At 62.8% G+C, this 57,671-nt stretch carries 46 protein-coding genes and 1 pseudogene; 34 read left to right on the top strand and 13 right to left on the bottom strand.

Annotation, left to right across the window (positions count from 1 at the left end):
* Positions 1 to 34 precede the first annotated feature (34 nt).
* Positions 35 to 9,946 (top strand): retention module-containing protein, encoded by a 9,912-nt coding sequence (locus HB675_RS17605; protein ID WP_213879834.1) that lies wholly within the window; start codon positions 35 to 37, stop codon positions 9,944 to 9,946.
* A gap of 132 nt (positions 9,947 to 10,078) precedes the next feature.
* On the opposite strand, the gene HB675_RS17600 is transcribed toward HB675_RS17605, so the two are convergent.
* Positions 10,079 to 10,666: a YecA family protein gene (locus HB675_RS17600; protein ID WP_213879832.1), complete on the bottom strand. Its 588-nt coding sequence runs from the start codon at positions 10,664 to 10,666 to the stop codon at positions 10,079 to 10,081.
* 297 nt (positions 10,667 to 10,963) lie between these two features.
* On the opposite strand from HB675_RS17600, the gene recQ reads away from it, so the two are divergent.
* The 4 genes from recQ to HB675_RS17580 all read left to right on the top strand — a co-directional run bounded on the left by recQ (position 10,964) and on the right by HB675_RS17580 (position 16,267).
* Complete coding sequence (gene recQ / locus HB675_RS17595; protein ID WP_213879830.1) at positions 10,964 to 13,102, top strand: DNA helicase RecQ; 2,139 nt, start codon at positions 10,964 to 10,966, stop codon at positions 13,100 to 13,102.
* 121 nt (positions 13,103 to 13,223) lie between these two features.
* Positions 13,224 to 13,661 carry a MarR family transcriptional regulator gene (locus HB675_RS17590; protein ID WP_213879828.1) on the top strand — a complete coding sequence of 146 codons (438 nt, stop codon included), beginning with the start codon at positions 13,224 to 13,226 and terminating at the stop codon, positions 13,659 to 13,661.
* Positions 13,662 to 13,745: 84 nt separating this feature from the next.
* Entirely contained in the window at positions 13,746 to 15,965 is a 2,220-nt protein-coding gene (locus HB675_RS17585) for a FimV/HubP family polar landmark protein (RefSeq protein ID WP_213879826.1), read from the top strand.
* A gap of 17 nt (positions 15,966 to 15,982) precedes the next feature.
* Positions 15,983 to 16,267, top strand: coding sequence for a SelT/SelW/SelH family protein (locus HB675_RS17580; protein ID WP_213879824.1), 285 nt, complete (start codon positions 15,983 to 15,985; stop codon positions 16,265 to 16,267).
* 6 nt (positions 16,268 to 16,273) lie between these two features.
* On the opposite strand, the gene HB675_RS17575 is transcribed toward HB675_RS17580, so the two are convergent.
* A complete protein-coding gene (locus tag HB675_RS17575) occupies positions 16,274 to 16,588 on the bottom strand; it encodes a DUF962 domain-containing protein (RefSeq protein WP_213879822.1) in 315 nt (104 codons plus the stop codon).
* Between the two features lie 145 nt (positions 16,589 to 16,733).
* Here HB675_RS17575 and HB675_RS17570 point away from each other — a divergent pair, with 145 nt between their 5' ends.
* Positions 16,734 to 17,291 (top strand): NAD(P)H nitroreductase, encoded by a 558-nt coding sequence (locus tag HB675_RS17570; RefSeq protein WP_213879820.1) that lies wholly within the window; start codon positions 16,734 to 16,736, stop codon positions 17,289 to 17,291.
* On the opposite strand, the gene HB675_RS17565 is transcribed toward HB675_RS17570, so the two are convergent.
* The 6 genes from HB675_RS17565 to HB675_RS17540 form a co-directional block, all read right to left on the bottom strand.
* A complete protein-coding gene (locus tag HB675_RS17565) occupies positions 17,292 to 18,632 on the bottom strand; it encodes a HAMP domain-containing sensor histidine kinase (protein WP_213879818.1) in 1,341 nt (446 codons plus the stop codon).
* Positions 18,633 to 18,707: 75 nt separating this feature from the next.
* A complete protein-coding gene (locus HB675_RS17560; protein ID WP_213879816.1) occupies positions 18,708 to 19,163 on the bottom strand; it encodes a Spy/CpxP family protein refolding chaperone in 456 nt (151 codons plus the stop codon).
* Positions 19,164 to 19,313: 150 nt separating this feature from the next.
* Positions 19,314 to 21,629 carry a stalk domain-containing protein gene (locus HB675_RS17555; protein WP_256737591.1) on the bottom strand — a complete coding sequence of 772 codons (2,316 nt, stop codon included), beginning with the start codon at positions 21,627 to 21,629 and terminating at the stop codon, positions 19,314 to 19,316.
* A 108-nt stretch (positions 21,630 to 21,737) separates the two neighbouring features.
* Positions 21,738 to 22,415, bottom strand: coding sequence for a response regulator transcription factor (locus HB675_RS17550; protein WP_213879814.1), 678 nt, complete (start codon positions 22,413 to 22,415; stop codon positions 21,738 to 21,740).
* A gap of 47 nt (positions 22,416 to 22,462) precedes the next feature.
* Positions 22,463 to 22,762, bottom strand: a complete 300-nt coding sequence (locus tag HB675_RS17545; protein WP_213879812.1) for a YciI family protein — start codon at positions 22,760 to 22,762, stop codon at positions 22,463 to 22,465.
* A 1-nt stretch (position 22,763) separates the two neighbouring features.
* Entirely contained in the window at positions 22,764 to 23,357 is a 594-nt protein-coding gene (locus HB675_RS17540) for a septation protein A (protein WP_213879810.1), read from the bottom strand.
* A gap of 72 nt (positions 23,358 to 23,429) precedes the next feature.
* On the opposite strand from HB675_RS17540, the gene HB675_RS17535 reads away from it, so the two are divergent.
* The 7 genes from HB675_RS17535 to arfB all read left to right on the top strand — a co-directional run bounded on the left by HB675_RS17535 (position 23,430) and on the right by arfB (position 28,548).
* Positions 23,430 to 24,290, top strand: coding sequence for a PHP domain-containing protein (locus tag HB675_RS17535; RefSeq protein ID WP_213879808.1), 861 nt, complete (start codon positions 23,430 to 23,432; stop codon positions 24,288 to 24,290).
* Positions 24,291 to 24,306: 16 nt separating this feature from the next.
* Positions 24,307 to 24,936 (top strand): L-threonylcarbamoyladenylate synthase, encoded by a 630-nt coding sequence (locus HB675_RS17530; protein ID WP_213879806.1) that lies wholly within the window; start codon positions 24,307 to 24,309, stop codon positions 24,934 to 24,936.
* 126 nt (positions 24,937 to 25,062) lie between these two features.
* A complete protein-coding gene (locus tag HB675_RS17525) occupies positions 25,063 to 25,761 on the top strand; it encodes a ScpA family protein (RefSeq protein ID WP_213880007.1) in 699 nt (232 codons plus the stop codon).
* Between the two features lie 12 nt (positions 25,762 to 25,773).
* Positions 25,774 to 26,595, top strand: a complete 822-nt coding sequence (scpB, locus tag HB675_RS17520; protein ID WP_213879804.1) for an SMC-Scp complex subunit ScpB — start codon at positions 25,774 to 25,776, stop codon at positions 26,593 to 26,595.
* 4 nt (positions 26,596 to 26,599) lie between these two features.
* Positions 26,600 to 26,791 (top strand): DUF1289 domain-containing protein, encoded by a 192-nt coding sequence (locus HB675_RS17515; RefSeq protein ID WP_213879802.1) that lies wholly within the window; start codon positions 26,600 to 26,602, stop codon positions 26,789 to 26,791.
* A 112-nt stretch (positions 26,792 to 26,903) separates the two neighbouring features.
* The gene (rluB, locus tag HB675_RS17510) at positions 26,904 to 28,121 is read left to right on the top strand and encodes a 23S rRNA pseudouridine(2605) synthase RluB (protein WP_213879800.1); all 1,218 of its coding nucleotides are present in this window, start codon (positions 26,904 to 26,906) and stop codon (positions 28,119 to 28,121) included.
* Between the two features lie 13 nt (positions 28,122 to 28,134).
* Positions 28,135 to 28,548, top strand: a complete 414-nt coding sequence (gene arfB / locus HB675_RS17505) for an alternative ribosome rescue aminoacyl-tRNA hydrolase ArfB (protein ID WP_345945776.1) — start codon at positions 28,135 to 28,137, stop codon at positions 28,546 to 28,548.
* Here the strand turns inward: arfB and HB675_RS17500 are convergent.
* From HB675_RS17500 to HB675_RS17480, 5 genes are all read right to left on the bottom strand, one after another.
* Positions 28,545 to 29,744, bottom strand: a complete 1,200-nt coding sequence (locus tag HB675_RS17500; protein WP_213879796.1) for an MFS transporter — start codon at positions 29,742 to 29,744, stop codon at positions 28,545 to 28,547. The genes arfB and HB675_RS17500 overlap by 4 nt on opposite strands.
* Before the next feature lie 115 nt (positions 29,745 to 29,859).
* A complete protein-coding gene (locus HB675_RS17495; protein WP_213879794.1) occupies positions 29,860 to 30,042 on the bottom strand; it encodes a hypothetical protein in 183 nt (60 codons plus the stop codon).
* Between the two features lie 82 nt (positions 30,043 to 30,124).
* Entirely contained in the window at positions 30,125 to 30,271 is a 147-nt protein-coding gene (locus tag HB675_RS17490; RefSeq protein ID WP_213879792.1) for a hypothetical protein, read from the bottom strand.
* Between the two features lie 77 nt (positions 30,272 to 30,348).
* Positions 30,349 to 30,693 (bottom strand): 4a-hydroxytetrahydrobiopterin dehydratase, encoded by a 345-nt coding sequence (locus HB675_RS17485; protein ID WP_213879789.1) that lies wholly within the window; start codon positions 30,691 to 30,693, stop codon positions 30,349 to 30,351.
* 274 nt (positions 30,694 to 30,967) lie between these two features.
* Entirely contained in the window at positions 30,968 to 31,228 is a 261-nt protein-coding gene (locus HB675_RS17480) for a DUF2790 domain-containing protein (protein ID WP_213879787.1), read from the bottom strand.
* A 420-nt stretch (positions 31,229 to 31,648) separates the two neighbouring features.
* Between HB675_RS17480 and acs the strand changes: the two genes are divergently transcribed.
* The 21 genes and pseudogenes from acs to rpsA all read left to right on the top strand — a co-directional run bounded on the left by acs (position 31,649) and on the right by rpsA (position 56,969).
* Positions 31,649 to 33,604 carry an acetate--CoA ligase gene (gene acs / locus HB675_RS17475; RefSeq protein WP_213879785.1) on the top strand — a complete coding sequence of 652 codons (1,956 nt, stop codon included), beginning with the start codon at positions 31,649 to 31,651 and terminating at the stop codon, positions 33,602 to 33,604.
* A gap of 438 nt (positions 33,605 to 34,042) precedes the next feature.
* Positions 34,043 to 34,819: an ABC transporter substrate-binding protein gene (locus HB675_RS17470; protein WP_213879783.1), complete on the top strand. Its 777-nt coding sequence runs from the start codon at positions 34,043 to 34,045 to the stop codon at positions 34,817 to 34,819.
* Positions 34,820 to 34,918: 99 nt separating this feature from the next.
* Positions 34,919 to 35,608 carry an ABC transporter permease gene (locus HB675_RS17465; protein ID WP_213879781.1) on the top strand — a complete coding sequence of 230 codons (690 nt, stop codon included), beginning with the start codon at positions 34,919 to 34,921 and terminating at the stop codon, positions 35,606 to 35,608.
* Positions 35,605 to 36,303, top strand: coding sequence for an ABC transporter permease (locus HB675_RS17460; RefSeq protein WP_213879779.1), 699 nt, complete (start codon positions 35,605 to 35,607; stop codon positions 36,301 to 36,303). The genes HB675_RS17465 and HB675_RS17460 overlap by 4 nt, the downstream gene beginning before the upstream one ends.
* 4 nt (positions 36,304 to 36,307) lie before the next feature.
* A complete protein-coding gene (locus tag HB675_RS17455; RefSeq protein ID WP_213879777.1) occupies positions 36,308 to 37,417 on the top strand; it encodes a M14 family metallopeptidase in 1,110 nt (369 codons plus the stop codon).
* Between the two features lie 21 nt (positions 37,418 to 37,438).
* Entirely contained in the window at positions 37,439 to 38,203 is a 765-nt protein-coding gene (locus tag HB675_RS17450) for an ATP-binding cassette domain-containing protein (RefSeq protein ID WP_213879775.1), read from the top strand.
* A gap of 29 nt (positions 38,204 to 38,232) precedes the next feature.
* Entirely contained in the window at positions 38,233 to 39,225 is a 993-nt protein-coding gene (locus tag HB675_RS17445; RefSeq protein ID WP_213879773.1) for a GlxA family transcriptional regulator, read from the top strand.
* A 255-nt stretch (positions 39,226 to 39,480) separates the two neighbouring features.
* Positions 39,481 to 40,701 (top strand): aspartate aminotransferase family protein, encoded by a 1,221-nt coding sequence (locus tag HB675_RS17440; protein WP_213879771.1) that lies wholly within the window; start codon positions 39,481 to 39,483, stop codon positions 40,699 to 40,701.
* A 90-nt stretch (positions 40,702 to 40,791) separates the two neighbouring features.
* Positions 40,792 to 41,826, top strand: a complete 1,035-nt coding sequence (aruF, locus tag HB675_RS17435) for an arginine/ornithine succinyltransferase subunit alpha (RefSeq protein WP_213879769.1) — start codon at positions 40,792 to 40,794, stop codon at positions 41,824 to 41,826.
* Positions 41,827 to 41,893: 67 nt separating this feature from the next.
* Positions 41,894 to 42,928 (top strand): arginine N-succinyltransferase, encoded by a 1,035-nt coding sequence (astA, locus tag HB675_RS17430; protein WP_213879767.1) that lies wholly within the window; start codon positions 41,894 to 41,896, stop codon positions 42,926 to 42,928.
* Positions 42,925 to 44,388 (top strand): succinylglutamate-semialdehyde dehydrogenase, encoded by a 1,464-nt coding sequence (astD, locus tag HB675_RS17425; RefSeq protein ID WP_213879765.1) that lies wholly within the window; start codon positions 42,925 to 42,927, stop codon positions 44,386 to 44,388. Before astA ends, astD begins: the two co-directional genes overlap by 4 nt.
* Positions 44,389 to 44,422: 34 nt before the next feature.
* The gene (gene astB, locus HB675_RS17420) at positions 44,423 to 45,766 is read left to right on the top strand and encodes an N-succinylarginine dihydrolase (protein WP_213879763.1); all 1,344 of its coding nucleotides are present in this window, start codon (positions 44,423 to 44,425) and stop codon (positions 45,764 to 45,766) included.
* Between the two features lie 21 nt (positions 45,767 to 45,787).
* The gene (locus tag HB675_RS17415; protein WP_213879761.1) at positions 45,788 to 46,075 is read left to right on the top strand and encodes a topoisomerase II; all 288 of its coding nucleotides are present in this window, start codon (positions 45,788 to 45,790) and stop codon (positions 46,073 to 46,075) included.
* Positions 46,076 to 46,101: 26 nt separating this feature from the next.
* The gene (astE, locus tag HB675_RS17410; protein WP_213879759.1) at positions 46,102 to 47,097 is read left to right on the top strand and encodes a succinylglutamate desuccinylase; all 996 of its coding nucleotides are present in this window, start codon (positions 46,102 to 46,104) and stop codon (positions 47,095 to 47,097) included.
* Positions 47,098 to 47,478: 381 nt separating this feature from the next.
* Complete coding sequence (gyrA, locus tag HB675_RS17405) at positions 47,479 to 50,118, top strand: DNA gyrase subunit A (RefSeq protein WP_213879757.1); 2,640 nt, start codon at positions 47,479 to 47,481, stop codon at positions 50,116 to 50,118.
* 130 nt (positions 50,119 to 50,248) lie between these two features.
* The gene (gene serC / locus HB675_RS17400) at positions 50,249 to 51,334 is read left to right on the top strand and encodes a 3-phosphoserine/phosphohydroxythreonine transaminase (RefSeq protein ID WP_213879754.1); all 1,086 of its coding nucleotides are present in this window, start codon (positions 50,249 to 50,251) and stop codon (positions 51,332 to 51,334) included.
* Positions 51,334 to 52,428: a prephenate dehydratase gene (gene pheA, locus HB675_RS17395; RefSeq protein ID WP_213879752.1), complete on the top strand. Its 1,095-nt coding sequence runs from the start codon at positions 51,334 to 51,336 to the stop codon at positions 52,426 to 52,428. Before serC ends, pheA begins: the two co-directional genes overlap by 1 nt.
* 14 nt (positions 52,429 to 52,442) lie before the next feature.
* Entirely contained in the window at positions 52,443 to 53,552 is a 1,110-nt protein-coding gene (gene hisC, locus HB675_RS17390) for a histidinol-phosphate transaminase (protein ID WP_213879750.1), read from the top strand.
* Positions 53,545 to 54,441, top strand: a pseudogene (locus tag HB675_RS17385) (prephenate dehydrogenase/arogenate dehydrogenase family protein); the annotation flags it as partial. The gene hisC and the pseudogene HB675_RS17385, both read left to right, overlap by 8 nt.
* A gap of 23 nt (positions 54,442 to 54,464) precedes the next feature.
* A complete protein-coding gene (gene cmk, locus HB675_RS17380) occupies positions 54,465 to 55,154 on the top strand; it encodes a (d)CMP kinase (protein ID WP_213879748.1) in 690 nt (229 codons plus the stop codon).
* A 120-nt stretch (positions 55,155 to 55,274) separates the two neighbouring features.
* Complete coding sequence (rpsA, locus tag HB675_RS17375) at positions 55,275 to 56,969, top strand: 30S ribosomal protein S1 (protein WP_213879746.1); 1,695 nt, start codon at positions 55,275 to 55,277, stop codon at positions 56,967 to 56,969.
* The last annotated feature ends 702 nt before the right edge of the window (positions 56,970 to 57,671 follow it).

Below are 57,671 nucleotides of genomic sequence, written 5' to 3'. Positions count from 1 at the left end.
GCGCTTGGCCTCAATGGCATAAGGAGACAGCGAGATGGCCCAGTTGATTGGTGTGGTGAGCAAGGTAGTCGGGACAGTCATCGCGGTGGCCGCCAACGGCGGCCGTCGGGTACTGGTCGAAGGTGACCGGCTGTACGCGGGGGACGTGCTCGAAACTGGCACCAGCGGCGCCGTCGCGGTGCATCTGCAGAACGGCCAGGACATGATGCTGGGCCGTGACAGCACGGTGCACTTGTCCGAGCAGACTCTCGCCACCAACGTGGTACCTCATGTCGAGATCGTGGCCGAAGGCACTGCGCCCAACGCGTCACCGCTGATCGACGTCGAGCGCATCCAGGCGGCCATCGCGGCAGGCCAGGACCCCAGCGTCGACGCCGACCCGACAGCCGCCGGGACCACGCCCGCGGTGGCCACCGGCACAGCCGCCGGGGGCGGGCATTCGTTTGTGCTGCTCGAGGCCGTCGGCGGGGCGGTAGCGCCTACGGTGGGTCTGGACACGGCGGGCGTCACGTCCACCGCGGCCACCGCCTCATTGTTCGTCAACTCGCTGGTGTCCACCACGGCGGTGACTGTCTCGACGAGCACCCTGAACGGCATCAATGAGGCCAACCTGGCCGACGGTTCCAACCCGTTGGCCAGCGCCCTGACCCAGACTGGCAGCTTCACCGTGACCGCCACCAACGGCCTCTCCAACCTCAGCGTCGCCGGCACAGCCATTCTCACCAACGGTGTGCTGGTGGGGCTCAATCAGGCCATCACCACGGCGCTGGGCAACTCGATCACCATCACCGGCCTGGACGCCTCGGCCGGCACCGTCAACTACAGCTACACCTTGCTGACCAACGAAGCGCACGCGGCGGGCAACGGCACCAACAACCTTGCCGAAAGCATCGGCATCGTTGCCAGCAATGCGGCCGGGGCGACCGGCACCGGCAACATTGTGGTCAACATCACCGATGACGTGCCCACGGCGGTCAACGACCTCAACGATGACGGCGTCGACCAGAACGCCGGCAGCGTCACCGGCGACGTGCTGGACAACGATATCCAGGGGGCCGACGTCATTGCCTCGGGGCCGATCACTGCGGGCACCTTTACCGGCATCTACGGCACCCTGGTGCTGGCAGTGGACGGGTCCTACACCTACACCGTCAATCCCAATGCGCCGGCCTTCATCGCCTTGGGCCATGGCGGCAGCGGTGTGGACACCTTCACTTACACGCTCAACGATTCGGACGGTGACACCAGCACCGCCACCCTGTCCGTCGACGTCAACAACGCCGACACCATCACCATCAGCAACTCCACCGTCACGGTCAATGAAGCCAACCTGGCTTTGGGGTCTACCCCCAGCACGGCCGCGCTGACGCAGAATGCCTCCTTCGTAGTAGCGGCCAGTGCCGGCTTGTCGGACCTGTCCATCAATGGCGTCGATGTTGTCAGCGGCGGCGCGGTCGTTGGTGCCAATCAGCCGATTGCCCTGTCTTCGGGCGACACCATCACCGTCACCGGGGTCAACCTGACGACCGGGCTGGTCAGCTATGCCTATACCCTGAACCAGGCCTACAGCCAGGCCAGCGGTGGCGGGGCCAACAGCCTGGTACTGGGCATCTCGGTGGTGGCCATCGACAACGAGGGCAATGCGGTCAGTAATGCCATCAACGTCAACATCACCGATGACGTGCCTCGGGCCGTGGCCGACAGCAATTCCGGAGTGGCCACGGCCACCAGCACCACCTTGACCGGCAATGTGCTGACCAATGACATCCAGGGCGCCGACCGCATCTCCACGGGCCCGGTCACGGCCGGCAGTTTCTCCGGCACCTACGGCACCCTGGCGCTCAATGCAGACGGCACTTACACTTACACCCTCAACCCCAGCGACCCGGATTTCATCACGCTGGGGGCGGGCGGGCGCGGCACCGAAACCTTCACCTACACGCTCAATGATGCCGACGGCGACACCAGCACTGCCACCCTGACCCTGAACGTCGCCAATGGCACGTCGTCCTCCACCATCAGCATCGCTCAGGCAGGCAGCGCGCCGACCGTCAACGAGGCGAACCTGGCGCTGGGCTCTTCGCCCAATGCCGCGGCCCTGACCCAGACCGGCAACTTCACTGTGACCGCCAGCGCCGGGCTCAACAGCCTGTCGATCAATGGCGTGGCCATCCTCACCAACGGCACCCTGGTCGCGCTTAACCAGCCGATTACCACGGCGCTGGGCAACACCGTGACCGTCACCGGGCTGAACGCGCTCACCGGCGCGGTCACCTACACCTATACCCTCAACCGCAGCGAGACCCACGCTTCGGGCAACAGCACCAACAACCTGACGGAAACCCTGTCGATCATCGCCACCGACAAGGCCAACGTCTCGGCGTCCGGTTCGCTCACCGTCAACATCACCGACGATGTGCCCAGGGCGGTCAACGACACCGGCAGCACCAGCGCCGATGCCAGCCACCTGACCCTCACCGGCAGTGTGTTGACCAACGACACCCAGGGCGCCGATCGCATTTCCACCGGCCCGGTGACCGCCGCGACGCTCACCGGGACCTACGGCACTCTGGTGCTGAACAGCGCTGGCAATTACATCTACACGCTCAACACCAGCGATACCGATTACATCGCCCTGGGCAGCCGCACCGGCACCGAGACCTTCCGCTACACCCTCAACGACGCCGACGGCGACACCAGCACCGCCACCCTGACCCTGACCGTTGCCGGTGCGCCCGGCAGCGTGGTCATCAGCGGGCTGGGGGCCACGGGTGGCGACGTCAACGTCAAGGAGGCCAGCCTGGCGCTGGGCTCGGCGCCCAACGCCTCGGCCCTGACCCAGACCGATACCTTCGTGGTCACCGCCAGCAATGGTTTTGCCAGCCTGTCGGTAGCCGGGGTGTCCATCCTCAACAACGGTGTGCTCACCGGGCTTAACCAGCCCATCACTACCGCGCTGGGCAACATTCTTACCGTCACCGGCCTGGATGCCACTACCGGGCTCGTCACTTACACCTACAAGCTCAGCGGTGCGACCAATGTCACCGGCACCGGCAACAATGTCTCCAGCGAAAACATCGCGGTGGTGGCCACGGACAGCAGCGGCACTTCCAGTACCGCCACTATCGTCGCCCAAGTGACCGACGACGTGCCCACGGCGGTCAACGACACCAACACCACCAGCGCCGACGCCACGCACCTGACTCTGACCGGCAACGTACTGACCAACGACGTCCAGGGCGCCGATCGCATCGCCAGCGGCCCCATCACCGCCGGCAGTTTCACCGGCACCTATGGCACCCTGGTGCTGACCGCCACGGGCACCTACACCTACACCCTCAATACCGCCGACCCGGACTATGTCGCGCTGGGCAGTGGCACTGGCACCGAGACTTTCACCTACACCCTGAAGGACTCCGACGGCGATACCAGCACTGCCACGCTGATCTTGAACGTGGCCGGCAATGGCGGTGGCACCATCACCATTGGTGGCATCGGCAACGCGGCAGGGGATGTCACGGTCAATGAGGCCAACCTGGCCCTGGGCTCTTCGCCCAACGCGGCCGCCTTGACCCAGACCGGTACCTTTACGGTCAACACCGCTGCCGGCCTGTCGAACCTGACGATCGCCGGTGTGACCGTGCTGCTCAACGGCAACCTGGTCAACTACGGCACGCCGATCACCACGGCGTCGGGCAATAGACTGCTGGTCACCGGCCTGAACGCCACCACCGGCGTGGTGACCTACAGCTACACGCTGACCGGCGCCGAGACCCACCCCACCGGCAATGGTGCAAACACCCTCACCGAGAACCTGGCGGTCACCGCCACCGATCGTGCTGGAGCCTTTGGCAGCGGGACCCTCGTCGCCCATGTCACTGATGATGTGCCGCGTGCGGTCAACGACACCGGCCCCAGCGCGCTGGACGCCACGCACCTGACCCTCACCGGCAACGTGTTGACCAACGACGTGCAAGGCGCCGATCGCATTGCCGGCGGGCCGATCACCTCGGGCACCTTCACCGGCGTCTATGGCAGCCTGGTGCTGGCGGCGAACGGGGCCTACACCTACACCCTCAATACCGCCGACCCGGACTACATCGCCCTGGGCAGCCGCACCGGCACCGAAACCTTCACCTATACCCTCAAGGATGCGGACGGCGACACCAGCACCGCCACCCTGACCCTGAACGTCAATGGCACCACCGGCAGCATCAGCATCATTGGCATCGGCAGCAACGACGTCAGCGTCAACGAAGCCAACCTGGCGCTGGGCTCGTCGCCCAATCCCGCCGCCCTGAGTCAGACCCACACCTTTACCGTCAACGCCACGGCCGGGTTGAGCAACCTGTCGGTAGGCGGGGTGGCTATCCTGACCAATGGCACCCTCGTGGGCTTGAACCAGGCGATCACCACCACGCTGGGCAATACCATCACCGTCACCTCGCTGGACGCCACCACCGGGTCGGTAACCTACACCTACAAACTGACCGGCAACAATGCCAGTGCGGTAGTGGCCGGGGCCAACACGGTCAGTGAAAACATTCTGGTGACCGCCAGCGACAGCACCGGCGCGGCCACCAGCGGCAACATTGTTGCCAACGTCATCGACGACGTGCCGAAGGCAGTCAACGACACCGGCGCCAGCAATCTCGACGCCACGCACCTGACCCTCACAGGCAATGTGCTGAGCAACGATACCCAGGGCGCCGATCGGATCACCAGCGGGCCGGTCACCGCCTTCACTCAGACCGGCACCTACGGCACGCTGATCCTCAACAGCAGTGGCGTCTACACCTACACCCTCAATACCAACAGCAGTGCCTACCTGGCGCTGGGCAATCACACGGGTACCGAGACCTTCACCTACACCCTGAAGGACTCCGACGGCGACACCAGCACCGCGACCTTGACCCTGACGGTGGCCGGGCAGACCGGCACCATCACCTTCAGCGGCATCGGCAGCAACGACGTCACTGTCAATGAAGCCAATCTGGCCCTGGGTTCGGCGCCCAACGCCTCGGCACTGACCCAGACCCACACCTTCACGGTCAACGCCACGGCGGGGCTCGCCAGTCTGTCGGTGGCCGGGGTGACCATCCTCAACAACGGCTCGCTGGTAGCGCTCAATCAGCCGATCACCACGGCGCTGGGCAACACCCTGACCATCACCGGTCTGGACGCCACCACAGGGCTGGTCACCTACACCTATCAACTGACCGGCAACAACGCCAGCGTGGTCGCAGCAGGTGCCAATACCGTCAGCGAAAATCTCGCGGTGGTGGCCACCGACCGGGCCGGGACCTCGGCCACCGGCAGCATCGTCGCCAACGTGATCGACGACGTGCCAAGGGCGGTCAACGACACTAATGCGACCAACGCCGACGCCACCCACCTGACCCTCACCGGCAACGTCCTGACCAACGACATACAGGGTGCCGACCGTATCGGCAGCGGACCGATCACTGCCGGCACCTTCACCGGCACCTACGGCACCCTGGTGCTGACCGCCACCGGTGGCTACACCTACACCCTCAACACCAGCGACCCGGATTACACCGGCCTGGGTAGCCGCACCGGCACCGAGACGTTCACCTACACCCTCAAGGACTCCGACGGCGACACCAGCACCGCGACCCTGACTTTGAACGTCACGGGTACGGGCACCCTGACCATCGGCGGCATCGGCAACAGTGCCGGCGACGTGACCGTCACCGAGGCCAATCTGGCGTTGGGCTCGGCGCCCAACGCTGCGGCCTTGACCCAAAGCGGCACGTTCACGGTGAATACCACTGCCGGGCTGTCGAACCTGTCGATTGCCGGGGTGACGGTGCTGAGCAACGGCAACCTGGTCAACTACGGCACGCCGATCACCACCGCGCTGGGCAACACCCTGCGCATCACCGGGCTCAATGCCACCACCGGGACGATCACCTACACCTACACCCTGACCGGCAACGAGGCTCACCCCACGGGCCTGGGCGCCAACGTGCTGACTGAAAGCCTCGCCGTGGCCGCCACTGACCGCGCCGGCTCCAGCGGCAGCAGCACGATTGTGGTCAAGGTCACCGACGACGTGCCCACGGCGGTCAACGACACCAGCGCGACCACGGCCGATGCCACGCACTTGACCTTGACCGGCAACGTGTTGACCAACGACATCCAGGGCGCCGACCGGGTCAGTGGCGGCCCGGTGCAGGCGGGTACCTTTGTCGGCACCTACGGCACCCTGGTGGTCAGCACCAGCGGCGCCTACACCTACACCCTCAATACCAGCGACCCGGATTACCTGGCCCTGGCTGGCGGCGGTCGTGGCACTGAAACCTTCAGCTACACCATCAAGGATTCGGACGGCGACACCAGCAGCGCCAACCTGGTGCTCAATGTCGGCGGTGCGGCCAGCACGGTCACCATCGTCGGCATCGGCAATTCGGCTGGAGACGTCAGTGTCAACGAAGCCAACCTTTCCTTGGGCTCCTCGCCCAATTCGGCGGCCCTGACCAAGAGCGGCAGTTTCACCGTGACCACTTCGGCGGGCCTGTACAACCTGTCCATCGGCGGCGTTGCGGTGCTCACCAACGGCACGCTGATCAACTACGGCGCGCCCATCACCACCGCCTCCGGTAACACCCTGAGGATCACCGGGCTCAATGCCTCCACCGGCCTGATCAGTTACACCTACACCCTGACCGCCAACGAAGCCCATCCTTCGGGCCAAGGCACCAATACCCTGACCGAGACCCTCGCGGTGGTGGCCGGCGACCGCGCGGGCGCCACGGGCACCAGCAGCCTTGTCGCCACCGTAGTGGACGACGTACCCACGGCGTTCAACGACAGCAACAGCACGGCGGCCACCGCCACGCACCTGACCCTGACCGGCAACGTGCTGACCAACGACATCCAGGGTGCGGACCGCGTCAGCAGCGGCCCGGTGCTGGGCGGGACCTTCACCGGTACCTACGGCACCCTGGTGCTGAGCAGCACCGGCGCTTACACCTACACCCTGGACACCCGTGACGCCGACTTTCTGCGCTTGGCCAACGGGGCGGCTGCCACCGAGACCTTCACCTACACCCTCAAGGACTCCGACGGCGACACCAGCTCGGCGGTGCTGACCCTCAACGTCACCGGTGACACCAGCAGCATCGTCATCGGCGGCTTCGGCTCGACGCCGGTCACCGTCAACGAGGCCAACCTGGCGCTGGGCTCGGCGCCTAATGCCAGCGCCCTGACCCAGACGGCGACCTTCACCGTGACCGCCAGCGCCGGGCTGACCAGCCTGTCGGTGGGCGGCGTGGCCATCCTCACCAATGGCGTGCTGGTGGGGCTCAATCAGGCGATCACCACCAGCCTGGGCAACACCATCACCGTGACGGGCCTTAATGCCACCACCGGCCTGGTCACCTACAGCTACCACCTGACCGGCAACGACGCCAACGTGGTGGCGGCGGGGGCCAATACCGTCAGTGAAAGCATCGCTGTATCGGCCACCGATGCCACCGGCAATACCGCCACCAGCAGCATCACCGCCAATGTCATCGACGACGTACCCAAGGCGGTCAACGACACCAACGCGTCGGTGGCCGATGAAACTCATCTGACCCTCACCGGCAACGTGCTGACCAACGACACTCAGGGCGCGGACCGCATCACCACCGGCCCGATCACCGCCGGCACTTATGTGGGCACCTACGGCAGTCTGGTGCTGGCCGCGGACGGTTCATACACCTACACCCTCAACCCCAACAGTGCGAACTTCGTTGCGCTGCTGGGGGGAGCGTCGGCCACTGAAAGATTCACCTACACGCTCAACGACTCCGATGGCGATACCAGCACGGCGACCCTGACCCTGAACATCAGCAACGCCAACGATCCGGTCACCCTGGGCGGCCTGGCGGTGCCCGGCGGCGAAGTCACCGTGTACGAGGCCAACCTGGCCACAGGCAGCAGCCCGGACGCGGCCGGCTTGACCCGCACCGGCAGCTTCACGGTCAGCGCCCCGGACGGCCTCGCCAACCTCACCATCAACAGCGTGGCCTTGATTACCAATGGCGTGCTGGCCACCTCTTTGCCAACAATTACCGGTGCCCTGGGCAACACCCTGACCATCACCGGCTACAATGCCATCACCGGAGTGGTCAGCTACGCCTACCACCTCAACGGCACCGAGACCCAGGCGGCGGGTGCCTCGTCCATCGTCGAAAATTTCACCGTGGCTGCTGCCGACCGCGATGGCAGCAGCACCACCGGTGTGCTCAACGTCAACATCATCAACGACGCACCCATCGCCGTGAATGACGTCAATGGCTCGCTGCTCAGCGCGGCCAACCAGACCGCCACCGGCAACGTTCTGACCAACGACGTGCTGGGCGCCGACCGGGTGACTGGCGGCCCGGTGGTGTCGGGCACCTATACCGGGACCTACGGCACGCTGGTGCTGGCGGCCAACGGCGCCTACACCTATACCCTCAACACCAGCGACGTGGACTTCAAGGCGTTGTCCACCGGCCAATTCGTCACCGACAAGTTCTCCTATACCTTGCGCGATGCCGACGGCGACACCAGCTCGGCGCAGCTGTCATTGCAGATCACCGGCGGTGCAGCAGCCACTACGGTGACCCTGTTCCGCACCTTGGTAGTGGCGGACGATACCCAGACAGCGGCGACCAACAGCAGTGACTTTACCGCCAGCACCTTGCAGACCATCGCCTTCAGCGGCGCCAGCACGCAGTTGGCGGAGTCGATCAGGAGCCTGGACCGCGCCGAGTTCACCGCGCTGTCCGGCGGCATGGCGGCGGCCTTGCTGGTCACCGGTTACCTGGCGGCCACCGCGGCGGCAGGGCAAGTGGACCAGGAGTCCTTCAGTGTCTCGCTCAAGCAGGGTGAGACCTTGACGGTGGACACGGCCATGGCCAGTCAACTGGGCCTGCAGCTCGTGCTGGCGGATGGCTCGACCCAGACGTTGACCGCCGATCACGCCTTCACCGCCACCCAGGATGGCACCTATACCTTGCACGTGAGCAATACCGGCACGGCGGCAGAGAACTACAGCCTGGGCCTGACCATCGGTCCGACCACGGCGATCTACGCCAGCGATACCGCAACCGGCACCGCCACCGATGCTCACTATTCGACGGCAGACACCACCACGGCCACTGCTGCGACCCTGACGGCGGCGACCACGGGCGATCATGTGCTGGTGGGCACCGATGGCAACGATACCCTGACGGCGGGCTCGGGCAATGATTCGTTGTTCGGCGGCAAGGGCGACGATTTGTTGATCGCCGGCTCTGGCAATGACCTGCTCAACGGCGGCGAGGGCAACAACACCGTCAGCTTCCAGAACGCGACCGCCGGGGTACATGTCAGCCTGGCCATTGTCGGGCAGCAGAACACCGTGGGGGCGGGGTATGACACCTTGGTGTCGATCCAGAACCTGGTGGGCTCATCCCATGACGATGTGCTGATCGGCAACGACAGCGGCAACGTGCTCAACGGCGGTCTCGGCAATGACACGCTGGTCGGTGGCAAAGGCAATGACACGCTGATCGGCGGGCCGGGGAACAATACGCTGACCGGTGGCGGCGGAAACGATTCGTTCTTGTACGAGCAGGGCAATGTGGGGCATGACACGGTCACTGACTTCAAACCGGGCAGTAACACCCTGGACTTGTCGCAGCTGTTGCAGGGGCACACTGATACCAACTCGCTGGATGACTACCTGCACTTCAAGGTGACGGGCACCGGGGACAATCTGGTCTCGACCATTGAAGTGAGCTCGAGCGCGGCGGCGACGCCGACTCAGACCATTGATCTGCAGGGGGTGAACCTGGCGACGCAGTATGGTGTGGCGCCTGGGGCGAGCGGGGTGGTGGCCAGTAATGATGCCGCGACCATTATTCATGGGATGTTGACGGATCATTCGTTGAAGGTGGATACGGTGTAAGCGGGCCCACAGGGCTAGAAGCCGGATGCATCGCGCAATCCGGCTTTTGATCTGGCTTTTGATCTTGATTGTCCGCGCCCTCAGCAGGGAGAGCAGATCAAAAGCCAGATCAACGGCGAGTTGTCTGCCCTGTCAGTGGTGACGCGGCTTCAACAACGCCGGCTTTTCATCCGGTGCATTGCACAGCAGATACAACGCCGTCAGCGCCTCGGGAATCTGTACGATCATGTCGTCCATCAAGTTGGCATCCGCCGCGATATCGGAGAACTCCGGCTGCTCATCGAACAACCCGGAGCCGACCATGATCGGCAGCAACATCTCGCTCACTTCATCCTCGGCCGTCTCGAACCACGCCGACTCACGCAGGAAAACCCCTTCCATGAAACCGATGCACCAGCCACGCAACTCGGAATCATCCGGCTCTTCACCCAAGTCCAGCTCGCACGGCAGCTCGAATTCTTCATCACTGGCCAACTGACGGGCGATGTGTGCCTTGAGCTGAATCAAGGTCGCTTCGATCTCCTGGCGTTGAGCATCGTTTTCGTAATGCGGCTCTTCGGCAAAGAGGGCGTCAATCCACTCGCGGTCGGGCACGTCTTCGGCGCAGATCGACAGCGCCGTCAGATAGCCGTGGGCGGCGACATAATCCAGCGCCTCATCATGCAGCTCGTCGGCGTCGAGGAAGGCTTGCAGGCGGGTCAGTTGCTCGGCGAAGGACATGAAGGGTTTACCTTGAGGATTAAACGATTGTGAATTCTAGGCCCTGTTACCCCTTCGGCGCCACCCGCAAGGGCAAACAGCGCTGTAAAAGCGCGGCTTGCAGGCCGATTGGCCGGTGACTCCCCTGTTTGCCCGGACGCTCGGGTATAATGCGCGACCTTGCCCGGGGAGCCGTTTCCCGATTGCGTGCAACCTGCGCTTACGTATTTTTCCGTGAAGTGCAGTGGTTTTTCGTCCAGCCTCTTTATTTTCCGGCCTCCGGGGCATGGGTGGCTTGGCGACATTTTTGGAGTTCCTATGCTCGAACAGGCTCAACGCGTCCTTAAGGACATCTTCGGTTACGACAGCTTCCGCGGTCGCCAGGGTGCCATTATCGAGCGCGTGGCCAGTGGCGGCGATGCCTTGGTCCTGATGCCCACCGGCGGCGGCAAATCGTTGTGCTTCCAGGTCCCGGCGCTGCTGCGCGAAGGCCTGGCCGTGGTGGTTTCGCCACTGATCGCCTTGATGGACGATCAGGTCGCTACCCTCGAAGAACTGGGCGTGGCGGCCGCATCGCTCAATTCGACCCTCAGCGCCGAAGCGCAGCGTGACCTGGCTGTGCGTATACGCCGGGGCGAAATCAAGATGCTGTACCTGGCCCCCGAGCGCCTGGTGCAGCCACGTATGCTCGAATTTCTCCACGGCTTGCAGATCGCCCTGTTCGCCATCGACGAGGCCCACTGTGTATCGGCCTGGGGCCACGACTTCCGTCCCGAGTACCTGCAACTGGGTCAACTGGCCGAGCAGTTTCCGGATGTGCCGCGCATTGCCCTGACCGCGACCGCCGACAAGCGCACCCGCGAAGAGATCGTCACCCGCCTGCACCTGCAGAATGCCGAGCGCTTTCTGTCCAGTTTCGACCGCCCCAACATCTTCTACCGCATCGTGCCCAAGGATCAGCCGCGCAAGCAACTGCTGACCTTCCTCGGCGAGCGTCGCGGCAACGCCGGCATCGTCTATTGCCTGTCGCGCAAGAAGGTCGACGAGGTGGCGGCCTTCCTTTGCGCGCAGGGTTTTCCCGCGCTGTCCTATCACGCCGGGCTGCCGTCCGACGTACGGGCGAGCAATCAGAAGCGCTTCCTCAACGAGGAAGGGCTGATCATGGTGGCCACCATCGCTTTTGGCATGGGCATCGACAAACCCAATGTGCGCTTCGTGGCGCACATGGACTTGCCCAAATCCCTCGAAGCCTACTATCAGGAAACTGGCCGGGGCGGGCGCGACGGTTTGCCCGCCGATGCCTGGATGGCGTATGGCCTGCAAGACGTGCTGATGCTCAAGCAGATGCTGCAAAACTCCGAGGGCGACGAAGTCCACAAGCGCGTCGAGCAGCACAAGCTCGATGCCATGCTGGCGCTTTGCGAAGAGACCCGCTGCCGGCGCCAGGCGCTGCTGGGATATTTCGACGAAGACCTGCCCCAGCCATGCGGCCATTGCGACAACTGCATGGATGGCGTGCAGACCTGGGACGCCACCGAGCCTGCGCGGCAGGCCTTGTCTGCGATCTTTCGCACCGGTCAGCGGTACGGCGTCGGTCACCTGGTGGACGTGCTGCTGGGCAAGGACACCGAAAAGGTCCGCGGCCCCGGCCACGAGAAGCTGGCGGTGTTCGGCGTGGGCAAGGACCGCAGTGAAAGCGAGTGGCGAACGATCTATCGCCAGTTGGTGGCTCGCGGTCTGGCCGATGTCGACCTGGAAGGCTACGGCGGCCTTCGCCTGAGTGCCACCTGCCGGCCTTTGCTGCGCGGTGAAGTCACACTTGAACTGCGCAAGGAGGTCAAGGCGCCGAGCAGTTCCCGTGGCACCGGGTCGAGCAGTGGTGGCAGCCCGGCCAGTCAGCTGGTGCGCCCCGACGAGCGCGAGCAGTGGGAAGCCCTGCGCGTCCTGCGGCGCAAGCTGGCCGAGGAACACGCGGTGCCGCCTTACGTTATCTTCCCCGACTCGACCCTGCTGGAAATGCTGCGCAGCAAACCCGGCAACATGGCCGAAATGGCCCAGGTCAGCGGTGTTGGCGCGCGCAAGCTCGAGCGCTATGGCGAAGCCTTTCTGGAAGTGCTCGGAGGTACAGAGGCGCCGGCCCCGGTGGCCGACATTCGCCACGAGCTCATCAGCCTGGCGCGCGCCGGCATGACCCCGACGCAGATTGCCAGCCAGTTGGCCTGTACCGAGAAGAACGTCTACAGCCTGCTGGCCGAGGCGATTGGTGCCCAGCAACTGTCTCTCGAGCAGGCGCTGGACCTGCCGGAAGACCTGCTGGGCGAGATCCAGGATGCCTTCCTGGACGGCGAAGGCGAGCTCCCCCCAGTCGCTCAGGTTCAGGAACAGTTCACCGGCCGCGTGCCGGAAGGGATTCTGTATTGCGTGCGTGCGGCTTTGCAGTCCGAGTTCGAAGTGTGATCGCACCGTCTGCCGCGATATAACATCCAGTGATAATGACTGTTCGGCATGACTCTTGCCTCTCCTCTTGAGCCATGCTTAGCTGCCTAATTGGTAGTTTTGTTTTTATCACGAGTTATTTATGCCTCTCACCGACCGACATCGTTTTGGAATGCAACTGGCGCACATGTCCCGCGGCTGGCGAGCCGAGCTGGACCGCCGTCTGGTGGGCCTGGGCTTGTCCCAGGCCCGCTGGCTGGTGCTGTTGCACCTGGCCCGGTTCGAAGAAGCGCCCACCCAGCGAGAATTGGCACAAAGCGTGGGGGTTGAAGGCCCGACCTTGGCGCGCCTGCTCGACAGTCTTGAAACCCAAGGGCTGGTCAAACGCTTGGCGGTGCTGGAAGATCGACGTGCCAAAAAAATAGCCTTGAGCGACTCCGCGCTCCCTTTGATTGAACAAATCGAATCAATCGCCGATAACCTGCGTAACGAGTTATTCAACGGTGTGGCCGAAGAGGATTTGCGTGTCGCCATGCGTGTCCACGCGCAAATACTCACCAACCTGGAAAAGAAGGCATAACGCCTGGCTGCCCGCCGGTCTTTGAGAAAGCGCAGGCGGCGAGCTATACAAAAGTATTGGATGCTGTTCCTTCAAGGGATTCTCATGCTCGAGCGTTTACTCTCCCGTTCCAGACGCTTTCCCCAGGCTCTGCTGCCCCTCGCGCTGGCCTTCGGCGCGTTGTGCTATTCATCGATATCGTCCGCCCTCGGGCTGGGTGAGCTGACCCTGCGTTCCTATCTGAACCAGCCTTTCAAGGCCGACATCGACCTGACCGATACCGCTGGCCTCGACGCCGACGATATCTCGGCCGCAATCGCGACGCCTGACGCCTACGCGAAGGCGGGCATCGACCGGATCTTCTTTCTCAATGATCTGCGCTTTACGCCTGATTTCAGCGGTGGCCGCAAGGTGATCCACGTCACCTCGAACAAGGCGCTCACCGAGCCGTACCTGAACTTTCTAGTGGAAGTGAACCGTCCCGGCGGTCAGCTGCTGCGAGCCTATACCGTGTTGCTGGACCCGCCGGGTACGGTTGCCTTGGCGCCGCCACCGCCTGTAGTGGCGAGCAAGCCTGCGGCGCGTCCGGCGGCCAAACCCAAGGCCGCTGCTGCGCCGGACGCCGAGCATGCCAGCGCGCCACCGGCGCCACCGGCGCCACCCATGGCCCCGGCGGTAGACCCGCAAGTGCAGAAGAGTCTGGACGAGCTGCGCCTGCGCTTGCAGACCTTGCAAAGCGAAGTTGACGTGAAGAATTCCCAGGTCGCTTCGTTACAGGCCCAGTTGGCGCAGACGAAGGGAGTACCTGCCGAACCAGCGGCATCGGTTTCCGCGCCAGTGCTGGTGAATTCGGCGCCGGCTTCGGGCCCTGCGCCTGTAGCGACCAATCCGGTTCCGGCAGCGTCGCCAGCAGCTGTTCCCGCGGCACCTGTGGCGGCAACACCTGCGCCCGCATCGACACCAGCCCCCGCGCCGGCCCCGATCAACAAGCCGGCCGCTGTGACGCCTGCGCCGATCATCCCGGCGCCGGTTTCCGAGGAAGACAGTTCCTGGTACCTGATGTTGGGTGTGGCGGCATTGGTGTTGCTGCTGGTGGCCCTGCTGTTGGTGGTCCGCCGCAACCGATTGCGCAGTGCGTCCTTGGCGGTCGTGCCGCTGGAAGCTGAAAGCGAGGACAGCGCTTTGGTCAAGCCGGCCCAGGCCAGCGAGGCCCAGGTGGCTGCGCCGGTCACGCGCTCCTTGGCGCAACAGGAGCCTGTAGCCGCCTCGCGCCGGGAAACCGCGGCTGCCACCGATGCGCTGGACGGTGCCAGCATCTACATCGCTTACGGGCGATTCAACGAAGCGCTGGGTATTTTGCGCGAGGGCGTGATCAAACAGCCGGACCGCACCGATCTGCGCTTGCGCATTCTTGAGGTGATGGGCCAGCAGGGCGACCTGGCGGGTTTCGATCAGGAGGAGGCTGAAATGCTGGCCATCGGTTTCAGCGCCGAGAAAATCCAGCAAGTCCGTCAGCAATCGCCCAAGCTTGCCCAAGCGGCCAAAGCGGCAGCCGCACCCTCGGTCAGCCCTGAGCCGGCTGCCGTCGTGGCGGCCGCAGGCCTTGCCGCCGCCACGGCCGTTGCGGCGCAGGCCGAGGTCAAGGCCAGCCCGGTGACGGCGCCATCGGAGCCTGCGCCCGAGATTACAGCGCTGCATACCAGCCCGGTTGCCGAGCCTGATTTCGATTTCGATCTGGAGTCCCTCGGCGGTGAAGACTTGCCGTTGCTCGATGACAGCGTCCCGACGCAAGAGCCGGCACAGGAGTTCCAGCTGAACCTCGACGACCTTTCCACCGACGTCGACTGGGATGCCGTCAGCCCCTTCGAGCCGGCGCCCATGGTCCGCAAGGCTGCTCCTGCCGAACCCGCTGAACTGGATCTGGATGAGCCACTGGAGGTCGATCCGATCTTCAACACCAACTTGCGCGAGTTGCCGGAAGTCTACGAGATGCCGGACGAGCAATTCCTCAGCGACTTCGCCGACCTCGACGAGCCGTTGCTGGAAACGGAGCCGGTCAATGAACATGATCTGCAAAGCCAGGATGACATCGACAACGACTTTCTCAGCAGCTTCGGCGCCGACAGTGATTTCGAACTGGAGGCCTTGAGCGTCGATTTCGACAGCGTCGAGAGCCAGCAGGCATCCGCGGAGAAGCTGGAACAGGCGCAGAGCCTGATCGAGATCGGCGACACCGACGGGGCCAGCAATTTGCTGCACGAACTGCTGCGCGACGGGGATGATTCGTGCAAAGCCAGTGCGCGGGTATTGTTGGCGGGGTTATAGATATAGCGAGCCATTCAATGACCACCCTCAAACCTGAAATCACCATCACCTACTGCACTCAGTGCCAATGGTTGCTAAGGGCAGCCTGGCTCGCCCAGGAACTGCTCAGTACCTTCAGCGATGACCTGGGCAAGGTCTCGCTGGTGCCTGGCACCGGTGGCGTGTTCCTGATTACCTGCGACGCTGTGCAGATTTGGGAGCGCAAGGCCGATCAGGGTTTTCCCGAGGCCAAGGTACTCAAGCAACGGGTGCGCGATCAGATCGATCCCGAGCGAAGCCTGGGGCACAACGACAAAACGTGATACGGCCTAGAAATCGACGTGCCCCAGCAACATGTCCCGATACATGACGAAATCCCCCAGCAGGCTGTAGAACGGGTACTCGAACGTGGCCGGGCGGTTCTTCTCGAAAAAGAAGTGGCCGACCCAGGCAAAGGCGTAGCCCGCTATCGGCACGGCCAGCAGTAACCACCACTGACCACTGGCCAGCGTGTACGCCAGCAAGGCAATGACCAGGCTGGTGCCGACAAAGTGCAGGCGCCGACAGCTGCTGTTGCCATGCTCGGCCAGATAGAACGGGTAAAAGTCGGCAAAGCGGGTGAAGCGGGGATGGGTCGTGTTCATGGGACGTTGCCTCCGTTCGAGCGCGCGACATCTGCACGAAGTATGAACCGCCAAGGGGAAAAATGCGCGGCCGGGCAAATGGGTCAAACTCCGCAGGGCCCGGTGGGTCTACAATCCTCACTCTCGATCATCAAGGAGGTAGCCGATGGAGGCTCTCGACGCATTGCTCAACCGTGTATCCGTCCCCCGGCTGGTGGAGCCAGCGCCCAGCCAGGTGCAGCGTGAAGTCCTGTTCCAGGCCGCCATGCGCGCGCCAGACCACGGTCTGCTGCGGCCTTGGCGCTTTCTGACGGTGGAAGGCAGCGCTCGCGAGCAACTGGGCGAGCTGCTGGCTCAGGCGGTGGAGGCCAACGGTGATGCCAGCGAGGCGGCCCTGGACAAGGCTCGGGGCATGCCGCTGCGGGCGCCCTTGCTGATCGTGGTGATTGCCTGCCTGCAGGACCACCCCAAGGTGCCGGCCAACGAGCAGTTGCTGGCGGCCGGCTGCGCCGCCCAAGGTATTTTGCTGGCGGCCTATGCCCAAGGCATTGGCGCGGTATGGCGCACCGGAGAACTGTCGTACTCGCCGCTGGTAGCCGACGGCCTGGGGTTGCAGGACAACGAGCGCATGCTTGGTTTCCTGTATCTGGGCACGCCGCAGAAACAGCCGCGCCAGGCACCCCAGGTGGAGTTGGCCGACTACGTCAGCGTCTGGACCGCCTGATCAGACATCGGTGGGCGGCGACAAGGGCACATCCAGCGTGGCGATGAAACCGCCGGCCGGATGATTGCCCAGCAACAGCCGTCCTCCGTGGCGTTCCACTGCCCGGCGTGCAATTGCCAGGCCCAGCCCATGGCCCTGGGCGGTCTGCCCTGGGGCGCGAAAAAACGGTTCGCCCAGTTGTGCCAAGTGCTCTTCCGCCGCGCCAGGCCCGTGGTCGCGAACGCTCAACTCCACCCGCTCGCCCACCAACCTGGCCTGCAGTTCCACCGGTTTGCCCACCGGGTTGAAACGCAGGGCATTGCGCACCAGGTTATCCACCGCCCGCTCGATCATGGTCGGCCAGCCGCGCACGGTCAGGCCCGGTTGCGCCTGGATCCGCACTTCCTGTTCCGGTGCGCTGAGCTGGGCATCCTTGCGCACACTGCCCAGCAACACGGAAATATCCACAGGCTCGGCAGTGGCGTGTTCAGCGTCCAGTCGGGCAAGGGCGAGTATTTCGCTGATCAAGGCTTCGAGGCGATCGCACTCGCGGGTCAGCCGCGGCCAGAGTTTTTCTCGCTGTTCGGGCTCGGCGCGTTCGGCCAGGGCCAAGGCGATACGCAGGCGCGCCAAGGGCGAGCGCAGCTCATGGGATACGTCGCGCAGCAGCTGACGCTGACTGCCAATCAGACTTTGCAGGCGCTGGCCCATCAGGTTGAAGTCGGTGGCCAGCACGCCGAACTCGTCGCGGCGATTGGACAGGCGTGCCAGGCTGTTCTGTTGATAAGTCGCCTGGCCCAGGTCGTGCACAGCGCCGCGCAGCTGGTTCAGGGGGCGGGTGATGGACAGTGTCACCAGCAGGCTGAACAAGGTCAGCACCACCAGCGCGATACCCAGCGCACTGAGGGGCCACATCAGGCTTTCGCGATGCCAGGCGTCCAGTTCAGGGTGGGGTATGCGATAGATGAACAGGTAGGTCTCGCCCGAGGTCGGGCTGACATATTCGGTGGTCAGGCGCCGCCAGGGCAGTTGTCGCTCATCGTTGTGCTGACGCTGCTCCAGGGCGGCGGCGCGGCGGGTAAAGGTGCCCGGCACTACTGACTCGCTGCTGTCGTTGAGCACTTGCGTATCGATGTGATAGTGCCGGCGCAATTGTTCAAGCATGTCCTGGGCCGGGTCGGCACCCTGGCTTTGGTTCTCGTAGGTCTTGGTCCATTGCTCGGGAAAATTTCGCAGGCCAGGGTGGCGACTGAGAATCCAGGCATCCTGATTCAGGATGTGCCCCAGCAAAATGGACAGGCCGGCAACCAGAGCGATGGCCAGCCAGAAGCTGGCCAGAATACGCCAGAACAATGAACGCAAAAGGGAGCCTCCCAGACGGAGAAAAACAAAAACCCGGCCAACGTGGGGAGTGGCCGGGCTCGCGTACTGCCAAGCTTACTGGGTTTTGTCAGCCGTCTGGCCTTTGGAGGCCTTCCAGGCCTGAAATTCCTTCCATTCGGCGCGGCGCTGATCTTCTTTCTGCTTGATCGCGTCAAACTGCTTCTGCTGATCAGGCTTGAGCAGCGCGCGGATATCGGCCTGGGTCTTGTCTTGTCCGGCCTTGATTTCGTTCTTCATGGCCTGTTGATCAGCCGCTGGCAATTTTTGCAGGTAGCGCTCGGTGATCTCGCGGTCGCCGTGCATTTCACCACCTACCAGCTTGTCGATCTGCTGACGCTGGTCCGGGGTCAGGTTCAGCTCGGCGTAAGGGGCGCGGTGACGGCCGGGACCAGGGCCAAAGCCGGGGCCTTTGCCGAAGCCAGGGCCATCACTTGGGCCATCGCCAGGACTCGCCATGGCCACAGCAGGCAGGGCCGCAGCGAGCATCAATGCAATAAGAGTCTTGCGCATGGTGAATCTCCTTGTCTGATTCCCGGTGATTACCGGATGCGCTCAGTTTAGGGAGATCAAGGTCAGGCGCGGTCAATGCCAGGTAAAGCTTGCGTAAAGACCCCGTGGCGGCGCTGGCCTGCAAGCGTGGCCACGGGGCCGGTGGCTGCCTCAGGGGGTGGCCGCATCGAGCGGGGCTTCGGGCGCATTCAAGTACAAGGTGGGGGTCTGGTCGAAGAAGTTCCAGGGCTTGAGCAGCACATTGACCCATTCGGTGGGCATCATCGGCCACTCCTCCGAACGCACCACGTGGGTGGTACCGGTGGTCAGCCATACCACCAGATCCTGGTTCACGATGGACTGATCGTTTTGGGTGTAGAGCCCCAGGCCGGTTTCCTCCCTGGATCGATTGGGATATTTGCCCTCGGGGTAGCGCTGCAGCGGATTGTGACGGGTGACCCAGAGTTGCTTGTCCATGAAGGCGAATCGCCGGCTGAGCCATTCGTCCGGACCGAACATCGCGCCTTTGGCGATAGGATGGGTGCCGCCCGCATAAGGGATGACCTGATAGGCCACCGGGTTGCCCACTTTGTTGGACTTGTTGGTGTTGGCAATCAGGCGGATGGTGCCAGGGTCATACTTTTGTGCGGCTTGCAGCTCGCTGGCCACTTCGCGCTGGGTCGTCTGGATACTGGTGGTACGCGGTCCGCCGTCCTTGTTTTCAGCAATGATCGGATCGATTTCCAGTAGCGAGTTCTGCTCGCCGTCGATGTCCAGATCCAGGCGGAAGTTGTAGATATGCTGGTGCGTGGTGCCGACCAGGTTGTGGTCGATCAGAGTGCCGTAGCGGGTGTCATCGGCCGCCGTGGCGTCTTGCATGGTGCGCGTGGCCACCCCTTTGACCGCCTCGATACCGGTGGCGCCGGCATTGATGCCCAAGGTGCCGTTGGGCTGCAGCACCCAGTCGAAGATATAGTCGTAGTTGCCTACGGTACTGATCCAGCGAATGACCAACTCGCGCCGCTCGGCGCTGACGTTCGGCTGGTTGCCTTCCTGATGTTTGTATTCAGGTCCGGCGTAGCGTTCGAACAGCGCCATGGCGCGAGGGATGGTGCGTGGCTCACCGCTGCCGTCGGCCAGGGTGGCATCCAGCAGCACAGCATTGCCGGGCACGTCTGTGCCGCGTTCGATCGATGAGGTGAGGGCGCCCATGCCGAAGTCACCCGAGTCCAGGTAGGCCATGAAGTACCAGCCAATGTCCGGGTCGCCATAGGGCACGATCATCCCGCCCAGGCTGCCCTCGTACATCACTTTGCGCCGCACGCCTTTGTCGTTGTAGGTCAGGGTCGAGAGAACCGGGCCGACCCGCGTGTCCATGCGCAGGTGAAACTCCCAGTTGTGCCACTTCACCACGTTGCCGGTGAGCTGATAGTTCTTGCCCTGGGGCTCGGTGATATCCAAGGGCTTGAGCGCCATAGGCCGCTGGTCACGTCCATCGTAGGGGGCGGGCCGCGAGGGGATCGGCAGCACGCCGGTATCGTCGAGCTTGATCATTTTCTTCTCGGTCAGATCGACCACCGCCACCAGTTGATCAATGGGGTGTGCGTAGAAATTGCCATCGCCGATATCGAGGTAGGACGCGACCTTGAGCAACCTGGCATCGTGCACCAGGCCGTCCTCAGCGCCAAAATAACCGGTGGTCAGCGTTGAAGTGACCACTTTATCCAAATCGGTGACGCCGCGCTTTTTCAGCGCCTGGATATACTGTGGATCGGCCTTGAGTACCCGATCGATCACGGCATCCTCCTCGGCCAGCACACGGCCGTGGACACCCTCGATGAACTTCCATTGCAGCAACTGAGCCTTGTCCAGATCGACGAGCGCCTCGAACACTTTCTTGCCGTCCAGCACGGTCATGCTCGCCTGGCGAGGCAGCGGCGTGGCCTTTTGGTCATAGACGAACGACCAGACCTTTTCCTTGGGCGGCTCGTGCACGCTGACGTCAGTGAACTGCATGCCCTGGCGATAGTGAGGCGATTGCTTGAGCGTCGAGACCGCAGCGGAAATCTCGGCGCCCGTCAGCGGATTCAGGGGGTGCGGACGGGTTTCCAGGCGGAATGTTTCGTCGAGGTCCGACTGGAACAGTTCATTGATCATGCCCGCGTACATCATGGCCGTGCCATCTTTGAGCATGACCGGTGCGGTGAGCTTGAGCGTCTTGCCGTTCACGAGCGCCGTCGGGCTGTCAGGTCGAAGCTTGATGTGGGCGCTGTTGTGGTTGATGACATAGAGGCCGGCGTACTCATCCCAGTGCACGCTGGCCCCGAACGCACGCAGGCTGGTTTCCAGTTCGATCATCTCCACGGGGCCGCCGTGGGCCACGGCCTGGGTCATGGGGCTTGCGGCAAGCAGGGCGGCGAGGGTGGTGGCGAGGGGAGAGGGGAAAAACCGGCGTTTGCGCGACGGTTGCGGGACGTGTTTCGGCATGTGGGTAGCTCCAGGCAATCCATGCACGGCGGCTGCCGTGTCGACGGATTATCTGGAGGCGTATGGGGGGGGCGCAGGGTGAAGGCTTTCCTGCGCCGGGCCGATGCGTTACTCCGCGTAGAAGTAACCGCGGCTGCGCAGCGCCACGATTCGTGGCCGGCCATCGGCGTGGGGCCCGATCTTCTTGCGCAGGTTGCTCACGTGCATGTCCAGGCTGCGGTCATACAGGGTCAATTTGCGGCCCAGGGCGATCTGCGCCAGCTCCTGCTTGTCCAGCGGTTCGCCTGGCTGGCGCAGCAGTGCTTCGAGCAGGCGGCTTTCGGAGATGGTCAGGCTGATGTCGTGTTCGTTGATATTGACCACGCCACGGGCCGGGCTGAAGCACAGGTCGCCCAGTTCCAGCTGGCTGGAGGCGGTCGCGGGGTGGCTGCGCCGCATGACCGCGCGCAGACGGGCGGTCAGTTCGCGGGGGTCGCAGGGTTTGGCCAGGTAATCGTCGGCGCCCAGTTCCAGGCCGAGAATGCGGTCCAGCGGCTCGCCTCGGGCCGAGAGCATCACCACCGGCAGGTCGGCATGCTCGGTGCGCAACTGCTTGAGCAGTTCCAGGCCGCTGCCATCGGGCAGCATGACATCCAGCACGACCGCCGCCGGTTCCAGTTCCGCCAACGCCGCCCGGGCGCTCTTGCCGTCGTGGCAGGCGCGGACCTGAAAGCCTTCCTGGCCCAGCCAGCTGCTCAGCAGCTCGCACAGTTCCTCGTCATCGTCGATCAGTAACAGGTCGCTCATGGGACTCTCTAATCAATGCCGCACGTCTCGGGGCTGGCAGACGGCGGTCAGGGCAGCACTTGCTTGAACGGCTTGACCAGTACCTGGGCATAGACGCCCGCGGCAATGTAAGGGTCGTTGTCGGCCCAGCTCCGGGCGCTGGCCAGGGAGTCGAACTCGGCGACGATCAGGCTGCCGGTGAAGCCGGCTTCGCCCGGGTCGTTGCTGTCGATGGCCGGGTGCGGGCCGGCCAGCACCAGGCGACCTTGCGTCTGCAACTGCTTGAGTCGCTCCAGGTGCGCGGGTCGCACACTCAGGCGTTTTTCCAGGGAGTTTTCGACATCGGTAGAGATAATGGCGTAAAGCATATCAATCCTTGGTTTTGGGGGCGGGCTCGACATCGTGCAGGTGCCGTGACAGGTAGATGCCCTGGCCCACGAGGAACAGCAGGGTCATGCCCAGACTGCCGAACACCTTGAAGTCGACCCAGTAGGCCTGGAAGGTAAAGGCAACAAACAGATTGGCCGCGCCGCAAAAGATGAAAAAGATGATCCAGGCGATGTTCAGGCGGGTCCAGACCGGGTCCGGCAAGGTCAGGGCATGGCCCATCAGGCGCTTGATCAACAGCTTGTCGCCGATGAAGTGGCTGCCGATGAAGGCCACCGCAAACACCCAGTTGACCACTGGCGCCTTCCATTTGAGGAAGGTCTCGCTGTGGAAGGCCAGGGTCAGGCTGCCGAAGATCAGGCAGCCGAGGAGCGTGGCCCACTGGCCTTTTTCCAGGCGCCGCTGGGTGATGAAGAGAATACCGTACACCACCACGGAGGCCGCGATGAGCACGGCCGTGGCGCTGAAGATACCGCCGAGGGTAAAGCTGTGACCCGCCAGGTCGACCGTGCGCGGGTCGAGCTTGAACACGATGAAGAACAGGATCAGCGGGATGAAATCGATCAATTGTTTCACAATGGCAGCCAGAAGCAGGGTGTGACGGGCATAATAACAAACATCAATGACTGCGAAAGCGAAAGCACCTCCATGATGATCGATCTGCACTGCCACAGCACCGCTTCCGACGGCGCCCTGTCGCCCACGGCGCTGGTGGAGCGGGCGTTCGAGAAGGGTGTGCAAACCCTTGCCCTGACTGATCACGATACACTTGAGGGCCTGGCCGAGGCCCGTGAAGCCGCCCATGCCCGGCAAATGCAGTGGATCAGCGGGGTGGAAATGTCCTGCACCTGGGGCGGCGCCACCATTCATGTGCTGGGTTACGGGTTCGATCTGCAAGCGCCGCCGCTGCTGGCCGCTGTCGAGCAACTGCACACCGGGCGCTGGCTGCGGGCCGAGGAAATCAGCCGCAAGCTTGCCCTCAAGGGTATGCCGGGCGCGCTCGAAGGCGCACGGGCGATTCAGCAGGAACTGGGTAACAGCGCCAATGCCCCGGCCCGTCCACACTTCGCCGATTTTCTGGTGCGTGAGGGCTACGTTTCCGACCGCGCCGAAGCGTTCCGCAAGTGGCTGGGGGCTGGCAAGCTGGGCGACGTCAAGCTGCACTGGCCGACCCTGGAGGACACCGTCGGCATGCTCCGCCGGTCGGGTGCCTGGGTCAGCCTGGCCCATCCACTGCATTACGATTTTACCCGCGGCAAGCGTCGCCGCCTGATAGCCGACTATATTCAAGCGGGCGGCCATGCCATCGAAGTGGTCAACGGCATGCCGCCCGCCGAGCAGGTAGGCACCTTGTCCATCCTGGCCCGCGAGTTTGGTCTGCTGGCGAGCGCCGGCAGTGATTTTCATGGCCCGGGCGCCTGGTCGGAGATCGGCGTCTACCGGGCATTGCCCGAGGACCTGCCGCCCTTGTCGGCCCGGTTCAAATATGAGCAATCACTTCCCGTTTGATGAACAGGTAAACCACGTGAGTCAATTTTTTCAGATTCACCCTGAGAATCCGCAGGCGCGCCTGATCAAACAGGCGGTGGAGATCATCCGCGGTGGCGGAGTGGTGATCTATCCCACCGATTCGTCCTATGCCGTGGGTTGCCAGATCGGCGACAAGGGCGCCATCGAGCGTGTGCGCAAATTGCGGCAGCTGGACGACAAGCACAATTTCACGCTGATCTGCCGCGATCTGTCGCAACTGGGCCTGTTCGCCAAGGTCGACACGGCGGCGTTCCGCCTGCTCAAGGCGCACACCCCGGGCCCCTACACCTACATCCTCAATGCCACTCGCGAAGTGCCGCGCCTGTTGCTGCACCCCAAACGTCGCACCATCGGCTTGCGGGTGCCCAACCATCCGATCGCTCATGCGTTGCTGGAGCAGCTGGGCGAGCCGCTGATGAGTGTCAGTCTGATCATGCCCGGCGACAGTGAGCCCATGAGCGACCCCTATGAAATGCGTCAGGCCCTGGAACACCAGGTCGACCTGATCATCGACGGCGGTTTCGGCGGGGTGTCGGCTTCCACTGTGATCAACCTGGCCAATGGCGACCCGGAAGTGGTGCGCGTCGGCTGTGGCGACCCGACGCCGTTTCTGGTCGAAGCCTGAGTGAGCGATCTGAGCGAGGCGCCAGCGCCGGCGGCCGCCGAGTTGCCGCAGCAGCTCCAGCTGGCGCTGGTCTATGGCCAGGCCGTAACCGAACTGCCGGTGGATCTGTACATTCCGCCGGATGCGCTGGAAGTCTTCCTCGAAGCTTTCGAAGGCCCGTTGGACTTGCTGCTGTACCTGATCCGCAAGCAGAATATCGACATCCTCGACATCCCGGTGGCCGAGATCACGCGCCAGTACATGGGCTACGTCGAGCTGATGAAAACCGTGCGCCTGGAGCTGGCTGCCGAGTATCTGGTGATGGCCGCCATGCTCGCCGAGATCAAGTCGCGCATGCTGTTGCCCCGTTCCGCCGAGGCCGAGACCGAAGAGGATGACCCGCGGGCCGAGCTGATCCGCCGCTTGCAGGAATACGAGCGCTTCAAGGCGGCTGCCGAGGGTATCGAAGGCCTCAAGCGGGTCGGTCGCGATATCTTCATTCCCAGGCTCGATGCCCCCCAGGCCAAGGCGCGCAAGCTGTTGCCCGAAGTCACCCTGCCGGAGCTGCTGCTGTCCATGGCCGAGGTGCTGCGCCGGGGCGACATGTTCGAGAGCCATCAGGTCAGCCGCGAAGCGCTGTCCACTCGCGAGCGCATGAGCGATGTGCTGGAAAGGCTCAAGGGCGGCGGCTTCGTGCCGTTCAGCGAGCTGTACACGGCCGAGGAGGGCAAGCTCGGGGTGGTGGTGACCTTTATGGCGATTCTTGAGCTGGTCAAGGAATCGCTGATCGAACTGGTGCAGAATGAGCCATTTGCCGCCATCCACGTACGGGCTAGAGCCGAGTAGAAGAATCGACCCATGAACCTTAGCGAACCCCGCGATCTGGCGCCCCTGCTGGAAGCCTTTCTGCTCGCCTCGGGCAAGGCGCAATCCTTGGAGCGGCTCTACGAGCTGTTCGAAGAGGCTGAGCGCCCCGAACCGCCGGTGTTCAAGAAAGCCCTGGAACTGTTGCGCAAGTCCTGTGACCACCGCGCCTTCGAGTTTGTCGAAGTTGCCTCTGGCTACCGCTTGCAGATCCGCGAGAAGTACGCGCCCTGGGTTGGCCGCCTGTGGGAAGAACGCCCCCAGCGCTACTCCCGTGCGCTGCTGGAAACCCTGGCGTTGATTGCCTATCGCCAGCCCATTACCCGTGGCGAAATCGAGGAGGTGCGCGGTGTTGCGGTCAACAGCAACATCGTCAAGACCCTGCTCGAGCGCGAATGGGTGCGAGTCGTGGGCTATCGCGATGTGCCTGGCCGGCCGGCGATGTTTGCCACCACCAAGACCTTTCTCGACGACTTCAACCTGAAGAACCTCGACGACCTGCCGCCGCTGGCCGAGCTGCGGGAGATCGAACCCGAGCCGATGGTGCAACTACCCGACGATGACGATCCACCGGTGCCGGCTCACCTGCAGGCGCTGGCCGACGCCAGCGCCGACCCGGACGCGCGGGAAGAGCCTCGCGAGCAGACCAATTTCCGCACGTTGCTGGTCGAACTGGACGCCATGGAAGACGGTCTGAAGACGGACTTCGACGATTTGCTGATCGAGACGCCGGTCTCCGCCTTCGACGAGAGCGAGGACGATGGCCTGGGTCTGGAGCAGCCGTTCGAGGACGACCCTGACCCTCGCCGCGAGTGACCCCATGAGTTCCAGCAAGAATCCCTGCACCGGGCTATGCAAGTTCGACGACGATGTCTGCCTGGGTTGCGGCCGCACCAAGCGCGAGGCCAAAGGCTGGAAGAAGATGGACAAGGACGAGCGCGGCGAGGTGGTGCAACAGGCCAAGGCCCGGCTCAAGGCCATGAAAGGCGGCGGTCGTCGAAAAAAGAAATAAACCTGCTAGGCTCAGGTGCGTAACGTGCGCCATGAGCGTATGATTCGCGACCCTTCGGCCGCCCCTCTTCAGGTGCGGCCACGATTCATTGACCCACCGGGAGGTGCTTAGCATGTCTGTAAAAGATCAAACCGAAAGCCAGGAAATCGGCCCCGCCGGCGAGAAACTGCAAAAGGTCCTGGCCCGTATCGGCGTCGGCTCTCGGCGTGACGTCGAAGCCTGGATCGCCCAGGGCCGCATCAAGGTCAACGGCGTGGCCGCCAGCCTTGGCCTGCGCGTCGACCTGCACGACGCCATCACCGTCGATGGCAAGGTGATCAAGCGCGAAGAAGCCGCCGAAACCGTGCGCCGCGTCATCATCTACAACAAGCCCGACGGCGAGATCTGCACCCGTGACGACCCGGAAGGCCGCCCTACCGTATTCGATCGCCTGCCGCGTCCGAAAGAAGGTCGCTGGATCAACATCGGTCGCCTGGACATCAACACCACCGGTTTGCTGATGTTCACCACCGACGGCGAGCTGGCCAACCGCTTGATGCATCCGTCCTTCGAAATGGACCGCGAGTACGCCGTACGCGTACGCGGTGAAGTCGATGACGACATGCTTCTGCGCTTGAAGAACGGCGTGATCCTCGAAGACGGTCCGGCGCGTTTCACCGATATCCAACAGGCGCCGGGCGGCGAAGGTTTCAACCACTGGTACCACTGCGTGGTGATGGAAGGTCGCAACCGCGAAGTGCGTCGTCTGTGGGAATCCCAGGGCCTGGTGGTCAGCCGGCTGAAGCGCGTGCGCTTCGGTCCGGTGTTCCTCAACTCGGACCTGCCCATGGGCCGCTGGCGCGAACTGAGCCAGGGTGAAGTCGATATCCTGGCCGGTGAAGTCAACCTGACGCCGGTGGCCATGCCGAACATGACCGCCAAGACCAAAGACAAGATGGAGCGCCTGCAGCGCAAGTCGTCCCGTCCTCTGGGGCGTGGCGAGCGTGTGGTGCGGACCTTGCGTCCGGCCCATGACGAATCCACCCCGGCCGGTAGCCGCCCGGTTCGCACCCCGCGCGCGCCGCTGGAGCAGGAAGGCAGCAACCGTCCGACACGCAAGGACGACGCCCGTCGCTCCGAGCCGCGCAAGCCGGCCGCACGCAAGGACTCCCGTGGCACGCCAGTGGCGGACCGCCCGGTGGACAACAAGCGCCCGGCCAAGCCGGCCGCCAAGCGTCCGGGCATTCGTCTGGTGGACGATGCACCTTCGGGCAAGCGTCGTGGCCCGGCGGCCGGTGCCGGTCAGCGCCCAGGCTTCGGCAAGCGCACGCCGAAGCCCAAGTCCGAGTAAGCAGGCGTCGGCCGTGCTGGAAATCTCCGCCAACGTGCAACTGGCCGATGCCGAAATCGAACTGAGCGCCATTCGCGCTCAGGGCGCCGGTGGGCAGAACGTCAACAAGGTCTCCAGCGCGGTGCACCTGCGCTTTGACATCCAGGCTTCATCCCTGCCGCCGTTCTACAAGGAACGGCTGTTGGCGTTGCGCGACAGTCGCATCACCAGCGACGGCGTGATCGTCATCAAAGCCCAACAGTACCGTACCCAGGAACAGAACCGGAACGATGCCCTGGAGCGTCTGCGCGAGTTGATTCTGGCCGCGACCAAGGTCGAAAAGGCGCGCCGGCCGACCAAGCCGACGCGCAGTTCCAAGGTGCGGCGCCTGGATGCCAAGAGCCAGCGCGGCTCGATCAAGGCAGGCCGCGGGAAAGTCGATTTCTAGAGCTTTTCTTCTGCGTGGTGAGGGCGAATTCTGGCCTGCCTGAACAGGTAGAAACTCAGGCTCAGGCCGCTCATGGAAGCCATCGCCGCAAACAGGAAGATCGACGAAAAGCCGAAGCCTGACGCAATCGCTCCGGCCAGCGGTCCTGTTATTCCCAGCGACATATCGACGAACAGCGAGTAGGCGCCCACTGCCGCGCCACGGCTGGACGCGGGCACCAGTTTCATCGCCTCCACGCCCAGCGCCGGGAATACCAGCGAGAAGCCGAAACCGCTCAAGCCAGCACCGATCAGGGCGAGGTTCGGCGTGGGCGCCAGCCACAGCACCAGCAAACCGATGCTTTCCACGGTCAGGCAGCCGATGGCCACCGGAAAGCCGCCAATGCGGTTGATGAAGCTGGCGAACAGCAGGCGCGCGAGAATGAAGCTGCTGCCGAACAGCGTCAGGCACAAGGCCGCATTGGGCCAGCTGTGGGAACCGTAATACAGGGTGATGAAGGTGGCGATGGTGCCGAAGCCGATGCCACCCAGGGCCAGGCCCATGCCGTGGGGAAACACCACCCCCAGCACGTGCATGAACGGCAGGCGCACGCCTTGCACGATAGGCGCGGGCTCCTTGTTCCAGGCCAGTCGCACGCCAATGGCCGAGAGCAGTATGATCGCCACCCCCATGCTCCACAGCCCCAGCGCATGCACCAGCACGACCCCCAGCGGCGCACCGATGGCCAGGGCGCCATAGTTGGCGATGCCGTTCCAGGAAATGACCTTGGCGGTGTTGGCCGCCCCGACCCGGCCGATGCCCCAGCCGATAGCGCCGGCGCCCACCAGGCTTTCGGCAAAACCCAGGACGATGCGGCCGACGAACAGGCTGCCCAGGCTGAACATCGGCCAGGCGTGGGTGAAGGCCGAGACCAGCATGAACACGCCGCTCGCGCCACAGCCGAACAGGCCATAGATCACGGCCTTCTTGGCGCCGCTGTTATCGATGATTTTGCTGGAGTAGGGCCGGCTGAACAGGGTGGCAAAGTACTGCACACTGATCACCAGGCCAGCGATCACGGCGCCAAAGCCCAGATCGGTGTGCACATAGCCAGGCAGCACGGCCAGCGGGATGCCGATGTTGAGGTAGCCGATAAAGGTGAAGACAACGATGGAAACGACTTGCAGCGTGACCGCCATGGGGCGCTGGTTGGGCATGAGGCATTCCAGGTTTCGCAAAAAGTTACAGTCTAGACGCCCCGACTTGGGCTCGGGGACACAGCATAGAGTCTTGTCGCTAACACTATGTTCAACGTCGGCTTCAATATCGGCTTCAGTGCCGGTCCGGTGTAATGAGTTTGGTGGCGACCAGTGCCGCGAGGGCATTTTCGCGGGTGCCGAAACGGGCCAGCAACGCGGCCTGACGGTCAGCGGGCAGGCGGTTCCAGACCAGGATCATCTGCTGGGCAGCTTCGATCATCTGCACGGCCTGGGCTTCATCGAGGGTGTCGGTCATGGGGAGGGGCCTGCTGTCGAACAGTGGAAACCGGGACCCGTTCAAGCCGATGGGCCGCCGCCGTTTCCACATCATCGAAGGTTTAGCGCGCCTGATCCTTGCGGTCGGCGTGATGGGGTTGCGTAGGGTCGCCTTGCTCGCTGTCCACTTGTTGCTCGCGGCTCGATTGGGCGGGGGTCTGCTCGGGTTCGTGCAGGCTTGGGAAGGGGAAGTTCGGGATCTCGTGCATCGTCGTCACTCCTCGCAAGGGCTGGTTGAAGTTAGTGCAGCGCCGCAAGGATACCTCAGTCGGTGTGACATTTTGGATTAAACCTCGGTCACGACCCTGTCTGTACGTGCCGCCAGGATGAAATCATTGCGATGCAGCCCTCGGATCGAGTGGGTCCACCAGGTCACGGTGACCTTGCCCCATTCGGTCAACAAGGCCGGATGATGGTCCTCGGCCTCGGCAACCTGGCCGACGGCGTTGGTGAATGCCAGCGCCTGGCGGAAGTTCTTGAACGTGTAGACCTTCTCCAATTGCATCACGCCGTCGCGCACCTCGAGCTTCCAGCCCGCAATCTCCTTGAGCAGGTGCGCCCGCTCTTCGTCGCTGACCTTCGGTGCATCGTTACCACAGGCTTCACATCGGGCTTGGGACAAGGCACTCATAGGGTTCTTCTCCTGTCATCAGGTGGGAATCTTGCGGCATGCAGGCCCAGCTTCGTGGCCTGTTCGACTATCGCTTGGCGGGTGATCAGACGGTGCCAGGTTTGATGTTCGGCCGGCGAGTCATCAATATAACCCTGCGCATTGGGTACAGGAGCGACCTATAACATCATGTCGCGCTCCTGATAATAAGGTTGTCCGTGGTTTATCAAGTTTAGCGCAGGGTTTGAATACGGCCAGTGTACGGAAACTGGCGCGTCTGGGAGGGCGGGGCCTTTTAACCATTAGAGCAGCCGTTGCCCATGACGCTGTACGCTAATACATGGCGCTGCCCCGCAGAATCCTCGTAGGCCATCTGCATCGGCACCACGCCGCACTCGTTGGGCACTTGCGTGGTGCTGATCACGCGGGCAATGTCCAACTTCATGCCGTACGTATATTGTTGAGGGTTTACCGGTGGAGTCGTGTCCGTCGTGTCACCGGCAGCCAGAGCCACACCGCAGACACTGCTGAGTGCTAAAACAACTAACGTTTTCATGTTGATCGTTACCGTGTTGAGGTCGTCAAAGAGCTCGCGGCCCTTGTGAGGCCACGAGTGAAGCGAAAGTTTGAAACGTTCGAAGGTGCAACGCCATGGTGAATCATCTTAAAAGGTACGACTGACGTGCCTTCGTGGGGCCGGTCAACGGGTCAATCGCATTGCCGTGTTGGCGAGATGGATTCTAGGGCGGGAAGGCCCCGTCAAACAGCGATCCTTTTGATAAACAGTTTTATCCGAATCGGTAACAATGACTTTCGCGGCGGCGCAGCACGGCCCGCAATGTTCATCGAAACGGGGCTGACAAGGCCGTCCCAGAGGGGTATGGTCCAAGTTAATACCATCGTCGAATGGTCAAGTCGGCCCCAGGGCCTTACAAGACTTGTCTACAACAACAAACATTCCACCGAGGTAAGAAAGATGAGTGCGGCTTCTTTGTATCCTGTTCGTCCTGAAGTGGCAGCGGCCACCCTGACCGACGAAGCGACCTACAAGGCCATGTACCAGCAGTCAGTCATCAACCCGGATGGTTTCTGGCGTGAACAGGCCCGGCGCCTTGACTGGATCAAGCCGTTTGATGCCGTGAAGCAGACTTCCTTTGATGACCACCACGTGGACATCAAGTGGTTCGCCGACGGCACCCTCAACGTCTCCTACAACTGTCTGGATCGCCACCTTGCCGAGCGGGGTGACCAGATCGCGATCATCTGGGAAGGCGACGACCCGGCCGACCACCGCAACATCACTTACCGAGAACTCCACGAAGCAGTGTGCAAGTTCGCCAATGCGTTGCGCGGTCAGGACGTGCACCGTGGCGACGTGGTGACCCTTTACATGCCGATGATTCCCGAAGCCGTGGTGGCCATGCTGGCCTGTACCCGCATCGGCGCGATTCATTCGGTAGTGTTCGGCGGCTTCTCGCCTGAAGCGCTGGCCGGGCGGATCATCGACTGCAAATCGAAAATTGTCATCACCGCCGACGAAGGCGTGCGCGGCGGCAAGCGTACGGCGCTCAAGGCCAATGTCGACCTGGCGCTGACCAACCCGGAAACGGCCAGCGTGCAGAAAATCATCGTGTGCAAGCGCACCGGCGGCAACATCGCCTGGCACCAGCACCGCGACATCTGGTACGAGGACCTGATGAAGGTCGCCTCCAGCCATTGCGCGCCGAAAGAAATGGGTGCCGAAGAGCCCTTGTTCATCCTCTACACCTCGGGCTCCACCGGTAAACCCAAGGGCGTGCTGCACACCACCGGTGGCTACCTGGTTTATGCCGCCTTGACCCATGAGCGGGTGTTCGACTACAAGCCAGGGGACATCTACTGGTGCACCGCCGACGTGGGTTGGGTCACCGGCCACAGCTACATCGTCTATGGCCCGTTGGCCAACGGCGCCACCACTTTGCTGTTTGAAGGGGTGCCGAACTACCCGGACATCACGCGCTTGTCGAAGATCATCGACAAGCACAAGGTCAATATTCTCTACACCGCGCCGACGGCCATTCGCGCCATGATGGCCGAGGGCAAGGCCGCTGTGGCGGGCGCCGACGGGTCGAGCTTGCGCCTGCTGGGGTCGGTGGGCGAGCCGATCAACCCCGAAGCCTGGAACTGGTACCACAACACCATCGGCCAGCAGCATTGCCCGATCGTCGACACCTGGTGGCAGACCGAAACCGGCGGCATCCTGATCAGCCCGCTGCCGGGGGCGACGGCGCTCAAGCCAGGTTCGGCCACCAAGCCGTTCTTTGGGGTAGTGCCCGCGCTGGTGGATAACCTGGGCAACATCATCGAGGGCGCCGCCGAGGGCAACCTGGTGATTCTGGACTCCTGGCCCGGGCAGTCTCGCAGCCTGTACGGCGACCACGACCGTTTCGTCGACACCTACTTCAAGACCTTCCGCGGCATGTACTTCACCGGCGACGGCGCACGTCGCGACGAAGACGGTTACTACTGGATCACCGGGCGTGTGGATGACGTGCTCAACGTCTCGGGTCACCGAATGGGTACGGCGGAGATCGAAAGCGCCATGGTCGCCCATCCCAAAGTGGCGGAAGCCGCCGTGGTAGGTGTGCCCCATGACTTGAAAGGGCAGGGGATCTATGTCTACGTGACCCTCAATGGCGGTGAAGAGCCCAGCGAAGCCTTGCGTCTTGAATTGAAGAACTGGGTGCGCAAGGAGATCGGCCCGATTGCCTCGCCGGACGTCATCCAGTGGGCGCCTGGCCTGCCGAAGACTCGCTCGGGGAAAATCATGCGCCGTATCCTGCGTAAGATCGCCACGGGCGAATACGACGCCCTGGGGGATATCTCGACCCTGGCCGACCCTGGAGTGGTGCAGCACCTGGTGGAGACCCATCGGACCATGAAGGTGGCGTAACCGCGCGCGATCATCGGCGGTACAGGACCGAGCTGCGCGGCAAGGCCGCGCCGCCCGCTTCCCGAGCAAGCTCGGCCCTGCCGGTTGGTTCTCCTTGCTGGCCACAACCTCGATATCTATCGGTGTTACCGCTGGCGCCCCAGCCTGGGGCTTAATGACTCAAAACAACGCAAGTCCCTGAATCGCAAACCCCTCCTGTCACGCCGCACTTGCCGCAGTGCAAGGCTTTGCCAATAATAGGCGCGTAATTTGCTTGATAGACCGGTTAGCTTGCTTTTGCGCTACATACCCCGCAACAACTGTCAACACCCTCTATCTGCTTTCTCGATGCTTCTGTAATTACTTGTCGCATTGAAGAAATATCGAGTTACCCCCTGCCGCTAGAATGCCGGTCACTCGCTGACTGGTCGGCGCCCATTTCGCTCATTGGTTGTCCACATGAAAAAACTTGCCCTGCTTGGCGCCCTGGCGCTGTCCGTGCTGTCGGTTACTGCCCTTGCCGACGAAAAACCAATGAAGATCGGCATCGAAGCCGCTTACCCACCGTTTGCGTCCAAAGGGCCGGACGGCAAGATCGTCGGTTTCGACTACGACATCGGCAACGCCCTGTGCGCCGAAATGAAGGTCAAGTGCGTGTGGGTCGAGCAGGAGTTCGACGGCCTGATCCCGGCGCTGAAAGTGCGCAAGATCGATGCCATTCTCTCGTCCATGTCCATCACCGACGAGCGCAAGCAATCGGTGGATTTCTCCAACAAGTACTACAACACCCCGGCTCGCCTGGTGATGAAGGCCGGCACGCCGCTGAGCGAAGGCCTGGCTGAAATCAAGGGCAAGAAGATCGGCGTGCAGCGCGGCTCGATCCATGAGCGCTTTGCCACCGAAGTGTTGAAGCCCCTGGGCGCCGAAGTCGTGCCTTACGGTTCGCAGAACGAGATTTACCTGGACGTGGCCGCCGGACGCCTCGACGGCACCCTGGCCGACGCGACCCTGCTGCAGGACGGTTTCCTCAATACCGATGCTGGCAAGGGCTATGCTTTCGTCGGCCCGGCATTCACCGACGTGAAGTACTTCGGTGACGGCGTGGGCATCGCCGTGCGCAAGGGTGACAAGGCCGATCTGGACAAGATCAACGCCGCCATTGCTGCCATTCGCGCCAACGGCACCTACAAGACCCTCCAGGACAAGTACTTCAATTTTGATATCTACGGCCAATAACGCCGTCCTGATGTTCACCGCCACGGCGCCGGCCCCAGTGACCCTGAGGCCGGCGCCTTTTTTCACGGCAGGTTCGGTTCACAGTCGAGGATCCCTTACATGTTGAATGGCTACGCAGGCGTCATCCTCGATGGCGTATGGCTGACGCTGCAGCTGGCCCTCAGTTCGATGGCACTGGCCATCGTGCTGGGCCTGATCGGTGTGGCAATGCGCCTGTCGCCGGTGCGCTGGCTGGCGCGCCTGGGGGACCTGTACAGCACGGTGATTCGCGGGATTCCCGACCTGGTGCTGATCCTGCTGATCTTCTACGGCGGTCAGAACCTGCTCAACACCGTGGCGCCGATGCTGGGGCACGACGACTACATCGACCTCGATCCGCTGGTGTCGGGCATCGTGACGCTGGGCTTTATCTTCGGAGCCTATCTTTCGGAAACCTTCCGCGGGGCGTTCATGGCCATCCCCAAAGGCCAGGCCGAGGCCGGCATGGCCTATGGCATGAGCAGTCTGCAGATCTTCTTTCGGGTGCTGGTGCCCCAAATGATTCGCCTGGCGATTCCAGGTTTCACCAACAACTGGCTGGTGCTGACCAAGGCCACTGCCTTGATTTCGGTGGTGGGGCTGCAGGACATGATGTTCAAGGCCAAACAGGCGGCTGATGCGACCCGCCAACCCTTCACGTTCTACCTCGCCGTGGCGGCCTTGTACCTGGTGATCACCAGCGTCTCGCTGCTGATCCTGCGGGCGGTGGAGAAACGCTACTCGGCTGGCGTCAAGGTGGCTGACCTATGATCTTCAACTACGTGGTGGTCTGGCAGAGCCTGCCGCTGTACTTCGCCGGCTTGCTGGAAACGCTCAAGCTGCTGGCGCTGTCCCTGGCCTTCGGCCTGATGGCGGCCTTGCCGCTGGCCCTCATGCGGGTGTCGAAACAGCCGCTGGTCAACGGTATCGCCTGGCTCTACACCTATGTGATTCGCGGCACACCGATGCTGGTCCAGCTCTTTCTCATCTACTACGGGCTGGCCCAGTTCGAAGCGGTGCGCAACAGTGTGTTCTGGCCGTGGCTGTCCAGCGCGACCTTCTGCGCCTGCCTGGCCTTTGCCATCAACACCAGCGCCTATACCGCCGAGATCATCGCCGGCAGCCTGCGGGCCACGCCCGCCGGGGAGATCGAGGCGGCCAAGGCGATGGGCATGTCCCGCGCCAGGATGTATCGACGGATCCTGCTGCCGTCGGCCTTGCGCCGGGCGCTGCCGCAGTACAGCAATGAAGTGATCATGATGCTGCAGACCACCAGTCTTGCCAGTATCGTGACGCTGCTGGACATCACCGGTGCGGCGCGCACGGTCAACGCGCAGTTCTACCTGCCCTTCGAGGCCTATATCACCGCGGGTGTGTTCTACCTGTGCCTGACCTTTATCCTCGTACGCCTGTTCAAGCTGGCCGAGCGCCGCTGGCTGGGCTACCTGGCTCCACGCAAGGGCTGACTGCATGCTACGTACCGACATTTCACTGCCGTGGAGCACCCTCGGCACCGAGCGCCTGCTGAGTGTCTTTCGCTTCGGCGAGGGCCAGCGCAAGGCTTACATTCAGGCCAGCCTGCATGCAGACGAGCTGCCGGGCATGCGCACTGCCTGGGAGCTGAAAAAGCGCCTGGGGCAGCTGGAAGCGGCCGGGGCGCTGAAGGGCGTGATCGAGCTGGTGCCGGTGGCCAACCCCATCGGGCTGGGGCAATTGCTTCAGGGTGCCCATCAAGGCCGTTTCGAGTTCGGCAGCGGCAAGAACTTCAATCGCGACTTCTTCGAGCTGAGCGAACCGGTGGCCGAGTTACTGCAGGGCAGGCTCGGTGAGGACGGTCATGCCAACACCTTGCTGATCCGCCAGGCCATGCTCGACGTGCTGGCCGCGCTGCCACCGGCCAGCAGCCAGCTGCAAGGCCTGCAACGGTTGTTGCTGAGCCATGCCTGCACCGCCGATGTGGTGCTGGACCTGCACTGCGACGCGGATGCAGCCCTGCACATGTACGCCTTGCCGCAACAATGGCCACAGTGGCGTTCGCTGGCCGGGCACCTGGGCGTCAAGGTCGGTCTGCTGGCCGAGGACTCGGGCGGCAGTTCCTTCGACGAGGCCTGTTCCTTGTCCTGGTTGCGCCTGCAACGGCTGTTCCCTCAGGCGCAGATTCCCCTGGCGTGCCTGGCGACCACCGTCGAGCTGGGCGGCCAGGCCGACACCGAGCGTGACCAGGCTGTGGCCCATGCCGAAGGCATCCTGGCGTTTCTCGCCGAGCAGGGCTTGATCGACGGTCAATGGCCGGCCGCTGACGGCTGTTGCGAGGCTGTCCCGTTCGAAGGCACCGAACTGCTCTACGCGCCGCATCCCGGAGTGGTCAGCTTTCTGCGTCGGGCCGGGGAGTGGGTCGAGGTGGGTGACCCGCTGTTCGAAGTCATAGACCCGCTGTCCGACCAGGTCAGCACGGTGTGCGCCGGTACGGCCGGCGTGCTGTTTGCCATTGAACGCCTGCGTTACGCGCAACCCGGCTTCTGGCTGGCAAAGATTGCGGGCAGCCAACCTCTTCGTCGCGGGCGACTGCTCAGCGACTGACCGTTTTGCGAGACATACGACATGAACAAACTTGAAGTTCAGGACCTGCACAAACGCTACGGCACCCATGAAGTGCTCAAGGGTGTTTCTCTGGCCGCCAAGGCGGGGGACGTCATCAGCATCATCGGTTCCAGCGGTTCGGGCAAGAGCACCTTCCTGCGCTGCATCAACCTGCTGGAACAGCCGCATGGCGGCAAGATCCTGCTCAACAACGAAGAGCTCAAGCTGGTGCCGGCCAAGGACGGCGGCTTGCGGGCAGCCGATCCCAAACAGTTGCAGCGCCTGCGCTCGCGCCTGTCCATGGTGTTCCAGCATTTCAACCTGTGGGCGCACATGACCGCGCTGGAAAATGTGATGGAAGCACCGGTGCACGTACTCGGCCTGTCGAAGAAGGAGGCGCTGGAAAAGGCCGAGCACTACCTGGCCAAGGTCGGGGTCGGCCATCGCAAGGATGCCTATCCCGGCCACATGTCCGGCGGCGAACAGCAGCGCGTGGCCATTGCCCGAGCGTTGGCGATGGAGCCTGAGGTGATGCTGTTCGACGAGCCGACCTCGGCGCTGGACCCGGAGCTGGTGGGTGATGTGCTCAAGGTCATGCAGTCCCTGGCCCAGGAAGGTCGGACCATGGTGGTGGTGACCCACGAGATGGGGTTTGCCCGTGAAGTCTCGAACCAGTTGCTGTTCCTCCACAAAGGGCGGGTGGAAGAGCACGGTGACCCGCGTGAAGTACTGGCCAACCCGAAGTCCGAGCGCCTGCAGCAGTTTCTTTCCGGCAGCTTGAAGTAAGCTGACCCCACTTGAGTCCGGATCACCCCATGAGCAGCACGCAACGAATCGGTTTTCTTGTCTGGCCCGGCACCAAGGCCTTGACCCTGGCGCTGGCCGAGGAGGCCCTGCGCGTAGCGCAAAAGGTGCATCCGGAAGTCACCTATGACCTGCAGTTCTATCTGGCGGAAACACCGGAGGTGCCGGCCCTCGGCGCCTGGCAGTTGCCCGGACTGCCCTGGCAGGGGCAGTTGGACGCCTGCCACAAGCTGTTCCTGCTGGCCGACGAGCCGCCGACCGCGGTCCATGCCAGCCTGGGCAGTGCGCTCAAGCATGCGGTGCGCGGTGGCTGTGTGATCGGCGGGCTGTCGGCCGGTGTCTACCCGTTGGCACTCCTGGGCTTGCTGGACGGTTACCGGGCGGCCGTGCACTGGCGCTGGCAGGATGATTTTGCCGAGCGTTTTCCCAAGGTCATTGCCACCAGCCATCTGTTCGACTGGGACCGCGACCGCATGACCGCCTGTGGCGGTCTGTCGGTGCTCGATCTGTTGCTGGCCGTCCTGGCCCGCGATCACGGCGCCGAGCTGGCCGGCGCGGTGTCCGAAGAACTGGTGGTGGAGCGTATCCGCGAGGGCGGCGAGCGTCAGCGCATCCCGCTGCAAAATCGCCTGGGTTCCAGTCACCCGAAGCTGACCCAGGCCGTGCTGCTGATGGAAGCCAATATCGAGGAGCCTCTGACCACCGATGAAATCGCCCAGCACGTCTGCGTTTCGCGGCGCCAGTTGGAGCGGATCTTCAAGCAGTACCTCAATCGGGTACCCAGTCAGTACTACCTGGAACTGCGCCTGAACAAGGCCCGGCAGATGTTGATGCAGACCAGCAAGTCGATCATCCAGATCGGCCTGTCGTGCGGGTTCTCCTCAGGGCCGCATTTTTCCAGTGCCTATCGCAACTTCTTTGGCGCCACGCCACGGGAGGATCGCAATCAACGGCGCAACAGCAGTCCGTTCGAGTTGTCGTCGGTGCCGGCGGAGCGGGGGTAGAGGTATTTTCGGTGAGTCTTGATGAAAGGCCATCTTGGGCAGATCGCGATCCAGCCCACACTTGGCCAATCCCCCCGCCAAAGGTTTAAACTGCGCCTTTGTGACGCTATATGTCGCATTGCCGACAACCCCGGCACAACACGGTTTGGCGCTATAAGAAGTTGTCGCTTGGCGGCAATGCCGGGTGTCAGGCAGCCCCTACAATCCCCCCATCGTCGGCCAGTCCAGGCCCACGTTCCTTTTCAGGAGACTCCGATGTCTGTTGAGCATGCTCAGGTGCAACGCGCCGATTTCGACCAGGTAATTGTTCCCACTTACGCACCGGCGGCTTTCATCCCCGTGCGCGGCGCGGGTTCTCGCGTGTGGGACCAGGCTGGTCGTGAGCTCATCGACTTCTCCGGCGGCATTGCCGTCAACGTGCTGGGCCACGCCCATCCGGTGTTGGTCAAGGCCTTGACCGAGCAGGCCAACAAGCTGTGGCATGTGTCCAACGTGTTCACCAACGAGCCGACCTTGCGCCTGGCGCACAAGCTGGTGGACGCCACCTTTGCCGAGCGTGCGTTCTTCTGCAACTCCGGCGCCGAAGCCAACGAAGCCGCCTTCAAGCTGGCGCGGCGCGTGGCCCACGACAATTTCGGCCCCGACAAGTACGAGATCATTGCCGCCGTCAACAGCTTCCACGGCCGTACCCTGTTCACCGTCAGTGTCGGAGGCCAGCCCAAGTACTCCGACGGTTTCGGCCCGAAGATCACCGGCATCAGCCACGTCCCGTACAACGACCTCGAAGCCCTCAGGGCGGCGGTCTCGGACAAGACCTGCGCCGTGGTGCTGGAGCCGGTGCAAGGCGAAGGTGGTGTCCTGCCCGCTGACCTGGCCTACCTGCAAGGCGCCCGCGAGCTGTGCAACCAGTTCAACGCGCTGCTGGTGTTCGACGAAGTGCAAAGCGGCATGGGCCGCAGCGGCGAGCTGTTCGCCTACATGCACTACGGCGTGATCCCGGACATCCTCACCAGTGCCAAGAGCCTGGGCGGCGGTTTCCCGATCGGTGCCATGCTCACCACCGAGCACCTGGCCAAGCACTTCCAGCCCGGCACCCACGGCACCACCTACGGCGGCAACCCGCTGGCCTGCGCGGTGGCGGAAGCGGTGATCGACACCATCAATACCGACGAAGTGCGTGCTGGTGTGCGTGCCCGTCATGACCGTTTCAAGACCCGCCTGGAGCAGATTGGCCAGCAGTACGGCGTGTTCAGTGAAGTGCGCGGTTTGGGCCTGTTGATCGGCTGCGTGTTGACCGACGCCTGGAAAGGCAAGGCCAAGGACTTCTTCAACGCTGCCGAGCAGCACGACCTGATGATCTTGCAAGCCGGCCCCGACGTAGTGCGTTTCGCCCCAAGCCTGGTGGTGGAAAACACGGATATCGACGAGGGCCTGGACCGCTTCGAGCGAGCCGTGGCAAGCCTGACCAAGGGCTGATCCGCTCTCTGTTGCGACGGGCGCGCGTGCGCCCGTTCTTTTTCTTCTGCACACGGTTGTTTTTTTCTTGAGAACCCTAGGAGTGACACCATGCTGGTGATGCGCCCTGCGCAAATGGCTGACCTGGACGAGGTCCAGCGTCTGGCTGCCGACAGCCCGATTGGTGTCACTTCGCTGCCAGACGATGCCGGTCGCCTGCGCGACAAGATTGCCGCGTCCGATGCATCGTTTGCCGCCGAAGTCAGCTTCAATGGCGAGGAAAGCTATTTCTTTGTACTGGAAGACAGCGCCACCCAGCGTCTGGTGGGCTGCTCGGCCATCGTCGCCTCGGCGGGCTATTCCGAGCCGTTCTACAGTTTTCGCAACGAGACCTTCGTGCACGCATCGCGCGAGCTGAAGATCCATAACAAGATCCACGTGCTTTCCCAGTGCCATGACCTCACTGGCAACAGCCTGCTCACCAGCTTCTATGTGGTGCCGGAGCTGGTGGGCAGCGCCTGGTCGGAGCTCAACTCCCGTGGTCGCCTGCTGTTCGTCGCCAATCACCCCGAGCGTTTCGCCGATTCGGTGGTGACCGAGATCGTCGGCTACAGCGACGATCAGGGCGACTCGCCGTTCTGGGACGCCATCGGGCGCAATTTTTTCGACATCAACTACGCCGCCGCCGAGCGTCTGTGCGGCCTGAAAAGCCGGACCTTCCTCGCCGAGCTGATGCCGCACTACCCGATCTACGTGCCGTTGTTGCCCGATGCCGCCCAGGAAGCCATGGGCCAGGTTCATCCGCGGGCGCAGATCACCTTCGACATCCTCATGCGCGAAGGCTTCGAGACCGATCATTACATCGACATCTTCGACGGCGGCCCGACCCTGCACGCGCGGGTATCGAGCATCCGCTCCATTGCCCAGAGCCGCGTGGTCCCGGTAAAAGTGGACAGCGAGCGCGCCGATGAGCGCAGCAACGGAAATGGCCGGCAATACCTGGTGGCCAACGGTCAGTTGCAGGACTATCGCGCCGTGTTGCTGGAGCTCGACTGGGTGCCTGGCAAACCGGTGACGCTGACCCCGGGCGCGGCTGAAGCGCTGGGTGTGGGCGAGGGCGCCAGCGTGCGCCTGGTGGCTGTTTGAATCCTGTTATCCACAGGTCGGTTTCTGCGCAGCGCACACTCGGATGCGTTTCGCTTGAGGAGAAAGCATGATCGTTCGTCCCGTACGCAACAGCGACCTGCCCGCGCTGATCGACCTGGCCCGCAGCACCGGCGCCGGCCTGACCACGTTGCCGGCCAATGAAGAGCGGCTGGCGCATCGGGTGAGTTGGGCTGAAAAGACCTTTCGCGGCGAAGCGGGGCGGGGCGATGCCGACTACCTGTTTGTGCTCGAAGACGACGCCGGCCAGGTGGTGGGGATTTCCGCCATTGCCGGTGCGGTGGGCTTGCGCGAGCCCTGGTACAACTACCGGGTAGGGCTGACGGTCAGTGCTTCACAGGAACTGGACATCTATCGGGAAATTCCCACGCTGTTCCTGGCCAACGATTTGACCGGCAACTCCGAGCTGTGTTCGCTGTTCCTGCGTGACGATCAGCGCACCGGCCTCAACGGCCGATTGCTGGCCAAGGCGCGGTTGCTGTTCATTGCCGAATTTCGCAGCCTGTTCGGCAACAAGATCATCGCCGAAATGCGCGGTATTTCCGATGAGAATGGTCGGTCGCCGTTCTGGGAGAGCCTGGGTCGGCACTTCTTCAAGATGGAGTTCAGCCAGGCGGACTACCTGACCGGTGTGGGCAACAAAGCCTTCATCGCCGAACTGATGCCCAAATTTCCGCTGTATTCGTGCTTCCTGTCGGAAGCGGCACGCGGGGTGATCGGCAAGGTGCATACCGATACCGAACCGGCCCTGGCCATGCTCAAGGCAGAGGGTTTCAGCTATCAGGGTTACGTCGATATCTTCGACGCGGGCCCGGCAGTCGAATGTGAGACCGGCAAGATCCGTGCAGTGGCCGACAGTCAGACCCTCATTCTCGCCATCGGCACGCCCGGTGACGATGCCCCATCGTTTCTTATCCACAACCGCAAGCGCGAAGACTGCCGCGTCACGGCGGCGCCAGCGCGGCTGGCGGCCGGAACGCTGGTGGTGGATCCGGCCACGGCCAAACGCCTGCGCCTGACTGTCGGTGACCAGGTCCGGGCGGTGCCCATGTCGCCTCTGGCCGCTCGGGAGAGCAAACAATGAATACGCTGTACATTGATGGTGCCTGGCTGGCTGGTCAGGGCGGTACTTTCGAATCCTTGAATCCGGTTTCCCAAGCCGTCGTCTGGCATGGCCAGAGTGCGACTGCAGCGCAGGTGGAACAAGCCGTTCAGGCCGCGCGAAAAGCCTTCCCTGCCTGGGCGTCACGCCCGCTGGAAGAACGCATCGGTCTGCTGGAAGCCTTCGCTGCGGCCCTGAAGCAGCAATCCGAAGCGCTGGCTCGCTGTATCGGCGAAGAAACCGGCAAGCCGTTGTGGGAAGCGGCCACTGAAGTGACCAGCATGGTCAATAAAGTGGCTATTTCAGTGCAGAGTTACCGTGAGCGTACCGGCGAAAAAAGCGGCCCGCTGGCGGAAGCCACAGCGGTGCTGCGGCACAAGCCTCACGGTGTGGTCGCGGTGTTCGGCCCTTACAACTTTCCCGGCCACCTGCCCAACGGGCATATCGTCCCGGCATTGCTGGCGGGTAACTGCGTGCTGTTCAAGCCCAGCGAGCTGACGCCGAAAGTGGCCGAGCTGACGCTGCAGTGCTGGATTGATGCCGGTCTGCCGGCGGGTGTCCTCAATCTGCTGCAAGGTGCACGAGAAACCGGCATGGCGCTGGCAGCCAATCCAGGCCTGGACGGGCTGTTCTTCACCGGTTCCAGCCGCACGGGCAATGCGCTGCATCAACAGTTTGGTGGCCGCCCGGACAAGATCCTTGCCTTGGAAATGGGTGGCAACAATCCGCTGATCGTCGAAGAGGTCGCCGATCTGGAGGCGGCTGTGTACACCGTGATTCAGTCAGCGTTCATCTCCGCGGGCCAGCGCTGCACCTGTGCCCGCCGTCTGTTGGTGCCTGAGGGTGCCTGGGGCGATCGTCTGCTGGCGCGCCTGGCCAAGGTGTCGGCCGATCTGGTGGTGGGTGCCTTTGATCAGCAACCTGCGCCGTTCATGGGCTCGGTCATTTCCCTCGGCGCGGCCAAGGCACTGATGGATGCCCAGGCTCATCTGCTGGCCAACGGTGCCGTGGCCCTGCTGGCAATGACCCAGCCGCAGCCCGATGCCGCCCTGCTGACCGCCGGTATCCTCGACGTCACGACGGTGGCCGAGCGCCCCGATGAAGAGCTGTTTGGCCCGCTGCTGCAAGTGATTCGCTACGCCGACTTCGACAGTGCCGTCCGGGAGGCCAACGCCACTCGGTACGGCCTGGCCGCCGGCTTGATTTCGGATTCCGAGGCGCGCTATCAGGCATTCTGGCTACAAAGCCGTGCCGGTATCGTCAACTGGAACAAGCAGTTGACCGGAGCCGCCAGCAGCGCGCCCTTCGGCGGCGTCGGCGCTTCGGGCAACCATCGCGCCAGTGCCTATTACGCTGCGGATTATTGCGCCTACCCGGTGGCTTCTCTGGAAGTGGCGCAGGTGGCCTTGCCCGCCAGCCTGGCGCCGGGTGTGACCCTGTGAGCCTGCGACCTGAAAAAACGACGGAGCCTGGCCGATGAAAGCCTATGAAGTGAATTTTGACGGCCTGGTAGGGCCTACCCACAATTACGGCGGGCTGTCCTACGGCAACGTCGCCTCTCAGAACAACAGCCAGCAGGGCTCCAACCCGCGCGAGGCGGCGCTGCAGGGCCTGGCAAAAATGAAGGCGCTGATGGAGATGGGCTTCCAGCAAGGAGTGCTCGCGCCGCAAGAGCGGCCGGACGTTCAAGCCCTGCGCAACCTGGGCTTTGGCGGCAGCGACGCCGATGTCATCCAGCGCGCGGCGAAGGACGCCATGCCGCTGCTGGTGGCCAGTTGCTCGGCGTCGAGCATGTGGGTCGCCAATGCCGCGACGGTCAGCCCCAGTGGCGACACCGCGGACGGCCGCGTGCACTTCACCGCCGCCAACCTCAACTGCAAATTTCATCGCAGCATCGAACATCCCACCACCAGTCGGGTGCTGGGCGCCATGTTTGCGGACGCCCGGCACTTTGCCCATCATGCCGCCTTGCCTGCCGTCGCGCAGTTCGGCGATGAAGGTGCCGCCAACCACACCCGTTTCTGCCGGGATTACGGCGAGGCGGGCGTGGAGTTTTTCGTCTACGGCCGCAGTGCCTTTGACACACGCTACCCGGCGCCGCACCAATATCCCGCGCGCCAGACTCTCGAAGCGTCCCGCGCAGTGGCCCGACTGCATGGCCTGAGTGACGCCGGCGTGGTGTTCGCCCAGCAGAATCCGGCGGTGATCGATCAGGGTGTGTTCCATAATGATGTGATCGCCGTGGGCAATGGCGAAGTGCTGTTCCACCACCAGGATGCCTTCCTCGGCACCGAAGCCATGCTTGACGAGCTGCGCGACAAGCTCGCCCGTCGCGGCGGCCAGTTCCAGTCCATCGCGGTGCCCCGTGACCAGGTCTCGGTGGAAGACGCCGTGCGTTCTTATCTGTTCAACAGTCAACTGCTGACCCGCGCGGACGGCTCGATGCTGCTGATCGTCCCTGAAGAGTGCCGAGCCAACAGCCGGGTCTGGCAGTACCTGCAAGGGCTGACCGGCAGCGGCGGTCCGGTCAGGGAGGTCAAGGTATTCGACCTCAAGCAGAGCATGCAGAATGGCGGCGGCCCCGCGTGCCTGCGCCTGCGGGTGGCCCTCAACGAGCAGGAGCTGGCGGCGGTCAACCCGGCGGTCATCATGACCCCGGCGCTCTATATCGAATTGACCGAATGGGTTGATGAGCATTACCGCGATCGCCTGGTAGAAAGCGACCTGGCTGACCCGCAGTTGCTGAACGAATGTCGTTCGGCCTTGGACGAGTTGACACAAATCCTTAAACTGGGCTCGGTTTACCCCTTTCAACTGTAAAATCGCCAAGAGAACACGATCATGTCCGACACCCTGCAGCTGATACTCGAAGACACCGACGGCACTCAGCTGGAAACCTCCTGCACCCGCGTAGCGGTGATGTGGCAAGGCAAGGAATTGTGGATTCAGCACGATGGCCGTGGCCAGTTGCTGATCGGCGTGGATGTCGAGGAAGGTGACGCCGAATACGCCAACCTGCTGCTGCGTCCACTGGCCACCAACCTGGTCAGCCTGCAGCTGGAAATGGAACCGGCCGAGGTCGGTGATGACGAAGACGGTCACGTGCATGGCCCGGACTGCAATCACTAAGGCCTGATCACTTCAAGGAAGTTTCTATGCTCGCCCTCGGAAAACTGCTGCAACTGACCTTGGCCGGCCGCGAGCCGGCCCAGCAGATCCAGCTGACCGTGGCGGGTGTACGCCTGCGCTGGCTGGGCGAGGGCGTCCTTGAGGTCACGCCCCCCGTGGCCCGGGACGATGGCCTGGACCTGCTGCTGTCGGCAGGTATCCATGGCAACGAAACCGCGCCCATCGAGCTGCTGGATGAATTGCTTCACGCCATTGCCGACGGCCGACTGGTGCCGGCGGCGCGGGTGCTGTTCGTGTTCGGCAACCCCGAAGCCATGCGCCGGGGCGAGCGTTACCTGGAACAGGACGTCAACCGCCTGTTCAATGGCCGGCATGAGCAATCCAGTGGTTCGGAGGCCTTGCGGGCGGCCGACCTCGAGCGGCTGGCGGCCAATTTTTTCCAAGGGCCGGGTCGCACTCGGCTGCATTACGACCTGCACACCGCGATTCGCGGCTCGAAGATCGAGCAATTTGCGCTGTATCCATGGCAAGAAGGGCGCGAGCATTCCCGCCAGCAGATGGCGCGCCTGGCGAGGGCCGGGATGGCGGCGATTCTGTTACAAAATCGTTCGTCGATTACCTTCAGCGCCTACACCTACGAAACCCTCGGTGCCGAGGCATTTACCCTTGAACTCGGCAAGGCGCGGCCGTTCGGTCATAACCAACAGGTGGATGTCAGCCGCTTGAAGACGGTGCTGGAACAGCTGATCAGCGGTGATGAGCCACCGCCTGGAGACGACCTGCAAAGCCTGGAGGTGTTCAAGGTCTCGCGCGAAGTGATCAAGCGCACCGATGCCTTTACCCTGCACCTGCCGGCGGACATCGAAAACTTTTCCGAACTGAAACCCGGCTACCTGCTGGCGGAAGACGCCCCCGGCATTCGCTGGATCGTCGAAGAGCAAGGCGCGCGGATCATCTTTCCCAACCCCAAGGTGAAGAATGGGCTGCGGGCGGGGATTCTGATCGTTCCCGAAAGCGCGTAACGGCTATCGCAGGCAAGCCTTGCCCCCACAGGCCGACGTCATTTTCGAGGTTGACGCCTGTGGCAGCCGGGCTTGCCCGCCAGGGTGCATCGGTAAATCCCGTATTTTCGCCAAAACCCCCTCAGAGCCCGCCTGAACCACGATCATTGATCGTTTAATGGTAATGCCAGGCTTTGAGGGGATAGGTCCCTGACGGCGATTGTGCTAACATCCGGCGGTTTCCAGGGTCCTGTTCAGGCACGACCCTCACTGCGCAGATCCGTGTCATAACGTGTTGATTTGTCGTAAGTCGCTGCCCGGCATTGGCCCTGCAGCGGCGAGCTTCGTTCGTCTTGATAAGGATGTGGCGGAGTTTCACCAGAAAAAGGAATCAGGCTTCTCATGGGCGAACTGGCCAAAGAAATTCTACCGGTCAATATCGAAGACGAGCTGAAGCAGTCGTACCTCGACTACGCAATGAGCGTGATCGTCGGTCGTGCACTGCCCGATGCGCGTGATGGCTTGAAGCCCGTGCATCGCCGCGTCCTGTTTGCAATGAGCGAACTGGGTAACGACTGGAACAAACCCTACAAGAAATCGGCCCGTGTGGTCGGTGACGTCATCGGTAAGTACCACCCTCACGGTGACACCGCCGTTTACGACACCATCGTGCGCATGGCCCAGCCTTTTTCCCTGCGCTATCTGCTGGTAGATGGCCAGGGCAACTTCGGTTCGGTGGACGGCGACAACGCCGCCGCCATGCGATACACCGAAGTGCGCATGACCAAGCTCGCCCACGAACTGCTGGCCGACCTGCACAAGGAAACCGTCGACTGGGTGCCCAACTACGACGGCACCGAGCTGATCCCGGCGGTGATGCCGACCCGCATTCCCAACCTGCTGGTCAACGGCTCCAGCGGTATCGCCGTGGGCATGGCCACCAACATTCCGCCCCATAACCTGGGCGAAGTGCTGGACGGTTGCCTGGCAGTCATCGACAACCCGGACGTGTCCATCGACGAGCTGATGCAGCTCATCCCTGGCCCCGACTTCCCCACGGCTGCCATCATCAACGGCCGTGCAGGCATCATCGAGGCCTACCGTACCGGTCGCGGGCGCATCTACATGCGTGCTCGTTCCCACATCGAAGACATCGACAAGGTCGGCGGCCGTCAGCAGATCGTTGTAACCGAGCTGCCGTACCAGTTGAACAAGGCCCGGCTGATCGAAAAGATCGCCGAGCTGGTGAAAGAGAAGAAGCTCGAAGGTATCTCCGAGCTGCGTGACGAGTCCGACAAGGACGGCATGCGCGTGGTCATCGAGCTGCGCCGTGGGGAAGTGCCGGAGGTGATCCTCAACAACCTCTACGCCCAGACCCAGCTGCAGGCCGTGTTCGGCATCAACATCGTCGCCCTGATCGACGGTCGCCCGCGCATCCTCAACCTCAAGGACCTGCTCGAAGCGTTCGTCCGTCACCGCCGCGAAGTGGTGACCCGTCGTACCGTGTTCGAACTGCGCAAGGCACGCGAACGTGGCCATATCCTTGAAGGCCAGGCGGTTGCCCTGTCCAACATCGACCCGGTGATCGCCCTGATCAAGGCCTCGCCGACCCCGTCCGAAGCCAAGGAAGCGCTGATCAACACCGCGTGGGAATCCACCGCCGTGACTGCCATGGTCGAGCGCGCCGGCGCCGAATCCTCGCGTCCGGAGACCCTCGACCCGCAATACGGCCTGCGCGACGGCAAGTATTTCCTGTCGCCGGAACAGGCCCAGGCCATTCTCGACCTGCGTCTGCACCGCCTGACCGGTCTGGAACACGAAAAGCTGCTGGCCGAGTACCAGGAGATCCTCAACCAGATCGCCGAGCTGATCCGCATCCTCAACAGCGCCGAGCGCCTGATGGAAGTGATTCGCGAAGAGCTGGAACTGATTCGTGCCGAATACGGCGACGTGCGCCGCACCGAGATTCTCGATGCCCGCCTGGACCTGACTTTGGGCGACATGATCCCCGAAGAAGAGCGCGTGGTGACCATTTCCCATACCGGTTATGCCAAGACTCAGCCTCTGGCGGCGTATCAAGCGCAGCGCCGTGGCGGCAAGGGCAAGTCGGCTTCCGGCGTCAAGGACGAGGACTACATCTCGCACCTGCTGGTCGCCAACAGCCACACCACGCTGTTGCTGTTCTCCAGCAAGGGCAAGGTGTACTGGCTCAAGACCTACGAAATCCCCGAAGCGTCCCGTGCCGCTCGCGGCCGCCCGCTGGTCAACCTGCTACCGCTGGGCGAGGGTGAGTACATCACCACCATGCTCCCGGTCGAGGACTACACCGAGGGTCACTTCATCTTCATGGCCACCGCACAGGGCACCGTGAAGAAGACCCCGCTGGAGTCCTTCAGCCGTCAGCGCAGCGTCGGCCTGATTGCCCTGGAACTGGATGAAGGCGACATCCTCATCTCCGCAGCCATCACCGATGGCGAGCGCGAAGTGATGCTGTTCTCCGACGGCGGCAAGGTCACCCGCTTCAAGGAATCTGACGTACGTGCCATGGGCCGTACCGCCCGCGGTGTACGCGGCATGCGTCTGCCGGAAGGGCAGAAGCTGATTTCCATGATCATCCCCGAGGAAGGCAGCCAGATCCTCACCGCTTCGGCACGCGGCTACGGCAAGCGCACCGCCATCGGCGAGTTCCCCGAGTACAAGCGTGGCGGCCAGGGCGTGATCGCCATGGTCAGCAACGACCGTAACGGGCGTCTGGTCGGTGCTGTGCAAGTGCTCGACGGCGAAGAGATCATGCTGATCTCCGACCAGGGCACCCTGGTGCGTACCCGCGTCGGCGAAGTGTCCAGCCTGGGTCGCAACACTCAGGGCGTGACGCTGATCAAGCTGGCCAGCGATGAAACCCTGGTGGGCCTGGAGCGTGTGCAAGAGCCATCCGAAATCGAGGGCGAGGAATTGCTCGAAGGCGAGGAGAGTTTCGAAGCGCCACTGACGGACGCCGAAGGGGATGACGCGGCGGCCGACGAAGAGGCGCCGCAAGAGTAATATCTGCAGGCGTCGCGGCGGCTGGTTCCCGACCGGGCTCGCGTCCGAGCAAGCTCGGACGCGAGCCCGGTCGGGAACCAGCCGCCGCGATTCTGCATGTCGAACGTATTCAAGCAGAGCGAGAGTGGATGTGAGCAATCGAGCCTTTAACTTCTGCGCCGGCCCAGCCGCGCTTCCGGAAGCCGTTTTGCAGCGCGCCCAGGCCGAGCTGCTGGACTGGCATGGCAAGGGCCTTTCCATCATGGAAATGAGTCACCGTAGCGATGACTACGTCGCCGTGGCCGAAAAGGCAGAGCAAGACCTCCGCGACCTGCTGTCCATTCCGTCCCACTACAAGGTGCTGTTCCTTCAGGGCGGCGCCAGCCAGCAATTTGCCGAGATCCCGCTCAATCTGCTGCCGGAAAACGGCATCGCAGACTATATCGAGACCGGTATCTGGTCGAAAAAAGCCATCGATGAAGCGCGTCGCTATGGCCATGTCAACATCCCGGCCAGTGCCAAGTCCCGCGACTACCTGTCCATCCCGCCGCAAAGCGAGTGGAAACTGACCCCGGGCGCAGCCTATGTGCATTATGCGTCCAACGAAACCATCGGCGGGCTGGAGTTCGACTGGGTGCCGCAGGCCGGTGATGTCCCGCTGGTGGTGGACATGTCCTCGGACATCCTGTCGCGCCCATGCGATGTCTCGCAGTTCGGCATGATCTACGCCGGCGCGCAGAAAAACATCGGCCCCAGCGGCCTGGTGGTGGCGATCATTCGCGAAGACCTGCTGGGCCGTGCCCGCAGCAGCTGCCCGACCATGCTCGACTACAAGGTCGCGGCCGACAACGGTTCGATGTACAACACCCCGGCAACCTATTCCTGGTACCTCTCTGGCCTGGTGTTCGAGTGGCTGAAAGAGCAGGGTGGCGTGGTGGCCATGGAGCAGCGCAACCGGGCGAAGAAAGACCGTCTGTACGGCTTCATCGACGCCAGTGCGTTCTACAGCAACCCGATCAGCGTTGAGGCACGCTCGTGGATGAACGTGCCGTTCCGCCTGGCCGACGAGCGCCTGGACAAGGCCTTCCTCGCCGGCGCCGATGCGCGCGGCCTGCTCAACCTCAAGGGCCACCGCTCGGTTGGCGGCATGCGCGCTTCCATTTATAACGCCCTGGGCCAGGACGCCGTCGAGGCGCTGGTCAGCTACATGGCGGAGTTCGAAAAGGAAAACGGCTGATGTCCGAACACGAGCTCAAGGCGTTGCGGGTGCGCATCGACGCACTGGACGAGAAAATCCTCGAACTGATCAGCGACCGTGCGCGCTGCGCCGAAGAAGTGGCGCGGGTGAAGATGGCCGCGTTGGCGGAAGGCGAAGTGCCGGTGTTCTACCGCCCCGAGCGTGAAGCGGCGGTGCTCAAGCGGGTCATGGAGCGTAACAAAGGCCCGCTCAGTAACGAGGAAATGGCCCGCCTTTTCCGGGAAGTGATGTCCTCCTGCCTGGCCTTGGAAAATCCGCTGAAGGTTGCCTACCTGGGGCCGGAAGGGACTTTCAGTCAGGCGGCCTGCATGAAACATTTCGGCCATGCCGTGATCAGCACGCCGATGGCCGCCATCGACGAAGTGTTCCGTGAAGTGGCGGCAGGCGCCGTCAACTTCGGCGTGGTGCCGGTGGAAAATTCCACCGAAGGCGCGGTCAACCACACCCTCGACAGCTTCCTCGAGCACGACATGGTGATTTGCGGCGAAGTCGAGCTGCGCATCCACCACCATCTGCTGGTGGGCGACAGCACCAAGACCAGCAGCATCAGCCGCATCTACTCTCACGCCCAGTCCCTGGCCCAGTGCCGCAAGTGGCTGGATGCGCACTACCCGAACGTCGAGCGCGTGGCCGTTGCCAGCAACGCCGAAGCGGCCAAGCGGGTGAAGAGCGAGTGGAACTCTGCGGCCATCGCCGGCGAAATGGCAGCGAGCCTGTACGAGTTGACTTATCTGGCGGAAAAGATCGAGGACCGTCCGGATAACTCAACGCGGTTCCTGATCATCGGCAATCAGGAAGTCCCGCCCACCGGCGACGACAAGACATCGATCATCGTGTCCATGAGCAACCGCCCAGGCGCCCTGCACGAACTGCTGGTGCCTTTCCACGACAACGGCATCGACCTGACCCGGATCGAGACCCGTCCATCGCGCAGCGGCAAGTGGACCTACGTATTCTTCATCGACTTTGTCGGCCACCATCGCGATCCGCTGATCAAGGCCGTCCTCGAGAAGATCAGTCAAGATGCCGTGGCACTCAAGGTGCTGGGTTCCTACCCGAAAGCGGTTTTATAAAGGTTTAGAAACAAATGAGCGATTTCCTCGCGCTGGCCCAGTCGGGTGTGCAGCAACTTTCACCCTACGTTCCCGGCAAGCCGGTGGACGAACTGGCCCGTGAACTGAATCTGGACCCGGCGGCCATCATCAAGCTGGCCAGCAACGAAAACCCCTCGGGCCCTGGGGCCAAATCGGTCGCGGCCATTCGTGAAGCCCTGGAAGAACTGACTCGCTATCCCGATGGCAACGGTTTCGACCTCAAGGCCGCGCTGTCGACTCGCTATGGCGTGTCCGCTGATCAGATCACCCTGGGCAACGGCTCCAACGACATTCTCGAGCTGGTGGCTCGCGCCTATCTGGCCCCCGGCCTGAACGCGGTGTTCAGTGAGCACGCCTTTGCCATCTACCCGATTGTCACCCAGGCCGTCAGCGCCGGGGCGCGGGTCGTGCCGGCCAAGGATTACGGTCATGACCTGCCGGCAATGCTGGCGGCCATCGACGACAAGACACGGCTGGTCTTCGTTGCCAACCCGAACAACCCGACCGGCACCTGGTTCGGTCCGCAGGCCTTGAGCGAGTTCCTCGATGCCGTGCCCGAGCACGTGCTGGTGGTGCTGGACGAGGCCTACATCGAATACGCCCAGGGCGGTGACCTGCCGGACGGCCTGAATTTTCTGGCCGCGCACCCGAACCTGCTGGTCTCGCGTACCTTCTCCAAGGCCTATGGCCTGGCCGCACTGCGGGTAGGCTATGCGATCTCCGCGCCGGTGATCGCCGACGTGCTCAATCGCGTGCGTCAGCCGTTCAACGTCAACAGCCTGGCCCTGGCGGCCGCCTGCGCTGCGCTGTTGGACACCGACTACCTGGTGCGCAGCCGCGAGCTCAATGCCGCCGGCATGCAGCAGCTGGAGGATGGCTTTCGGGCCTTGGGGCTCAGCTGGATTCCTTCGCGCGGCAATTTTATTGCCGTGGATGTCGGTACCGCCGGCTTGCCGGTGTACACCGCGCTGCTGGCCGAGGGCGTCATCGTACGCCCGGTGACCGGTTATGGCATGCCGAACCATCTGCGGGTGACCATCGGTCTGCCTGCTGAAAACAGCCGCTTCCTCGAAGCGCTGGGCAAGGTGCTGGCTCGTGGTTGATGTCATCACTCGGCAACCTGTGACACCTATCATCGGTCGGCTGGTGGTGGTCGGTCTGGGCCTGATCGGCGGTTCATTTGCCAAGGGCGCTCGCGAAAGCGGGCTGTGTCGCGAAGTGGTCGGGGTCGATCAACATGCACCGTCCCGTGCTCGCGCCGTCGAGCTGGGCGTGGTCGATCGCTGCGAAGCGGATCTGGCCCGCGCCTGCGAGGGCGCCGACGTGATCCAGCTGGCAGTGCCGATCCTGGCCATGGAGAAACTCCTGGCCATGCTGGCGAAACTCGATCTGGGCAACGCGGTGCTGACCGATGTCGGCAGCGCCAAGGGCAATATCGTGCGAGCCGCCCGCGAGGCGTTTGGCACGTCGTTGCCGCGCTTCGTCCCGGGGCACCCCATTGCCGGCTCCGAGCAGAGTGGTGTGGAAGCGTCCAACGGGCGCCTGTTTCGTCGGCACAAGGTGATCCTGACCCCTTTGCCGGAAACCGACGCCGCCGCGCTGGATGTGGTCGATACTCTATGGCGGGCCCTGGGCGCGGATGTTGAGCACATGCAGGTCGAGCGCCACGACGAAGTGCTGGCAGCGACCAGTCATCTGCCGCATTTGCTAGCCTTCGGTCTGGTTGATTCACTGGCAAAACGCAGCGAGAACCTCGACATCTTTCGTTACGCCGCGGGCGGTTTTCGTGACTTCACGCGCATCGCCGGCAGCGACCCGGTGATGTGGCGGGACATTTTCCTCGGTAACCGCGAGGCCGTTCTGCACGCGTTGGATACGTTTCGTACCGACCTCGACGACCTGCGCGAGGCCGTGGATGCGGGTGACGGCGAGCAACTGCTCGACGTGTTCACCCGTGCCCGCAGCGCACGAGAGCATTTCGGCAAACTTTTGAATCAGGCCAAAGAGGGCAAATCGTGAACTTTCAGGCCCCAGTAATCACCATCGACGGGCCAAGCGGTTCAGGCAAGGGCACTGTGGCGGGCATTCTCGCCAAGCGCCTGGGCTGGAATCTGCTGGATTCCGGCGCGCTGTACCGGCTGCTGGCGTTTGCTGCCGGCAACCACGGCGTGGCCCTGAGCAACGAGGCTTCGCTGCACTTGTTGGCTGCTCATCTGGACGTGCAGTTCGTCGCCGCCACCGCCGAGCAGCCTCAGCACATCATTCTTGAAGGCGAAGAAGTCACTCAGGCCATTCGCAACGAGACGGTCGGGGCGGGCGCCTCGATCGTTGCGGCCTTGCCTGCCGTGCGCGAAGCCCTGCTCCAGCGCCAGCGGGCTTTCCAGGAGGCGCCGGGCCTGGTGGCCGACGGCCGGGACATGGGTACCGTGGTGTTTCCCGCCGCGCCCTTGAAGATTTTTCTGACGGCCAGCGCCGAGGAACGTGCTCGACGCCGTTACCTGCAGTTGAAGGCGCGAGGCGATGATGTTAGTCTGTCGAGTCTGCTAGATGAGATTCGTGCACGCGATGAGCGTGACACCCAGCGCGCAGTGGCCCCGCTCAAACCGGCGGCCGATGCCATACAGCTGGATTCCACCGAACTCTCCATCGAGCAGGTGTTGGAACGCATCATGAGCGAGTTCGCGCTTCGCGATATCGCCGGGTGACCAGAAAGCGTACGGGCCCCCAGTCCTAGTCCCGTAGGCTTTTCTTTACTTGAACGAAACCCACGTTGTCTGGAGCGTGGCTGATGGGCGTATGTTTCGCCCAAATCTACAGGAATTAAAATGAGCGAAAGCTTTGCAGAACTCTTTGAAGAAAGCCTAAAGACCCTGAACCTTCAGGCTGGCGCTATCATCACGGCTATCATCGTTGATATCGATTACCAGGCTGGTTGGGTTACCGTTCACGCCGGTTTGAAGTCGGAAGGCCTCATCCCGCTGGAACAGTTCCACAACGACGCTGGCGATCTGACCATCAAGGTCGGTGACGAAGTGCACGTTGCGCTGGACGCGGTTGAAGACGGCTTTGGCGAAACCAAACTGTCCCGTGAAAAAGCCAAGCGTGCCGAGTGCTGGATTGTTCTGGAAGCGGCTTTCGCTGCAGAGGAAGTGGTCAAGGGCGTTATCAACGGTAAGGTTAAAGGCGGCTTCACTGTCGACGTTAACGGCATCCGTGCGTTCCTGCCTGGTTCCCTGGTCGACGTCCGCCCAGTGCGCGACACCACCCACCTGGAAGGTAAAGAGCTCGAATTCAAGGTCATCAAACTCGACCAGAAGCGCAACAACGTTGTCGTTTCCCGTCGCAGTGTCCTGGAAGCCGAGAACTCGGCCGAGCGCGAAGCTCTGCTGGAATCCCTGCAGGAAGGCCAACAGGTCAAAGGTATCGTCAAAAACCTCACCGACTACGGCGCATTCGTCGATCTGGGTGGCGTGGACGGCTTGCTGCACATTACCGACATGGCCTGGAAGCGTATCAAGCACCCATCGGAAGTCGTCAACGTTGGCGACGAGATCGATGTCAAGGTTCTGAAGTACGATCGCGAGCGCAACCGTGTTTCCCTGGGCTTCAAGCAGCTGGGCGAAGATCCATGGGTCGCTATCAAGGCTCGTTACCCAGAGCACACCCGCGTCATGGCGCGCGTGACCAACCTGACCGACTACGGCTGCTTCGCTGAGCTGGAAGAAGGCGTTGAAGGCCTGGTACACGTTTCCGAAATGGACTGGACCAACAAGAACATCCACCCTTCGAAAGTCGTACAAGTCGGCGACGAAGTGGAAGTCATGGTTCTGGACATCGACGAAGAGCGCCGTCGTATCTCCCTGGGCATCAAGCAGTGCAAGTCGAACCCGTGGGAAGATTTCTCCGGTCAGTTCAACAAGGGCGACAAGATCTCCGGCACCATCAAGTCGATCACCGATTTCGGTATCTTCATTGGTCTGGACGGCGGCATCGACGGTCTTGTTCACCTGTCCGACATCTCCTGGAACGAAGTGGGCGAAGAAGCCGTACGTCGTTACAAGAAGGGCGACGAACTGGATACCGTTATCCTGTCCGTAGATCCAGAGCGCGAGCGCATCTCCCTGGGCATCAAGCAACTGGAAGCAGACCCTCAGTCTGACTACGTTGCTGTCAACGACAAAGGCGCTATCGTTCGCGGTACCGTAAAAGAAGTTGATGCCAAGGGCGCTGTAGTGGTTCTGGCCGATGGCGTAGAAGCCATTCTGAAAGCTTCCGAAATCAGCCGTGACCGCGTTGAAGACGCGCGCAACGTTCTGAAGGAAGGCGAAGAAATCGAAGCCAAGATCATCAGCGTTGACCGCAAGTCCCGCGTCATCCAACTGTCGATCAAATCGAAAGACGTTGAAGACGAGAAAGAAGCTATCCAAAGCCTGCGCGACAAGCCAGCCACTTCGGATATCGCTGCTGGGCCGACCACTCTGGGCGACCTGCTGCGTGCTCAAATGGAAAAACAGAACTAAGTTCTGTCAGACCATAGAAAAAGGGTGCCTTCGGGCACCCTTTTTTGTGGGTGATCGATCGCGCCGGGTATAGCGAATGTCTTACACGTTGTGGTCACAATCTCCTCTATGGCTTTCTTGGGCCTGACGGTAATCTAGACCCATCAACTGAAGCAAAGGAACTGCTTCAGGGTCAAGGACCGACCAGCCATCGCAAGGACGCCACCGACAGGACGTTGGAATGGCAAACAAAAAACCCGCCTCGGCGGGTTTTTTGTTGTCTGCGTTCTGCCCTGCACATCGCGCCACGGCCCTCGCGAGCAAGCTCTGCTCCTACACCAGCACTACGTACACACCCAAACGGCGTAGGAGCTGACCTTGGTCGCGATGCATCCACCGCGATCCGCCCGGCACGCCGCGCCACGGCCTTCGCGAGCAAGCTCTGCTCCTACGCCGGCAGTGGGTACACACCCAAACGGCGTAGGAGCCGACCTTGGTCGCGATGCATCCACCGCGATCTGTCTGGCACAACGCGCCACGGCCCTCGCGAGCAAGCTCGGCTCCTACGCCGGCAGTGGGTACACACCCAAACGGCGTAGGAGCCGACCTTGGTCGCGATGCATCCACCGCGATCCGCCCTGCACATCGCGCCACGGCCCTCGCGAGCAAGCTCTGCTCCTACACCAGCACTACGTACACACCCAAACGGCGTAGGAGCTGACC

It is taken from the genome of Pseudomonas sp. dw_358, from assembly GCF_018449655.1.
GTDB lineage: Bacteria > Pseudomonadota > Gammaproteobacteria > Pseudomonadales > Pseudomonadaceae > Aquipseudomonas.
The sequence above is the reverse complement of the archived record's forward strand: the minus strand, read 5'-3'. Positions and strand labels throughout refer to the sequence as shown.

What these genes read in the sequence shown, in the direction of transcription:
- HB675_RS17605 (WP_213879834.1), top strand. Translation starts at nt 35, where the DNA reads ATGGCCCAGTTGATTGGTGTGGTGAGCAAGGTAGTCGGGACAGTCATC.
- HB675_RS17600 (WP_213879832.1), bottom strand. Translation starts at nt 10,666, where the DNA reads ATGTCCTTCGCCGAGCAACTGACCCGCCTGCAAGCCTTCCTCGACGCC.
- recQ (WP_213879830.1), top strand. Translation starts at nt 10,964, where the DNA reads ATGCTCGAACAGGCTCAACGCGTCCTTAAGGACATCTTCGGTTACGAC.
- HB675_RS17590 (WP_213879828.1), top strand. Translation starts at nt 13,224, where the DNA reads ATGCCTCTCACCGACCGACATCGTTTTGGAATGCAACTGGCGCACATG.
- HB675_RS17585 (WP_213879826.1), top strand. Translation starts at nt 13,746, where the DNA reads ATGCTCGAGCGTTTACTCTCCCGTTCCAGACGCTTTCCCCAGGCTCTG.
- HB675_RS17580 (WP_213879824.1), top strand. Translation starts at nt 15,983, where the DNA reads ATGACCACCCTCAAACCTGAAATCACCATCACCTACTGCACTCAGTGC.
- HB675_RS17575 (WP_213879822.1), bottom strand. Translation starts at nt 16,588, where the DNA reads ATGAACACGACCCATCCCCGCTTCACCCGCTTTGCCGACTTTTACCCG.
- HB675_RS17570 (WP_213879820.1), top strand. Translation starts at nt 16,734, where the DNA reads ATGGAGGCTCTCGACGCATTGCTCAACCGTGTATCCGTCCCCCGGCTG.
- HB675_RS17560 (WP_213879816.1), bottom strand. Translation starts at nt 19,163, where the DNA reads ATGCGCAAGACTCTTATTGCATTGATGCTCGCTGCGGCCCTGCCTGCT.
- HB675_RS17555 (WP_256737591.1), bottom strand. Translation starts at nt 21,629, where the DNA reads ATGCCGAAACACGTCCCGCAACCGTCGCGCAAACGCCGGTTTTTCCCC.
- HB675_RS17550 (WP_213879814.1), bottom strand. Translation starts at nt 22,415, where the DNA reads ATGAGCGACCTGTTACTGATCGACGATGACGAGGAACTGTGCGAGCTG.
- HB675_RS17545 (WP_213879812.1), bottom strand. Translation starts at nt 22,762, where the DNA reads ATGCTTTACGCCATTATCTCTACCGATGTCGAAAACTCCCTGGAAAAA.
- HB675_RS17535 (WP_213879808.1), top strand. Translation starts at nt 23,430, where the DNA reads ATGATGATCGATCTGCACTGCCACAGCACCGCTTCCGACGGCGCCCTG.
- scpB (WP_213879804.1), top strand. Translation starts at nt 25,774, where the DNA reads ATGAACCTTAGCGAACCCCGCGATCTGGCGCCCCTGCTGGAAGCCTTT.
- HB675_RS17515 (WP_213879802.1), top strand. Translation starts at nt 26,600, where the DNA reads ATGAGTTCCAGCAAGAATCCCTGCACCGGGCTATGCAAGTTCGACGAC.
- rluB (WP_213879800.1), top strand. Translation starts at nt 26,904, where the DNA reads ATGTCTGTAAAAGATCAAACCGAAAGCCAGGAAATCGGCCCCGCCGGC.
- HB675_RS17500 (WP_213879796.1), bottom strand. Translation starts at nt 29,744, where the DNA reads ATGCCCAACCAGCGCCCCATGGCGGTCACGCTGCAAGTCGTTTCCATC.
- HB675_RS17495 (WP_213879794.1), bottom strand. Translation starts at nt 30,042, where the DNA reads ATGACCGACACCCTCGATGAAGCCCAGGCCGTGCAGATGATCGAAGCT.
- HB675_RS17490 (WP_213879792.1), bottom strand. Translation starts at nt 30,271, where the DNA reads ATGCACGAGATCCCGAACTTCCCCTTCCCAAGCCTGCACGAACCCGAG.
- HB675_RS17485 (WP_213879789.1), bottom strand. Translation starts at nt 30,693, where the DNA reads ATGAGTGCCTTGTCCCAAGCCCGATGTGAAGCCTGTGGTAACGATGCA.
- HB675_RS17480 (WP_213879787.1), bottom strand. Translation starts at nt 31,228, where the DNA reads ATGAAAACGTTAGTTGTTTTAGCACTCAGCAGTGTCTGCGGTGTGGCT.
- acs (WP_213879785.1), top strand. Translation starts at nt 31,649, where the DNA reads ATGAGTGCGGCTTCTTTGTATCCTGTTCGTCCTGAAGTGGCAGCGGCC.
- HB675_RS17470 (WP_213879783.1), top strand. Translation starts at nt 34,043, where the DNA reads ATGAAAAAACTTGCCCTGCTTGGCGCCCTGGCGCTGTCCGTGCTGTCG.
- HB675_RS17465 (WP_213879781.1), top strand. Translation starts at nt 34,919, where the DNA reads ATGTTGAATGGCTACGCAGGCGTCATCCTCGATGGCGTATGGCTGACG.
- HB675_RS17460 (WP_213879779.1), top strand. Translation starts at nt 35,605, where the DNA reads ATGATCTTCAACTACGTGGTGGTCTGGCAGAGCCTGCCGCTGTACTTC.
- HB675_RS17455 (WP_213879777.1), top strand. Translation starts at nt 36,308, where the DNA reads ATGCTACGTACCGACATTTCACTGCCGTGGAGCACCCTCGGCACCGAG.
- HB675_RS17450 (WP_213879775.1), top strand. Translation starts at nt 37,439, where the DNA reads ATGAACAAACTTGAAGTTCAGGACCTGCACAAACGCTACGGCACCCAT.
- HB675_RS17445 (WP_213879773.1), top strand. Translation starts at nt 38,233, where the DNA reads ATGAGCAGCACGCAACGAATCGGTTTTCTTGTCTGGCCCGGCACCAAG.
- HB675_RS17440 (WP_213879771.1), top strand. Translation starts at nt 39,481, where the DNA reads ATGTCTGTTGAGCATGCTCAGGTGCAACGCGCCGATTTCGACCAGGTA.
- aruF (WP_213879769.1), top strand. Translation starts at nt 40,792, where the DNA reads ATGCTGGTGATGCGCCCTGCGCAAATGGCTGACCTGGACGAGGTCCAG.
- astA (WP_213879767.1), top strand. Translation starts at nt 41,894, where the DNA reads ATGATCGTTCGTCCCGTACGCAACAGCGACCTGCCCGCGCTGATCGAC.
- astD (WP_213879765.1), top strand. Translation starts at nt 42,925, where the DNA reads ATGAATACGCTGTACATTGATGGTGCCTGGCTGGCTGGTCAGGGCGGT.
- astB (WP_213879763.1), top strand. Translation starts at nt 44,423, where the DNA reads ATGAAAGCCTATGAAGTGAATTTTGACGGCCTGGTAGGGCCTACCCAC.
- HB675_RS17415 (WP_213879761.1), top strand. Translation starts at nt 45,788, where the DNA reads ATGTCCGACACCCTGCAGCTGATACTCGAAGACACCGACGGCACTCAG.
- astE (WP_213879759.1), top strand. Translation starts at nt 46,102, where the DNA reads ATGCTCGCCCTCGGAAAACTGCTGCAACTGACCTTGGCCGGCCGCGAG.
- gyrA (WP_213879757.1), top strand. Translation starts at nt 47,479, where the DNA reads ATGGGCGAACTGGCCAAAGAAATTCTACCGGTCAATATCGAAGACGAG.
- pheA (WP_213879752.1), top strand. Translation starts at nt 51,334, where the DNA reads ATGTCCGAACACGAGCTCAAGGCGTTGCGGGTGCGCATCGACGCACTG.
- hisC (WP_213879750.1), top strand. Translation starts at nt 52,443, where the DNA reads ATGAGCGATTTCCTCGCGCTGGCCCAGTCGGGTGTGCAGCAACTTTCA.
- rpsA (WP_213879746.1), top strand. Translation starts at nt 55,275, where the DNA reads ATGAGCGAAAGCTTTGCAGAACTCTTTGAAGAAAGCCTAAAGACCCTG.